A 57,671-nucleotide genomic window follows, 5' to 3' on the forward strand; every position below is an offset into this window, starting at 1 on the left:
TAGTGAAACGATGCATCGCCGATGGTAGTGTGGGGTTTCCCCATGTGAGAGTAGGTCATCGTCAAGCGCCTATACCGAAACCCCAGATCATGCAAATGATCTGGGGTTTCTCTTTGCGCAGAAAAAAGTTCTTCTACGGCACAAGCCTACTCGCGCAGCCCGCAGCAGTTTACGTAACAGTCAGTCAATCAAGGCCGATACCCGTCGATAAAGGCCACCGCGCTGTGGCTTTCAGGCTTAGCAACCCGGCCAAGAGCTAGCTGCTAGTCAGGGCGAGGACAAAACGCCACTTGCTGCTTTATTTTACGCAGGGCGCTGCGCGCGTAACTTGTTCTCCCAGGTTCAATACCTCAGTTGAGTTACCCGTCGGGTCATCCATCGTCTTGATTCGTGTCTACAGCCGCTTAGAAACGAGCTTGCCCAGCAATCTTGAAGGGATTGCTGGCAACGATAACGAGAGTCGGTTGAGCGAGTCGGACAAATAAAAAGGCAGACCCGAGGGTCTGCCTTTTTGTTTTGCGATTGCTCGCAGGGGCGTTTATTAGATGCTAGCTGCGAGGATCCAAGCTGCTGATAATGCCGGCGACTTGGCGTGGCTTACAGTTGAAGTAAGCTGACTGTTGGGTCCAACGGGCTTTGGGATGCCAGGCAAACAAGAACTGGCCGCCGCTCAACTTGTTGACCACCATTCGTGCAACCTGTGGTCGTACCGCCGGGCAACCCAGGCTGCGACCAATGCGACCTTGGCTGCGGATCAAATTAGGATCAACGTAGCTAGCGCCATGGATGACGATGGCACGTTCGCGCGCAAGGTCATTCAAACCCGGCTCAAGGCCGTCCATGCGCAGCGAAAGACCATGTTTGCCACTGTAGCTTTCAGCTGTGCGGAAGAGTCCCAGGCTGCTTTGATAGCTACCCAGGCGATTTGAAAATTGACTGGCAATGTTCTCACCTGACATGCGGCCGTGGGCAACATAGTCCCGCAATATCAATTTCTGACGCTTAAGGTCGAATATCCATAAGCGTTTGGCCGATGACGGTTGTGAGTAATCAATGACGGCGAGGTTGTTAGCGCGAGCTGCCCCGTTATTGACCGCACACTGCATGGCGGCAACAGCGTGGCGCAAGGCTTCGCGGTCGATTCCCGGCGCTACTTTCGTAAGCTGAGCAACCAGCGGGTCTTTTGTTGGTTGAGTGGAGGCGGCCAAAAGGGGGCCACAGAAAGACATTAGCCCTGCAACACAGAGCCGACGAACCCATACAGACATAAACCCTTCCCCTCTAAAGCAATTGCTTCTGTGCATCCTGGCGTCGACCTTGCGATGACTCGCTTATACTTATTATTGGGCCACATTAGAGGTGGCGGATCTGTATAGCTAAGGATGGAGCAGTTCATTGATCAAAAAACGAGCAGTTTACACGGTCTTGGCCCTAATTCTGGCGCCATTTGTCGGTCATGCAGTGACGTTGCCGCCACTTGAATCGAACCCGACAGATAGCATGGGCGTGCTTATTGATACGCTATCTACCAGCTGCACGCCACTGCCGACAAGCCTAGACGATTTTTCCAGAGCGCAATTGCATGATTTCTATCGACCGCTTGCTGGGGAGTTGGCTTGGCCAAATGAAGCTACGCGGGTCATGTTGTTGGAGCAGGTCAATCAACTAGCCGATGATGGATTATCGCCGACCGATTACCCAATACCGAGTATGCCGCTCGATGCCAGTCCCAAACTGCGTGCATGCATTGATATTCTGACCACCCAAAGCTACCTGCAGGCGCTACATGACCTGCATTACGGTCGCTTGTCGCAACAGAAGCTGGAAAGTATTTGGCGCTCTTCCGATATGCCGACACGGTCTGGGCCGAACGTCACGATACTGCCAGTTGCCATCGCTAATCTATTGGAGCCCGAGCTGGCTTTCAAAGCCGTGCGGCCGAGCCTGATGCAGTATCAACAATTACGCGCAGCCTATGCTGTGCTGCGCAATAGGCCGCTGCCAAGCTGGCAGCGGATTACCGATGGACCCACACTGCGCCCGGGACAATCTGATCCGCGTGTTCCAGCCTTGCGTACCCGGCTCAACGCAGAGGGCTACAACACCGCGCTTACCAGCGGTGATGTCCAGACCGATAGCCGGTTTGACCCGGGCACCGTTGCAGCCCTCAGAGCATTCCAGGCCCGTCATGGGATTAACGATGATGGTGTGCTGGGTACCGCGACCCTGACCGAGCTTAATGTTTCGCCATTGACCCGCCGTGATCAGCTACGCGTCAACCTTGAGCGGCTGCGTTGGCTCGCCGATGATTTGAGCCAGGCGCAGGTCGCGGTGAATGTTGCGGGTGCCGAAGTGATGTTGCTGCAAAATGGCGTAGATGTATGGCGTAAGCGCACCCAGGTCGGCCGTGCAGAGCGTAAAACACCTTTGTTGGTGTCACGTATCAACCGGCTAACCCTGAACCCGACATGGACGGTGCCGCCGACTATTTTGCGTGAGGACAAAATTCCTGCGATTCGCAGTGATATCGGCTACCTGGATAAGCACCAGATGAATGTCTACAACTACCAAGGCCAGCGCCTCAACCCCCATGACATCGACTGGTCTAAACCCGGCGCAATCATGTTGCGTCAGGAAGCAGGGGTGAACAACCCTCTTGGCCGAGTGGTGCTGCGTTTTGATAATCCATTTTCGGTCTACCTGCACGACACGCCCAGCCAGCGTCTGTTTGATCGTTCGCCACGGGTATTTAGCTCAGGTTGTGTGCGCGTTGAGGCTATCCAGACATTGCTCACCAAGATCCTAGACGAAGATGAGTTGCGCACAGTCCAAGCCCGGCTTGATTCAGGCAAGACCAGCCAGTACCGCCTTGACCAGCAACTCAATCTGGTGATGGCTTATTGGACGGTCGAAGTCGACGCCAACGGCGTGGTTCATTACTACCCGGATATGTACGACAACGACCAGAAAATAATCACTGCACAGCTATTTGATAAATAGGCGTGCTTGCGGGCTTCGGTCATGATGATTTCTGGGCTCAGACACATATTCCCTGCGCAGTTATTGCTTGAAGAACTGCGCCAAGAACCCTTTTCCGAGCCCATCGATTGATCGATTGCCAATGTCCTGAGTGCTGATCTGGTGCCCTGCATCAGTGCGTCTGGATTGGTTGTCGGCAGCGTAAATCCTCTGTAATCAAGCCCTGTGTGCCTTGTAAAGGCTGCACCAAACCGGGTCTGATTTGCACTTTGCTGGAGCATTTAATCCAATAAATTAAGTTGTTGAAATATTTAATTCACATGCCTATGCTCAATCTCGAAACGCCTGTTCATCCAAGCGGGCGGCCTGTTGGACTGACTTGAATCGAGGAGCTAGACATGAACGTGAAAGTACTCTTGGGCATGGCAATCGCCACTGCGTTTTCAGCATCAACTCTGGCCGCTGACTGGACGGTGGGCGCCAACGTCGGCAACGTCCCATGGGAGTTCCAGAACGCCAAGGGCGAGATTGTTGGCTTCGAAGTTGATCTGGTCAAAGAAGTCGCCAAGCGGGCGGGCAAAAGCGTCGAGTTCATCAATATTCCATTCAATGGCTTGTTCAGCGCCGTGCAATCCAAGCGCGCCGATATCGCTATTTCCTCTATCACCATTACCCCAAAACGCCTTGAGTCTGTAGGTTTTGCGCAGCCCTATTACGACAGCGACCAGTCCTTGTCGGTGTTGACCAAGTCGGGCATCAAGGGCCTGGACGGCATGGCTGACAAAGTGGTTGGCGTCGATACCGGTTCGACCGGCGATATGTGGGTTGGCGAGCACAAGGGCGAATACAAGTTCAAGGATGTTTCGCGTTACGAAGGTTTGTCGCCCGCCATGCTCGATCTTGCCTCGGGCCGACTGGACGGCTACGTCAGTGATATTCCAGCGGTGCTCTATTACATCAAGGACAAGCCGCAGTACGCCGTGGTCGCGCGCATACCAACCGGGGAGAAGTATTCGCTGATGCACGCGAAGAACTGGTCGGAGAGCGCCAAGGTCAACGACATCATCAGCACCATGAAGAAAGAAGGCGTGATCGCCGACCTGCACAAGAAATGGTTTGGTGCTGAAGCCGCAGCTGATTCGAGCACGGTGATGGTGACTGACGTACCACAGTAATCACTCGACCAACCGTTCACGAGCAAGGTGCTTTCTATGGAGCTGTTACATACATTCTTCAACTGGAGCGTATTTGTCGATGCGCTGCCACTGATGCTTCGCGGCCTTGGCGTGACGGTGCTGTTGGGTGTGGTCAGTATCATTCTTGGGTTGGTCGGCGGTTTGCTGTTGGCGATGTTGCGCCTCTATGCCTTCGCGCCGATTCGCTGGTTATCACGGGCCTACATAGACGTGATGCGGTCGATTCCCTTGCTGGTGTTGCTGGTGTTGATCTACTACGCATTGCCCTTTGTGGGGATTCGCCTGTCGTCATTCGCGGCCGCAGCGGCAGCTTTGTCGCTGGTGTCGTGCGCTTATTCTGCCGAGATTTTCCGCTCTGGTATCGAAGCCATTCCACGGGGCCAGTTCGAGGCTGCGGCGTCACAAGGCATGAGCTTTTTCAACACCATGCGCGACGTGATCCTGCCGCAGGCCATGCGCATCGTGATGCCGCCCATGACCAGCAACTGCATCAACGTGATGAAAGACACCGCGCTGGCATCGGTGGTGGCCATGCCTGACCTGCTCAAGCAGGCAACGCAAGCCCAGGCACTGGCGGCTAATCCGACGCCCTTGGTGGGCGCCGCGGTGATGTACCTGTTGCTGTTATTGCCGCTGGTGCAACTGGTTGGCTGGGTCGAGCGACGCAATGCTGCGGGAGGTAAAAGCGCATGAGCAATGTGATCGAAATCGAGCACATGAATAAGTTCTACGGTCAGTTCCAGGCCTTGAGCGATATCAACATGACCGTTGAGCAGGGCGAAGTGGTGGTCATTCTGGGGCCATCCGGCTCGGGAAAATCCACACTGATTCGTTGCATCAACCTGTTGGAGGCCTATCAGGAAGGTGACATCCGGGTTGCAGACCAGCGTGTGGAAAACGGCCCTAATCTGGCGAGCATTCGTTGCGAAGTGGGCATGGTGTTTCAGAACTTCAATCTTTATCCGCATCTCACTGTGCTGGCCAATGTGGCCTTGGCGCCGGTGCGGGTGCGCGGCATGTCGCGACGCAGTGCCAATGAACGCGCACGGGCGCTGTTGGAGAAAGTCGGCATGGCTGGCCACGCCGACAAATACCCAAGCCAGCTCTCCGGCGGCCAACAACAGCGGGTGGCCATCGCGCGGACCATGGCCATGGAGCCGCGCGTCATCCTGTTTGACGAACCCACCTCGGCGCTTGACCCGGAAATGGTCGGCGAAGTCCTCGATGTAATGCAAAACCTGGCGCGCTCTGGCGTGACCATGATCGTGGTCACCCACGAGATGGGCTTTGCGCGTAAGGTCGCTGACCGGGTGATCTTCATGGAGAGCGGGCGAATCATCGAACAAAACAAACCGCAGGAATTTTTCACCGCCCCGCAAGAGCCAAGAACCCAGGCTTTCCTGCAGGCGATTCTGCATCACTGATTCATTCGGGAGACTTATTTTGACTTTGCTCGATATCAATTACGTTCGTAGCCAGTTCCCCGCTTTAGCCGATGGCTATGCCTATCTCGATAACGCAGGTGGTTCGGCCGTACTCAAGCCGGTTGCCGATCGCATTAGCCAGTACCTGCTCAATCATGCGGTGCAGCTGGGCGCCTCATATGAGCCGTCGGTGCAGGCTGGCGCCAAAGTGATGGAGGCGCGTGAATCGGTTGCGCAGCTGATCAATGCCTGCCACCCGGAAGAATGTGTAATGGGCGGCTCGACCACTCATCTGCTGCAGATTCTCACGCGCGCAATTGCGCCTTCGATCAAGCCCGGCGATGAAATCATCGTGACCCACAGCGACCATGAGGCCAACATCGGCCCGTGGCAGCGCTTGTGCGAGGAGCGCGATGCCGTGCTGCGCGTGTGGCATGTCGATACGCAAACCCTGGAGCTGGAACTGGCTGAACTGGATGCATTGCTCAACCCGAAAACCCGCTACGTGGCCATGACCCACGCCTCGAACATCCTAGGCAGCGTCAACCCTGTGGCCGAGGTTGCGCGCCGTGTGCATCAGGTCGGCGCTAAGCTGTGCGTCGACGCAGTGGCTTACGCACCGCACCGCTTGGTCGATGTTCAAGCCAGTGGCGCCGACTACTACGTGTTCAGCTTCTATAAAGTCTTTGGTCCGCACTTTGCCGTGCTTTGGGGCAAGCGTGAGTTACTTCTGGAACTGCCAAGCCTCAACCACTTCTTCATCGGGCGTGACGTTCTGCCCTACAAGCTCCAGCCTGGCAACCTCAACTACGAGCTGTCATACGGTTGTATTGGCATCAGTGATTACCTGATTGATATCGGCCGTCGCCTGGGTGCACAAGGCAGCGAGCGCGAGCTGATGCAAGCCGCTTTCGATGCCTTTGAAGTGCAGGAAAATCTTCTGGCTGAAACGCTGCTGGCCTACCTGCGTGAAGCGCCGGGTGTGCGTATCATCGGCAAGCCTCGCGTGACCAATGGTGACCGAGTGCCAACCATCAGTTTTGTCGTCGAAGGCGTGCAATCCGAAGCCATAGTGCGACGCATTGACCCGGCACGCATTGGTATTCGCTTTGGCGATTTCTATGCGCGGCACCTGATCAACGAACTGGGCCTGGCACAGCAAGGCGGGGTGGTGCGCGTATCGATTGCACACTACAACACCGTCGAAGAAATGACCCGGTTGGTGGCCTGTCTGGCCGAGGCTATTGCCGAGCTGCGTCCATCCTGATTTTTACCGAGCGATCTGCCTATGTCACTGCCACAAACCCTGGATGAACTACGCTCAGCCATCGCGCTGGGACAGGACAAACTCACCAGCCGAATGCGCGATGCCGCCCATTACCTGATCGAGCATCCCCATGATGCTGCCCTCAATACATTGGCGGCGCTGGCCAAGCGTTCGGCGATTCCTGCCTCGGCATATATCCGCCTGGCGCAAGCATTGGGGTACGGCGGCTTTAGCGACCTGCAACGGCTGTTCAAGGCACCGCTGGAGAAGGCCGGGCAAGGCAGCTTCAAGGAGCGCATTCGGCATTATCGTGGCGAGCAACTGCTGGATGATCCAAGGGATGTTGGCGCCATGCTGTCTGCCTTCAGCCAGGCCAATATCGTTTCCCTCGAGCACTTGGCCGAAGGCCAGCAAGTGCAGGCGCTGGAGCAGTCCATCGCATTGCTGCAAAAGGCGCGCACCACCTTTGTGGTGGGCATGCGCAGGTCATTCCCGATGGCGGCTTACTTGAGCTACGCCTTGAGCCGTGTAGGGCGCCGCGCCGTGCATATCAGTGGTTTGGGCGGCAGCCTGCGTGAGCAGGTCGGTGCATTGCATGCCGATGATGTCCTGGTGGCCGTGAGTTTTCCGCCCTACGCACAAGAGACTATCGATGCCTGCCAGCAGGCGCTGGCCGTCGGTACGCCCATTGTGGCGATCACCGACAGCATTCTCAGCCCGATCGGCCAATGTGCTTCGGTGATGATCGAGGTCAACGATGCAGAATTGCTCGGTTTCCGTTCACTGACCGCAGCATTTTGTGTTGCCCAGACATTGGCCATGGGCTTGGCATTTGGCGATGGCCAGACCGACCACGAAGCCCTGAAAGAGATTGATTGCTGAGCCTGTGGGGCTGAGTAATGTGCCAAACCTGTAGGAGATTTTTCCATGGCGTTACCCCTTCGAGATCTGATTGGTTATGGTCAACAGCGCCCACAGGGCACTTGGCCTAACGGTGCGCGGTTGGCGATCAGTGTGGTGATCAACTACGAGGAAGGCTCCGAGCGCTCGCTGGCGATGGGCGACTCCGACCAAGAGAGCATGACCGAGTGGGGCAGTTATCAATTCCCTGATGGCGTGCGTAACCTGGCGATGGAGTCCATGTACGAATATGGCTCGCGTGTCGGTATCTGGCGGATTCTGCAGATTCTGCAACAGGCAGATGTACCGGCGACCTTCCATGCCTGCGCCGTGGCCTTCGAGCAAAACCCGGATGTTGCCAAGGCGGCCGTCGACCTGGGCCATGAAGTGTGCAGCCATGGTTATCGCTGGGAAGAGGTGTTTCGCCTGAGCGAAGAGCAAGAGCGTGAGCATATTCGCTTGGCCATCGAGTCTTTCGAGCGCACCTGCGGCAAGCGTCCGGTGGGTTGGTATTGCCGCTACGGGGCCAGCGTGCGCACGCGGCGCCTGGTCGCTGAAGAGGGCGGTTTTTTGTATGACTCCGACGCCTACAACGATGATGTGCCCTACTTTGTCGAGGTCGAGGGCAAGCGCCACTTGGTGGTGCCATACACCAGTGACGTGAATGACTTCCGCTACTGGAACTCCCCTGGCTTGTCGCAAGCCTCTGACTTTCTTGAGTACATGAAGGAAAGCTTCGAGGTGTTGCACGAAGAATCCGCCGAGGGCCTGCGCATGATGTCCATCGGCTTGCATCCGCGCATGGTTGGACGGCCAGGGCGCGTGCGCGCGCTGAAAAAATTCATTGAATATGCTCAGGGCCACGAAGGTGTCTGGTTCGCCACCCGCGAACAAATCGCCCAGGCCTGGCTCGAGCGCGATGCTGCCACCACGCGCTGAATCAGTTTTATCCGAGGTGTTGGCAACTTCACCTCGCATTTCATACTCGCGCCACAGTTGATGAGTTGAAAGCTGCTGCGCGGCGCTTTTCATGAGGCCTGATATGCAAGTTTTCGACACGGTCATTCGTAACGCCCGCGTGGTTACCGCCGCTGACACCTTTAGCAGTGATATTGGCATCCGCGATGGGCGCATCACTGCGCTGGCCCTGGATTTGCCAGCAGGCCTGCAGGAGATCGACGCTGCGGGACGCCATGTCACGCCGGGCGGCGTCGACAGTCATGTGCATCTGGATCAACCCACAGGTGACGGTTCGGTGATGGCGGATGATTTTCTCAGTGGCACGGTTTCAGCCGCCTGCGGTGGCACCACGACGGTGATTCCGTTTGCCTGCCAGCAAAAGGGCGAGTCGCTGCGTGCCGCTGTGGATGACTATCACCGTCGTGCAGGCAACAAGCCGGTGATTGATTACGCCTTTCACTTGATCGTGACTGATCCAACGCCTGAGGTGTTGCGTGATGAGCTGCCAGCACTGATTGCTGAAGGCTACACCTCGTTCAAAATCTACATGACCTATGACGCGCTCAAGCTGGACGACCGGGAAATTCTCGAAACCTTGTCGGTGGCGAGGCGCGAAGGTGCAATGGTCATGCTGCATGCCGAGAACAGCGATTGCATCGCCTGGCTGACCGAGCGGTTGTTGGCGGCTGGTTTGAGCGCGCCGAAGTATCACGCGACATCTCGGCCAATGTTGGTCGAGCGTGAAGCGACGCACCGTGCAATTGCCCTGGCCGAACTGGTTGATGTGCCGATCCTGATCGTCCATGTCTCGGGTCGCGAGGCGGTCGAGCAAATCCGCTGGGCGCAAAGCCAGGGTTTGAAGGTGTATGCCGAAACCTGTCCGCAGTATCTGTTTCTGACGGCTGAAGCCCTGGGCTGTGACGACAGCTTTGAAGGGGCTAAATGTATTTGCAGCCCGCCGCCCCGGGATGCCGCCAATCAGCAAGTCATTTGGGATGGGCTGGAAAATGGTGCCTTCGAGATTTTCTCATCCGATCACGCCCCCTTTCGCTTCGACGGCCCGGACGGCAAGAAAGCCCATGGCGAAAACATCTCGTTCGACCAGGTTGCCAATGGTATTCCCGGTGTTGAAACGCGTATGGCGTTGCTCTGGTCCGAAGGCGTGCGCAGTGGCCGTATTACCCCGCAAAGTTTTGTCGCACTGACTTCAACCAATGCGGCGAAAATGTATGGCCTGTACCCGCGCAAAGGCAGCATTGCGATCGGCGCCGATGCTGACTTGGTGATTTGGGATGAAGGCCAGACGGTAGATCTGCGCAATGAACTGTTGCATCACAATGTCGATTACACACCCTATGCAGGCATGCAATTGAGCGCCTGGCCAGCGATGACCTTGTCGCGTGGCGAGGTGGTGTGGGATGGTGAATTCCTTGGCGCAGCGGGACGTGGCCAATTTATGCGCTGCGACCGACCCGCGCCCGCGCAATTGCGACGGCGCAAGACGGAGTTGCCTTTATGAGCATGGTTGAACAAGTCGGTGCGCGCTTGATTGAGGCTTGGCGTACAGGCCAGCGCCAATCACACGAGGGCTTGATGCTGGAGACCGAAGCTCAAGCCTATTTGGTGCAAGAGTGCGTGGCGAAGGCGCTCGGCTGGTTCAGCCAAGGCCCTGCTCGTGCATGGAAGTTGGGTGGTGGCCCCACTGGTTTTATCAGCGCGGCAGGTATACCGGCCAACGCCATTCACCCATCTGGCTGGCAAGCGCCGGGCGATTATTGCAACGGCTTTGGTATCGAGGGCGAGCTGATCGTGCGGTTGGGCCATGACCTCGACCAACACACCGATTTGGCAATGGCTTATGCCGCAGTCGATGCATGGCTGCCTGGCATCGAACTTTGCGATACGCGCTGGCTAAACGCTGAACAGGCCGCGCCCTTGTTGCACCTTGCTGACCAGCAATTAAACCGCGCGCTTATCCTCGGCGAACCACGCACGCTGAAAGCGCCGTTTGATTGGCCAGCGCAAACAGCCGAGGTTCGGGTTAATGGTGTTTCTCAAATAGTGAGCACCGGCAGCCACCCATTTGCCGAGCCGCTTCACTCACTGCCTTGGCTGGCAAGGCACGCTGCGCTGCAAGGCAATCCGCTACGTGCCGGAGATCTGGTCGCGACTGGCAGTTGGACCGGCATCTATTGGGCACCTCCTGCGGCCGAGGTCGAAGTGGAGTTTGCTGGCTTGGGTTCGGTCACTTTTTTAACCTGAGCCGAAATGACGCCTTTTTATTGACCAAAGCCACGTGGGGCGTGGCTTGCAGGGTAGTAGTCTGTCACTTAACCTGTTTGTATCAATGTTTAATACAGGTCAAGGAGTGAGCCCCATGAGCCAAAAACTGTCACCCGTTCCAGCAGTGATGAACTGGTGGTTTTATTTGCTTGGCTTGGTGCTGGTTGTCAGTGGCGTTTTTTTTGCCCTCACCGGGGGCAAGCTGATCGCCCTTGGCGGCAGTTGGTACTTTCTAAGCGCCGGGGTTCTGATGTTGATCTCGGGCGTGCTGTTTTTCATGCGTCGCGCCGCCGGTGCCTGGCTTTATGTGCTGGTATTTCTCGGCACCTTGGTGTGGGCCGTCATGGATGCCGGGCTGGAATTCTGGCCGCTGGTATCAAGACTGATGTTCAACGGCGTACTGCTGTTTGCCGTGGTGGTGTCGATCCCGATGCTGCGCCGCCTGCAGGGCGGGCCTGAACTGCGCGTTCCGGCCTATGGGTTTTCAGTTGTCATCCTTGGTTGCCTAGCAGCAACTGTCGTTTTTATGTTCAAGCCACACATGCCGGTTGAGGCCTCCGGTCAATTACCGTTGCAGGCGGTACAGCCGCAGCAGGAGCAAAAGGACTGGGATAATTACGGCAATACACCGGGCGGTAGCCGTTTTGTCGCGCTGGACCAAATCACTCGCGATAACATCAAAGACCTCAAGGTGGCTTGGACCTACCGCACGGGCGATATCCCGCAAAGCCCCGATGGCAATGGTGCGGAAGACCAAATGACGCCGCTGCAGGTTGGCGACAAGCTATTCCTCTGCACCCCGCACAACAACGTAATTGCAGTGAATGCCGACAGCGGTAAAGAGCTCTGGAAGAATGAAATCAATGCCAAGTCCTCGGTGTGGATGCGCTGCCGTGGCCTCGCGTACTTCGACGCCAGCAAGCCATTGCTGCAGCCGGACGCCAACAATTCGACCCCTGTGCCAGCCGCTCAAGTAGCGAGCGGCGCTGCATGTACGCGTCGAATCCTGATGAACACCATCGATGCTCGCCTGATTGCTCTTGATGCCGATACTGGCGAGTTCTGTCCTGATTTTGGCAAGAATGGGCAAGTTGATCTGCTCGCAGGCATGGGCGACGCCAAGGACCCAAGTTATGTATTGACCTCGGCGCCAACCATGGCTGGAACCACGGTGGTCGTGGGCGGGCGAGTGGCGGATAACGTCAGCACCGATATGCCTGGCGGCGTGATTCGCGGCTTTGATGTGATCACCGGAGCCATGCGCTGGGCGTTCGATCCAGGTGCCCAAGACCCGAATCGAACCCTTGAGGCTGGCGAAACTTATGCGCGCAGCAGCCCTAACTCGTGGGCGGCGATGTCCTACGATCCGCAGTCAAATACGGTGTTTATGCCCATGGGCAGCTCCTCGGTTGATTTGTGGGGCGCTAATCGCACAGAACTTGACCACAAATATGCGACCTCGGTTTTGGCGGTGGACGGCACCACGGGCAAGGAAAAATGGACCTACCAGACCGTGCATAACGACTTGTGGGATTTTGACTTGCCGATGCAGCCGTCGCTGATCGACTTTCCGGGTAAGGACGGTAAAACCACGCCAGCAGTGGTCATCGGCACCAAGGCTGGGCAGATTTATGTGCTCGACCGCGCCACGGGTAAGCCGCTGACCGAAGTCAAGGAAGTGCCGGTCAAGCGTGGCAACATTCCCAATGAGCAGTACTCCGATACCCAGCCACGCTCAGTCGGCATGCCGCAAATTGGTGCCCAAACCCTGACCGAATCCGACATGTGGGGTGCAACCCCGTTCGACCAGGTGATGTGCCGGATTGCCTTCAAGTCGATGCGTTATGACGGCTTGTACACGGTTCCCGGTACTGATCTGTCATTGAGCTTTCCTGGCTCGCTGGGCGGCATGAACTGGGGCAGTATTTCCACTGATCCGGTCAATGACTACATCTTCGTCAATGACATGCGTCTGGGCCTGTGGATCCAGATGGTCAATGCCGACCCGCAAAGTACTGCGGTCAATACGGGTGGTGAAAGCGTCAACACCGGCATGGGCGTTGTGCCCATGAAAGGCACGCCATATGCGGTGAACAAAAACCGCTTTATGTCAGCCTTGGGGGTTCCTTGTCAGAAGCCACCCTTTGGCACACTCACTGCAATCGATATGAAGACCCAGAAAATCGTTTGGCAGGCTCCTGTCGGCACCGTCGAAGACACTGGCCCGCTGGGTATTCGCATGCGCTTGCCGATCCCTGTTGGCTTGCCGACGTTGGGCGGCACCCTGACCACTCAGGGCGGCTTGGTGTTTATCGCCGGTACTCAGGATTATTACCTGCGGGCTTTCGACAGCTCGACCGGCAAGGAAGTCTGGAAGGCGCGCCTGCCTGTCGGCAGCCAAGGCGGGCCTATCAGCTACAAATCGCCGAAAACCGGCAAGCAATATGTGGTCATCTCGGCAGGTGGCGCACGCCAGTCACCAGATCGTGGTGATTACGTGATTGCCTACTCGCTGGATAACTAGCTTCTCCAGGTAAAAAACCGCCAGCAGGCGGTTTTTTTACGCCTGGACAGCGAGCATCCGCGGGCCTTTAGTGATTAGTGGTGTGTGAACGCCGCCTGCTGCGGCCCACTAATCGCACGGCCACAGTTGGCGCAGTACGCTTGGGGCGAGTCCGGTCCAGCGTTTGAATGAGCGCCGTAAGTTAGTGGAGTCGTGGAACTGCAGGTAAGCGGCGACTTCTTCATTGCTTTGGCCTTTGATCTGGTAGAGGTACAGGGCCATATGTTTGCGCGCCAAATCCAGTTGTTCTTGAAAATGGGTGCCGTGCCTGTGCAGTTTGCGTTTCAGTGTTGAGGGGCTCATGCCGAACGCTAGCGCGACGTTTTCCAGTTGTGGCTGGTGCCGCAGGTTCGCCAACAGATGGCGGTAGAGGTGATCGAGCAGGCTGGCATCGAAGCCCAGCTCCTGCAGCTGCTGCAGGCTTTGTTGCTGGGCTGCTTGGCCGGCCGTTGGCGCGGCTGCAGGCCAAGGCTGGTGCAGATATTCTCGCGGCAGGCTGAGCAGATCCACAGGCGCGTCGAAGCGAACATCCTCACCCAGGTTGACCCAGTACTGTTCAACTTGGCGCGGTTTTGTTTGAGCAATGCTGACTTTCCACGGCAGTGGCGCGCCAGCCAGCCAGCGACTCATGGCCAACAATGCGGTCATTGCCGATTCCACCAGAAACCGTTGCTGTGCTCCCGCGCCGCAACTGTCCAGCCAATAGACGTAGACATTTTGCTCATCGAGCAGCACGCGGGGGCTGAGTAATGGGCTGAGCAAGGCACGGTAGCGACACACAATATCCAGCGCTTGGCCCAGGTCTGCCGAATGTTGCAAGGCGTGGCTGGCGGCGCCGTAGTAACCGGGTAATAGGCGTTGGCCATATTGAAAGCGGGTGTCTGCGGCGGCTAGCAAGCATTCGCTGTTGTCGATCAGTTGCAGGAATTGCTGTGCGCAAAGGCGAACCCGGCCCGCCTGCAGATCTTCATGGAATAAACCGGTGCCGCGTAGCAGTCGGTGGCTATCGATGCCCCGTGACAGGGCCAGGTCGACCAGCACCGCAGGTTGCCAGTGGCCAGGAATAAAACGACTGTCGTTCTCGTACCAGCTTGCCTTGAGGGTCATGGTCTTACCTCAAGCACTGCGTGCATAGACAGCTGGCTTAGCATGCGCCAGCGCCAGATTGAGACGGTGCAGCAAGCTTTCTGCATCGTCCTGCAGGGCCATTACGCTGGCCACGCTGGCGCGTAGCTGCAGGCGCTCGCCGTGCGCTCGGGCTTTGTGTGCAAAGTGCTCGACGCTCAAGCGCAGGTCTTCAGCCAACTGCTGTGCCTGGCGTTCGCCGGTGTGCGGCAGCATCACCACGAAGCGATCTCCGGCCAAGCGACAGAGCAAGTCTTGATGACGCAGATTGAGCACGAGCAGTTGGCTCAATGCTTGTAGTACGCGGTCGCCCTCGGCATGGCCATGCAGATGATTGATCCGGCTGAAATTATCGAGATCAAGGATCACCAGTGACAAGGGCTGTTGTGCGCTGCGTGCCTGACAAAGAGCCTGATCCAAATGCTGGCGCAGGTACTCGGCGGTGTTTAATGGGGTTAGCGAATCGAACAAGCGGTGTTCGCGGAACAGCCGTTCACGCTTTTCCATTTGCGCGCTAATCGCCAACTGCTCACGGTGCCAGTGATAGATGCCCAGTGTCAGCAGGAGCAGGCCAAATGGCATGGGCGCTGACTCCATCCAGTGATCCCAGGCGATGCTGTCCGGCAGGCGGATAAATTCGTCTAGGGTATCGACCCACCAAGAAAAAAACACCAGCCCCAGGCCCATGGCCAAGAAGCTGGTAACCCGCCCCGCAGGACGACTCTTGAGCACCAGTCCTAACCAGATCAGGCACAGCAGCGTCGAGCCGCCTTCGCCAAGGATGTCCAGCCAGACCCATTCGCTCATCGGCTTTATGTGGCCGGCAGCAAGGTGCAACAGCAGTGCAAGGTTTGTGGCGAGTAAGAGTACGACCAGTTTCAGGCGATGCAGTCTGAGCAAGGAGGTCATGGTCGCAGCTTCCAGGTGATTAAGCCTGCAGCACAACAGAGTCTTGTTACTAAATGGTTGCAATGGGGGAGGTCAGTTTGGCTCATTTGGACGCGCAAATTTTTAGATAAAAGTGGTTCTACCTCAGCTACGGAGTGGGTTTGCGCATCAAGGCTGAGCTGTTCACCTCGACCAGGTCAGGTCATTTCGGCTCAAAACCCCGGCCAAACCCCATGTTTAGGGGCTTGTGCTGCTGGCCTGTCATCTAACTGTCACGCCGCACTTCTAGCTTGCGCTGCAGATCGCCGGGCAAGACCCGGCCAGCAGGCTTATCTGGGAGAGCAGTATGCATAAGCACCAACTCAATGCCCGTCGCGTGGGCTTTCACCTTAGCGCTCTGGCGCTGACTGTAGCCTTAACGCCCTTGTCGGCCAGCGCGCAAACTGACGCAGAGCACGTGAATGTGGTGGGCCAGGCTGCCAGCCTGGATCAAGCACTCAAAGAGCAGCGCCGGGCGGATCAAATTGAGAGTGTTGTGCATGCCGATGGCGTGGCGCAGCTGCCTGACCAGAATGCCGCCGAAGCCGTGCAACGTCTGCCTGGCGTTTCTGTTGAGCGTGATCAGGGCGAGGGACGTTTTGTCAGCGTACGCGGCTTGGGGCCAGACCTTAACAGCGTGACCATCAACGGCACGCTGGTGCCTTCGCCAGACAGTGATCGCCGAGCCGTTGCGCTCGACGTATTGCCTGCTGAACTGGTGCAGTCGCTGTCGGTGGTCAAGACGCTGACACCCGATATGGACGCCAACTCCTTGGGTGGCACCATTGAGGTCGAGAGCCTGTCCGCATTCGACCATAAAGGCCTGTTCTACACGGGCACTGGCGAGGCCAGTTACGACGACAATACCGACCAGGCCAGCCCGAAATTTTCTGGCGCCATCAGCGACCTGTTCAGCCTGGGCGGTGGTGTGGATAACTTTGGCGTAGCCGCGGCCTTAAGCGTGCAGCAACGTGACTTTGGCTCAGACAATGTCGAGACCGGCGGCGACTGGGATTTCTCCGATGACGACCGGTTGCAGCAGTTCGAGCAGCGTGACTACGACATTCGTCGCGAGCGCGATGGCCTGGGGCTGAACTTCGACTATCGACCAGACGATTACTCAAGTTACTACTTGCGCACGCTCTACAGCCGCTTCAAAGACACCGAGACACGCAACGCCGCCGGGGTTGAGTTTGCAGACGCGCAGCTTGCTGGCGAACAAGGCGAGGCTGAAGGCTGGCGCGAGTTGAAGGACCGAGAAGAAACCCAAGAAATCCAGTCGTATGTGTTTGGTGGCGAACGTTTGATTGGCCAGTGGACGCTGCAAGCCCAGGCGGGCTACAGCAAGGCCAACCAGGATACGCCGGGGCATATAGGGGGCGCAGTATTTGAAGACCTTGATGATTTCGGCGACAGCGGTTTTAGCGACACGAAAAAGCCTCGGCTCAATATCGGTGATGACTTCTACGACCCGAGTAACTTTGCGCTCGATGAAGTGGAGTGGGCCGAGGAAAACACCGAGGATACCGAGAAAAATATCAAGCTCGACATAGCGCGTGACTACGACCTGGCAGGTAATACTGCGCAAGTTAAATTCGGCGGTAAGCTCAGCCGTCGCGACAAGGATAACGACACCAATATCTGGACCTATGAAGACCTTGCCGACTTCGGTTTCAGTGACGACCAACTGAACATGGACCAGTTCAGCAAGGGCAAGGTCGACTACAGCCTCGATCGCTTTGGACCTGGTTTGTCGGCGGGCAAGATCGAGGACCTGATCTCCGGCCTCGACCGCAATGCGTTCTATAACGAGGAAGAGTCACGGGTTAATGACTTTGAAATGAGTGAAGACATTGACTCGGCGTACCTGATGCACAGCCTCGATATTGATGACTTGAGCGTTATTGTCGGCGTTCGTTACGAGGGCACCAAGTTCGATGCCAAAGGCACTGGCCTGCGTGATGGCGACTATGAAGCCATCAAGTCGAAGAATGAGTATCACAACTGGTTGCCTGGCCTGCACCTACGCTACCAACTGGATAAGGATACCCAATTGCGCGGCGCTATTACCCATTCGGTGGTGCGTCCGACCTTCGGCCAGTTGGCGCCGGGTTTTGTGATCGACGGTGATGAAGCCAGCTTTGGCAATCCTGAGCTTGATCCGCTGGAGTCACGTAACTTTGATCTCGGTATCGAGCACTATCTTGGGCGGGCTGGGGTGGTGTCGGCTTTTCTGTTTTACAAAGACATCGACAACTTTGTCTACAACGCAGACCTGTCGGGCACCGGTGCCTGGGTCGATTTTGCCGAGGCCAATACCTTCGCCAACGGCGACAGCGCTGACCTTTACGGTCTTGAACTGGCCTACTCGCAAAAATTTGACTGGCTGCCTGCGCCCTGGAACGGTTTGCTGATGGGCGCCAACGCCACATTCAGCCGTTCTGAGGCGAGCATTACCGGTAGCGATGCAGCAACGGGTGGAAGCCGTTCGCGGGACATCGACTTGCCATTCCAGTCGGACACCATTGGCAACCTGATGCTCGGTTGGGAAGATGACAAGCTCAGCCTACGCCTGTCGGCCAACTACAAATCCGACTACCTGTTCGAGGTGGCGAGCATCGACGACAAGGCCCACGACCAGCATGTGGATGATCAGGTCTTCGTCGACTTTAGCGCGGGTTACTTCCTGACCAAAGGCCTGCAACTGCGCTTTGAGGCACAGAACATCACCGACGAAAGCTACTACGTCTATACCGGCAGCCGTTCCTACAACGCGCAGTACGAAGAGTACGGCCCAACCTACAAGCTCGGCCTGACCTACACCAATTTCTGATACGCGACAGGTGCTTCCACTCATCCGCACCGGCCTTGCCCTGTGCGGATGAGTGTTGCTGTCTTGAAACGTCGCCTAGTTTATTACAAGGACACATTTTTCAATGAACGCGTTGTTTACTCGCTCTCTGATAGTCGCGGCTTTGTCCCTGGTGGGCTGTGATCAGATTCCCTCTCAAGTTGCAGCGGCTGACATCAGCGTGACGCTTGGCCCTTGGCACGAGTCGTCTCAAATCGAGGCTCAAACCCTGCGCTTTGTCCCGGCCGAGATGGCTGCTGGCACTGATTTGCGTATCGCTGCCAGCGAAAGCCGTGGCCTGCTTCTGCTCAATGGCCAAGGTGCTGAACTGGCCCGCTTGCCGGGTAACTACTCGACCTTGGACAGCCGCAAGGCGGATGGCAATTTGCTCGTCGCCAGCATCAATAACACTACCCAGCAAGCGACATTGGTTGGGCTTGATCTATCCGCTCGTAAATGGGGGCATACGCTAGCGCTGCCTGCTCGAGATTTTCCCGTAGCCGGTTTGTGCCTGTATCGCGACGAAGCGAGCAACCTGTTCCTGTTCCTGGTTGGCGAGGAGGGCCGGGGTGAGCAATGGCTGGTCGGAACGGGTAATCGCATAAGTGCCAGTGCCAAGCGAGTCCGGCGCTTGCCTCTGCCGCCGCAGGCTGAATACTGCCAGGCAGACGACAGCGCTGATCTGCTGTTCGTTAATGAAGAAAACGTCGGGCTTTGGGCTTATCCAGCTCATCCTGAGGCTGATGTCAGCCGTGTGCCGGTGGATATGCGTGCTCCCTTTGGTCGTCTCAAAACCAGCGCCGGAGCAATGGCCAGTGTCCCCGGCGGCCTGCTGGCGCTTGATTCCGCTGCCAGTGAGTTGCACCTCTACCAACAGCAAGGTCAAGGTTGGCGCTCCGTGACCAGTGTGGCCTTGCCCGGCGTGCAAGAGCCTGAGCACATTGCTGTGCAAGCCTCAGCACAGGGGTTGCAGGTCCTGGTGCAGGATGACGCCAGTGGCGGTTTCTATCAGGGCCAGTTGAATTGGCAACCGAGCCCTGTAACGAATGCGCCGGTGCTGCCGAATGTAGCGGCTATTCGCCAGACAGAACCGGTGGGGCGTCAGGGCGATGCGGCGGATGATCCGGCCATTTGGGTGCATCCAACCCAGCCGGGCTTGTCGCGCGTACTGGGTACCAATAAGAAGCAGGGGTTGTTGGCTTACGACCTCAACGGCAAGTTGCTGCAAGAGCTGCCGGTCGGGCGTCTGAACAATGTCGACCTGCGCGCCAACTTCAATCTGGCCGGGCGAATGATTGACTTGGCCGTGGCCAGCAACCGCGATAACAACAGCATCAGCCTGTTTGCGATTGATCGTTCCAGCGGCACGCTCAGCAGCGCTGGTGAGATTGCGACTCCACTCGAAGAAATCTACGGCATCTGCCTGTTTCAGCCTGAGCCGGGCGAGTTGTATGCCTTCGCCAACGGCAAGGACGGCAGCTTCTTGCAATATCGCTTAAGCGATGTTGACGGCAAAATTACCGGCAAATTAGTCCGTCGTTTCGCTGTGACTAGTCAGCCAGAGGGTTGTGTTGCCGATGATCGCCAGCAGCGATTGTTTATTGGTGAGGAAGATGTGGGTGTGTGGGCACTTGATGCCCGCGCCGATGGCCCTACTGAGCTGACCTCGGTATTGGCGGTCGGTGATGTGCTCAAGGCCGATGTCGAAGGCCTTGGCCTGTATCAAGCAGCAAATCAGAGCTATTTGCTGATCTCCAGCCAGGGCAACGACAGCTATGTGGTCCTCGATGCGATGCCTCCTTATTCAATTCGTGGCGCCATGCGGGTTGGCCTCAACGGTGCGCTGGGCATTGATGGTGCCTCTGAAACCGATGGTTTGGAAGTCACCTCCGCCAACCTGGGCGGCCCGTGGAGCAAAGGCATGCTGGTGGTGCAAGACGGCCGCAAGCGCATGCCTGAGACGACCCAGAACTTCAAGTTCGTGGCCTGGAGCCAGGTGGCTGAGGCGTTGCATTTGCAATGACTGTCATCAGTCGGTAATCGCCATGTAATCCAATGGCCAATATTTCACAGCACCGATTTCAGCCGTTGAGGCTGGGGTCAACGGCAGATCACCGTCGCCATGCACGCGGCGGCACGTAACAGCAGGAGCATCATCATGCACAGCACTCTCGAACAAATGACCGTCTGGAGCCTGATTGGCGACGCCAGTTTGCTGGTCAAGTTGGTTATGCTCATTCTCTTGGTCGCCTCATTGGCGAGCTGGTACCTGATTATCCAGCGCAGCCTGTTGCTGGGGCGCTGCGAACGACTCCAGAAAGGTTTTCTCAAACGCTTTCGTCAACAAAGTGACCTTGGCCAGCTTTATCGCGAAGGAGCTGAGCAGGCCGATAGTGATGCGGTTCTTGAGTCTATCTTTCGTGCCGGTTACGGCGAGTTCCACCAGCTTCAACGCCAATCCGGAGTCACCCAAGAGGCGCTGATCGATGGCGTTGAGCGCGGCATGCTGGTGGCGATTGCTGAGCAGGAAGAGCGCCTGGAAAAGGGCTTGCCGTTTCTTGCGACTGTTGGCTCGGTCAGCCCTTACATTGGCTTGTTTGGCACTGTGTGGGGAATCATGAATTCATTCATCGGCTTGTCTCAGGTGCAGCAGGCAACGCTTTCAACCGTCGCGCCGGGGATTGCCGAAGCGCTGATCGCCACCGCTATCGGTTTGTTCGCCGCGATTCCAGCAGTGGTTGCATACAATCGTTTCGCCGCTCGGGTTGCCACCCTGAGCTCGCGCTTCTATGCCTTCGGCAACGAGTTGCAGGGCCGTATACAACGCAAGTTACAGGCTTCGCCGAATTTGTCCCAGGCAGCCTGAGGAGGGCGTTATGCGTAAACCTCACAGCAAATACACCGCCAAGGCAGAGATGAATGTGGTGCCTTATATCGACGTGATGCTGGTGCTATTGGTGATCTTCATGGTGACCGCGCCGATGCTTACCCAGGGGGTTAAGGTCGAGTTGCCCAAGGTCGCTGCAGAGGCATTACCTAGCGATAGCCAGCAGCAGGTTCTGACGCTTTCGGTGCAGGCCGACGGAGGTTACTACTGGAACCTTGGTCCAGAGCTGGATATCGACAGCCGTGGCGACAGCGCAGTTGATCTGCAGGAGATGACGACCAAAATCGGTGAACTGCTCGCCGCGCGAGGCGACACACAGGTGTACATCCGTGCCGACGGTGCAGTCGACTATTCACGGGTTGTAGCCGGTATGGCCGCGTTGCAGCAGGGTGGCGTGACTAACCTTGGGTTGATCACCGAGGCGCCGCAGTGAGTGCCGCTATGATGTTTGCGACCCAGAGTTTTAGCTTGTCGCGCTTATCCAATGCGAGCGGTTGGCGGAATTTTATGGCGGCCGGTGTTGCCGTGGGTATGCACGCGCTGGTCTTGGCACTGCTGCTGGCGCAATGGCCCAGTGATACACCCGATGCGCCAAAGGTGCGCACATTGACCACTCAACTGATTACCCTGCCGGCGCCTGTTGTGCCGGACATTATTACGCCTCCCGAGCCGGTGATTGTACCGCCCGTGCAGCCAGCTAAACCGATTGAGCCAGTCGAAGCGCCGAAGCCGGATCCACGCATCCAGCAACAGAAGTTGGAGCAAGCTGCATTGGCGCGTAAACGAGTGGCTGAGCAAGAACGCCAGCGCGAACTGCAACGTGCGCAACAACGTGAACAACAACGCATTGCCGAGCAGCAGGCATTGGCGCGTCGCGAAGCTGAAGCGCAACAACGTTTGGCCCAAGAGCAAGCGCGTCATCGTCAGGCGGCTGCCGCCGCTGAGCGTGCACGTCAGGCTGAAGCCGCTGCGGCTGCCAGTCGCCAGTACCTGCCAATTGCCAAGGACGCGCCTGATTACCCTGATCGCGCCCTGGACAAGAACATTGAAGGCGACTGCACCGTCAGCTATAGAGTCAATCCCCAAGGTCGAGTGGAGAACCCGCAGGTTATTGGCGATTGCCATCCGCTGTTCGTGCGGCCCTCACTCTCTGCCGCTAAAACCTTCCGCTATCAACCTCGCCTGGAAAACGGCAAAGCGGTTGCAGTGGACGGGGTGAAAAACACCTTTCATTACCGGATTGAATGATCGTTTGTGCGGCGCATTTGCATGCGGCGTTCAGGTACACCTTCGCTGGAGGTCTTACCGATCCTTGTGCAGCCTCTGCTTTGCTGATGTGGGAGAGCGGCAAGGCAGAGGCCAAGACCATCAGTAATCCCAGAAGGCTGCAATCCAACGGAAGCCATTGCCCTCGACAGCCACCCGCCCTACAGATGGGAATGGCAAATGCGTCGCCACGAACAGCTCGCCGCTGGCTGCGGCTTCTTGCATCAGACGCACGCGAACGCGGACTGACTCTTCAGGGTCATGTTCAAAACCATTGTGCCAATCAGGGTGTTCGAAGGCGACGGGGAACAGGGCATCACCAGCGAAGGTCAAGCGTTGGCCGCCGGAGTTGACGTAGACCACGCTGTGCCCGGGCGTATGGCCACCTGTGAGTTTTGCCAGCACCCCGGGTGCGACCTCGTATTCATCGTCGAAGGTGCGCACATTGCTTTGGTACTGCTTGATGAATTCAGCGGCTGTTGAGCGCAGCACCTCAGGCACCGGTTCCGGCATTGAGGTCAAAGAGAAGTCCGGGGACTTCCAGAATTCGACTTCGGTAGCTGCAACGTGGATGCGTACATCTGAACGTAAGCGGTTCTTCACCTCGTCGACCAGCAGTCCGCCAATATGATCCATATGCATGTGAGTGATGATAATGTCGGTCACGGAGCCAAGATCAATACCAGCCGCTTCCAGGCGTTTGGGGAATTGCCCGGCGCGCGGGAATCCAGGAAATTGGCCGCCCAGACCAGCGTCAACCAATATGGTTTGTTCGCCGCTGCGCACCACCAGTACGTTCAGCGCCCAGTCAAATGCTTCCGGGCCTAGAAACATGTTTTTAAACCAGGCCGCGCGTGCAGCTGGGTCAGCATTGGTGGACATCGTCTCGGTCGGCAGGGGCAGGACTCCGTCGCTCACCACCAGCACGTCAATATCGCCAACCCGTAGGGCGTAGCGCGAAGGTACAAGCTCTTCAAAGCCTGCTTTACCGGTGACTGCTGGGGTTTGGATCTGATGCATTGTCATGGTCGTTCTCCATTGCATGGGTGCAGAATCAAAAGTGAAAAATCCGCCCGGCCTACAGCAGGCTGTAGACAAAGGTTGAGCACAGCATCTTGGCTAGCTGCGAATAAACTTCAGCAGCTCGGGATTTATTGCATCGGCGTGGGTGGTACACATGCCATGCGGATACTTTTCAAAGACCTTGAGTGAAGCGTTTTTCAGCAGCTTGCTCGACAAGAGCGCAGAGTCGGCAATGGGCACTATCTGGTCGTCGTCTCCGTGCATGACCAGGGTCGGGACGTCGACCATTCCAAGGTCCTCGGTAAAGTCAGTCTCGGAAAATGCCTTGATGCCGTCATAGTGAGCCTTGGCCGAACCGTTCATGCCTTGTCGCCACCAGTTTTGAATCATGCCTTGCGAAACGCTGGCGCCTGGGCGGTTAAAGCCGTAGAAGGGGCCACTGGCAACATCCAGATAGAACTGCGAGCGGTTGGCGGCCAGTTGCTGGCGGAAACCGTCAAAAACCTCAATACCAAGCCCCCCGGGATTGGCTGGTGTTTTGAGCATGAGCGGGGGAACTGCGCCGATCAGGATCAGCTTGGCCACGCGCCGTTGTTTTTGCCCATACATGGCGACATAGCGCAATGCTTCACCGCCGCCGGTTGAGTGACCTATATGCACAACGTTGCGCAGATCCAGGTGCTCCACCACGGCTGCAGCATCTGCCGCGTAGTGGTTCATGTCGTGGCCGTCGCTGACCTGGGAGGATCGGCCGTGGCCTCGGCGATCATGGGCAATGACCCGATAGCCAAGGTTTACGAAGTACAAGGCCTGGTTATCCCAATCATCACTGCTAAGCGGCCAGCCATGATGAAACATGATGGGCTGGGCGTGCTTGGGGCCCCAGTCCTTGTAGAAAATTTCAACACCGTCTTGGGTGGTCACAGTGTTCATGGTCATGACTCCTTGGTTGGGCTCTGAAGCGAGTGTTGTGGCGAGTGCGGCGAAGGGCACCGAGGCAAAGGTGGCCAGCGTTGCGGTACTCAAACCGAGTAGCAGAAAGTCGCGCCGCTCTGGGTTGCTGGGTGCGAAACCCTTGAAATGACTCATGGGATACTCCTTGCGAGGTTGCTTCGCCGATGCAGCCGCAGCTTCAAGCGGTAATGTGTTTGCAGGCGCAATACATAGCCGAGCTTGAGCAGCGTTGGCCCAAGGATGGTCATGAGATGAGCCACGACCAAAATGGTGATCGATAGGTATGCACTCAGTCCGTAGGCCAGCAGCACGCCAACCACCAGCATGGTCATGCCGCAAAACAGCAAGTAACTGGACAGCCTGAGTGCGCGCCGGGGAGACTCGAAGAAAGCGAACATAGCCAATGCCCCTCAAAGGGTTGCTCGGCGGGCGCCCCAAAGGACGCTCTGTTGAGAGTGTGTTCAGGCGACAGGAATCATCGGGTCTGCAGCTGCCAACGCCGTGGCGCGATCTGCAGCTGGCGGGTAGATCCAGATGCTATTGATCTGGCTCTTGAGCTCCTTGGCCTCGTGCTTGATCAGCTTGACCTGGCGATCCCAGCCTTCGGTGTACACCGCGCCCCAAGCGCCTAGATCAAGGCAGGTGACGTACTTGGGTTGCTGGTAAGGGGTTGGCGCTACACCGAGTAGGTCTGCCGCAACATTATTGCCTGCATGGCGGCCCAGAGCGATTGCATGCTGACAGGACATAGCGGCGAAGTTGCCCAGGTCATCGGTGGCGGCATAAGCAACGTCACCTGCAGCGTAGATATGCTGCTGGCCTCTTACCTTGAGGTTTTCGTCAACATGCAGGCGGCCTTGGGCATCGCGCACGCTGGTCATCTGTTCAGTCAGCTTGCTGGCGCGGAAACCCACAGTCCAGATCGCGGTATGACTTTCGATGTGACGACCATCAGCCAGGGTTACGCCGTTGGCGTCTACCGCTGCAACTGTGGCGTTGAGTACCCATTCGATACCGAGGTGGTCCGAGGCTTCTACGATGGATGGACGAATCTCATCACCCATGGCAGCCGCGATCTGTGGGCCACGGTCGACGATGATCACGCGAATCGCGGCGCTTTCCCCGAGAATCTCACGTAGGCGAGCCGGCATTTCTGTTGCGGTTTCGATGCCGGTAAACCCACCACCGGCGATCACCACCGTGTTGCGGGCAATGCTTTCAGGCTGGTCCTTCAGGGATTTAAGATGTGCTTCCAGGCGTGCGGCCGATTCAATTTCATCCACATCAAACGCAAAGGCTTCCAGGCCAGGCACCGGCGGACGCGACAATTGGCTGCCAGCTGCAAGCACCAGGCGGTCATAACTCAACGCATCTTGGCCGCCGTGCTCATCACGGTAGCCAACCGTTCTGCTGAGTTCATCGATATGCTCGGCTGTGCCTTTGACAAAACGCACGCCCACGGTGTCGAACAGCGCATCAAGCGGCGCGAACATGGTGTGGACATCAGTTTCGTAGAAGCGTGGACGAATACGTAACTCCGCTTGAGGCGCCAGCAGAGTGATCTCTACATCGTTACGGCCGTGCATATCCAGTAGTCGAGCGGCGCTCAATGCACTCCATACACCACCAAACCCCGCACCAATGACCAATATTTGCTGTTTCATGATTTGTTCCTCAGTAGAAGTGGCCAATGGCCCTGAAGTTTTTTCAGGGCCGGCAGGACGACGTGTTGGCGCCGAAATACAGGAGCCCATGCTCGCTACGGCGAATCGTCTGCTCTGGATTTATCGTATTGGCGGGGCCTGGCGAACACACTTCTACATAGGGGTATCAGGGGTATGCGTCAGTGGTAGGGAGTTATACGAAGGTATCTGTCGCGGGCGCGGCTGATCGCTCAGCGCTTTGCCTGAAGGGTAGCTTCGATATGGCCGAGTAGTTTGTCAGCAGCAAAAGGTTTGGGCAGGCACGCCACCAGCTGGGGTGTATCTGCCGTGATGCAAGGTGCTGCACCTGGATAACCCGTAATAAAAATCACCGGAATGGTGAAGCCTTGGGCGTTAAGATGTTCGAGCATTTCAACACCGCTCATCCCGGGCATTTGAATATCGGAAATCAGGCAGTGTGTTTCCCGCGGACCATTTGAATTTATAAAGTCCAAGGCACTGCAATAGCTTTTGACCTGATAACCGCTGGAGCGCAATAAGCTCTCCAGCGCGACTCGGATGGGCTCGTCGTCATCGACAACCGCAATAAGGGCCGTACAGCGAGTTTGAGTAGTTTGCATTATGTGGGTCGCTCGTGACGGCGCCTGTTGAGATTGCAAGATACGCCGTCTCATAGGACGGAGAAGTATACCTAGGTATACCGCATGCAGATCAACGTCTAGAACCTTCCATGCAGGCCACGCTGCCTGCTGTGTTGAGCGGCATGCGAACTTGGCTGATATGCCTGCCCAGCGCTCTGTCCTGAGGCGTCGCGGGTGCTTTTGATGGCGCTGGCCATACCCAGGTACAGGCGCGCGCACTCAATGGATACTCTTGTTAAACCGAGGTACAACAGACCTTTTGCGGCAGCCTGGATAGGCTTGAACTACATCGCTAGGCTGCGCTTACGCGCAGTACGCAGCGATCAGTCTACCAATCCACTAACCCAGCCCAGGCGGCGAAAATAATGAACAGAAATGATCTGCGACGTGCCGACATCAATCTGCTAGTTGTCTTCGAGACGGTTATGCATGAACGTAATGTCACCCGTGCTGGAGAGAAATTGTTCCTCTGTCAGGGCACCATCAGCAGCTCGCTGGGCCGACTGCGTTCGATGTTCAATGATCCGTTGTTTATCCGCACCGGCGGGGTCATGGAGCCGACAGCTCGTGCCGAGGAGATTCACGCACGCCTGGCGCCTGCCCTGGACGGTATCGCCGTAGCCTTGAGCTGTGCCCAGACCTTCGATCCCTCGACCAGTCAGGACACCTTTCATATCGGGCTTTCTGACGATGTTGAGTACGCGTTGCTGCCAAGCTTGATGCGTTACATGCGTCTTGAGGCGCCCAACACCACTTTGGTGGTACGTCGGGTGGATCATCGGCAATTGCCTCAACTGCTGACCTCGGGCGAAATATCCGTGGGTACCAGCTTTGTTCAGGACTTACCGGCCAGCGCTCATTGCAAGAGACTGCGGTCGATGCAACCGATGTTGCTGCGTGCAGACTTATCCGAAAGCGCGCTGACATTGGATGATTTCTGCACACGTCCACACGTGGTTGTGTCCTCGATGGGCAGTGTTATTGACGATGTCGATCATGCCTTGAGCGGAGTAGGTCGCCAGCGCAAGGTGGTGCTAGCCGTACCACAGTTCAGCGCATTGCCGGCCTTGCTCGCGGGCAGCGACATGCTTGCACTTGTGCCGGATTATGTAGCGGCTGCCATGGTCCGTGTCGATGGAATCCGGGCTGAGTTGCCACCCTTGAAATTGCCAACACCGGAGCTGTCCATGGCGTGGCGTGGGGCAACCCATAACGATCCACGTGAATGCTGGTTACGGGCTTGCGTTCATCGTTACTTCAGCCAACAGCAAGCCTCTTGCGTTGCCTTGGCGGTGGCCTGAATTCTGGGGCGTCAGGTCGTGGCGGGTGGCAAGGACACACAAATGGTTGCGCCTTGCGTGGCATGCGAGTCGGCCCAGATCCTGCCGCCGTGTTTTTCGATGATAGCGCGACAGATGGGTAAGCCCATCCCCATACCTTGTGGCTTGGTGGTAAAGAAGGGTTCAAAAATATCAGGCAGCAACAAAGGGTCGATACCCGGCCCGCTGTCAACTACGGCCAATAAAGGTTCTCCCTGAGCAGAGCAACGCAGCTGCACACCAAGGCGGCGCTTTTTATCCTGGCCTGCCATGGCCTGCATCGCGTTCATTATCAAGTTGATGATGACTTGTTGCAGCTGAACCCGGTCGCCAAGCACCAGAAAGCAGGTGTTTGGCAGTACTGCTGACAGCCGCACATTATGGTGCTTGGCTTCGGCACGCATCAGCGCCAGTGACTCTTCCACTACCTCCCGCAAATCCAGTGTCCTGTATTGCGGGTCGTCTTTCTTGGCCAGTGCGCGAATTCTCAGTATCACTTCACTGGCACGACGGGCTTCGGTCAACATGCGTTGAATACAAATGCCTGCTTCACTGAGATCTGGATAATCGCGTTCCAGCCAGCGCAGACCTGCTTCACCATTGGCCGCCATCGCGGCAAGTGGCTGGTTGACTTCATGAGCGATGGAGGCGACCAACTCGCCCAGTGTTGTGATTCGTGTGATGTGCGCCAACTCAATCTGTGAGCGATGCAGTGCTTCTTCGGCAAGCTTGCTGGTGGTTACATCCATCAATGCGCCGACGTACTCGCGGTTGCCGCTACAGTCGCGTACTGGGTGAGTGAGCATATGCACATACTTGATACGCCCGTCGGCCATCTGCAAGCGATACTCAAGGTCGATTTTGGGCTCGTCTCGCAGTACATCCCGAATCGCTTGCTCAATGATCGTTCTGTCTTCCGGGTGGGTCTTGTCCACCAAGCTCAGTAGCGAGGGCCGTTCACCTTCGGCAAACTCAAGAATCCGTCGCGCTTCTTCTGAGCCATAGATTTCCCCTCCCGGCACTTTAATCCCGATACTGCTGGTACGGCTGATGCGTTGCGCACCTGCCAGGAATGCCTCGCTACGGCGCAGTGCTTTTAGGGCTTGGTTGCGTTCAGTGACATCGTTGTGTGTCGCCAGAATGCCTACCGGCTTGCCACGTTTGTCACGCAGCAAGGTGCAGCGGCTGGCGACGGTAATCCGCTCTCCATTACGCCTGAAGGTATCGGATTCGCTCTCCCAACTACCTGTCTGCAGCACCGTGGCTATTATTTCCTCCAGCGGCTGCGGCGGTTTGAGCCTTATCAGTTCAACCAGGTTCTTGCCGATGGCCTCGCTTTGGCTCCAGCCATAAAGCGTTTCCGCGCCACGGTTCCAGTGAGTCACCGCGCCCTCCAGGGTGCGGATCATTATGGCGTCGTGGGTTTGCGATAACTGGCTGAGCTGAACATGCAATTCGTCGTTGGCGGCTTTGTTCCGGAGTGCGAACAGGGCCGTGACACTAATCGCAATTAAACTGACCAAACAACGCGTGAAGGCTTGGCTGGCCGGTGATATTGGATGGGAAATCCAGAAGGAGGCGACGGTCAGCGACATACAACCCATGGTGATACCCATCACACCCCGGTAGCTGAAGGCGGCGACTGACATCAGAATTACCGTGACATATAGCACTGCCACGGCAATGGTCAGGGAGGTTGCCGTATCAATAATAAATATGGCACCCGCCAAGACGATTGAACCGCGGCGCAAAAAGTTTTCTCGTGTCGTGTGCATGGCGCCTGTGAAGTCTGATCCAACAGCTGTGGCATGGCACGTGCGCGTTTACGCAAGAGCGTTTCGAGCGCAACGCAAAGGGCATGTACGGGATATAAACCGCAAATTAGCCAGCAGCATAAGTTCCAGCAAACAGTGACGTAACTATACTTAGGTGTGCCTGATTCATACTTAGGTCGTGTGGGCATCGCGCTGTCGAGGGAAAAGCGGCAAACTGCCAATAGCGGGAATCTTCATGAGTGCTTCAGGCCGCGGCTGGCCTGAGTTCAAGCGCAGGTGTTGTGCTTTATTTATAGCGGGTTTTGCGGGTATCCCGCTTAATTGCCGGGTGCAAAGCCTTGGGATAAGTTCTTGGGTATGAATGCCCCGCGTGTTGCTGGCCGAGAGACAGGAGGCAAGATGAGTTCGTGGTCCCATTCAAAATCGACCCAAGGTTCTGCCGAGCAAAAAGGACCCGTGGTCTACGTGGTCGACGACGACGCCTCGATGCGAATGGCTCTTGACGGTCTATTGCGCTCCATCGGCCTGCAGGTGGAAACCTTTGAATCGTCGCAAGAGTTTCTGGATTTCCCCAAGGGCAATGTACCGAGTTGTTTGGTGCTTGATGTCAGGCTGCGGGGCGAAAGCGGCCTTAACTTTCAGGAGCAGATTGAGCGGAACGGGGTACAGATGCCCATCGTATTCATGACGGGGCATGGCGACATCGCCATGACAGTAAAAGCAATGAAGGCTGGGGCTGTAGATTTTCTTGCCAAGCCGTTTCGTGATCAGGACATGCTGGATGCTGTTTCTGCTGCTCTAGTGAAAGATGGTCAACGGCTTGCATCACAACAGTCGATCGCCACATTGCAGGCTGCCTATGCCTCGTTGACGGCCCGTGAACGAGAAGTCATGGGTTTCGTTGTGGCTGGGTTGATGAACAAACAGATTGCCTATGAGCTCAATCTCAGCGAGGTTACCGTGAAGGTTCATCGCGGGCAGGTGATGAGAAAGCTGGCAGTGCGCTCGGTGGCTGACTTGGTCAGAAAGGCTGAAACCCTGGGCGTCAAACCGCAGTCTCAAGCGTCACCCTGAATATGCCTTGAGGCTATTGTCAGATTGATATGAGCTGGCGTTGCCAGTGGTTTTGCGGTCTACCCTGTTCAGGATGATATGGGCGTATGACGAACAGCATGTCAGCCGCTTGCGGCAGATAAACGTCTACCAATGGTCCGATGTTGATGGATAACAGACTGCAAGTATTGTTTAACGACGGCGAGCGCGCACTCTGTCGCGAGTGGCGCGCGGGACCGCTTGGGCGTTACGGCATTCTGACGATGCGCCCCACTGCCGAACAGCCAGCTCCTGCCTGCCTTGATCGGCTCATTCATGAGTTCAGCCTCAAGGATGAATTGGACGAGGCCTGGGCGCTCAAACCAGTCGAACTGGTTCGCGATGGCGGCCAGATCACACTGATACTGCATGATCCCGGCGGCGAGCCGCTCTCGCGGTTGCTGGTCGCACCCATGGAAATAGGCGAGTTCTTGCGCCTTTCCATTACCATCGCAGAGGTACTTGGCAGGTTGCATCAGCGCACACTGGTGCACAAGGACCTCAAGCCAGCGCACATACTGGTTAACTGCGACGACGGCCAGGCGCGTCTTACCGGGTTTGGCCTTGCGTCGCGAATACCCCGGGAAAAGCAGGCCCCGGAACCGCTTGAAACCATCGCCGGTACCCTCGCCTATATGGCGCCTGAGCAAACCGGACGGATGAACCGCTCGATAGACTCACGCAGCGATCTTTACGCATTCGGCGTTATCCTCTATCAGATGCTAACCGGTTCGCTGCCCTTTACCGCAGTCGATGCCATGGAGTGGGTGCACTGCCACATTGCCAAGAAGCCCTTGGCGCCCAACGTGCGAGTCGAAACCGTCCCGGCTGCGCTCTCCTTGATCGTCATGAAGCTGTTGGCCAAGACAGCGGAAGATCGCTATCAAACCGTCGCCGGTGTCGAGCAGGATCTGCGTCGCTGTTTGTCCGAATGGCAGAACCAGCAGAGCATCAACGAATTTGTCCTCGACGAACACGGCACCTCTGACCGCTTGCTGATTGCTGAAAAACTCTACGGGCGCGAGCAAGAAGTCGACACTCTGGTGAGTGCGTTTTCCCGAGTTGTTACCAAGGGTGTGCCTGAACTGGTACTGGTTTCCGGATATTCGGGAATCGGCAAGTCATCTGTCGTCAATGAGTTGCATAAGGTGCTGGTGCCGCCGCGTGGGCTTTTTGCCTCTGGTAAGTTTGACCAGTACAAGCGCGATATTCCTTACTCCACCTTGGTGCAGGCATTCCAGAGCCTAGTGCGCGCTCTGTTGGGTAAGTCCGAAGCCGACTTGGCCAGTTGGCGCGTCAGGCTGCTGGGGGCGCTGGAACCCAATGCGCGGCTTATGACCGACCTGATCCCTGAGTTGAAACTGATTATTGGTGAACCGGCAGCGGTTCCCGAACTTGAGCCGCAGCAGGCACAGCGCCGGTTTATGTTGGTGTTTCAACGCTTTATCGGCGTGTTTGCCCAGCCCGAGCATCCGCTGGCCCTGTTCCTTGATGATTTGCAGTGGCTGGATATAGCCACACTTGATTTGCTCGAAAGCCTTCTGGTGCAATCGGATCTGCGCCACTTGCTGCTGATCGGTGCCTATCGGGATAACGAAATTGATGTCATCCATCCGCTGACCTCCAAGTTGCAGGCAATCCGCAATGCCGGTGTCAGGATTGATGAAATCAGGCTGATGCCATTGACGCCCGGGCACGTTAAGCAATTGGTTTCTGACGCTTTGCATTGCCAGCCAGAACAGATCGATACATTGGCCCAGTTGGTATACGAGAAAACTGCCGGCAATCCGTTTTTTGTGATTCAGTTTATGCAGGCATTGGTCGAGGGTGAGTTGCTCACTTTCAACTATCGCCTAGGCGCTTGGCAGTGGGAGCCTGAGCACATCCATGCCAAGGGCTACACCGACAATGTTGTCGATCTGATGGTTAACAAATTGACGCGTCTGCCGCTGGCAACACAGCAGGCGCTGCAACAACTGGCCTGTCTCGGTAACGTGGCCGAGACACCTGTTCTGGCGATGGTTCTGAAACTCTCGCCAGAACAGGTTCAGTTGGTGTTGTGGGAAGCGGTGCGCCAAGAAATGGTCGAGCGTTCGGCTGAGGGCTACAACTTTGCTCACGACCGGATTCATGAAGCCGCTTATTCATTGATTTCCGCCTCCCAGCGTGCCGCGGCGCACTTGCGAATTGGTAGGTTGCTCGCAGCTCAGACGCTGCCGGGCCAGCAAGAGGAAGCAATCTTTGAGATTGTCGGGCAGCTCAATCGCGGCGCCGCATTGATCAATGAGCAATCCGAGCGAGAACAACTGGCGGCTTTCAACCTGCTCGCCGGTCTGCGTGCCAAGGCATCGACCGCCTATGCGTCGGCACTCGCGTATTTTGCTGCTGGTATCGAATTGCTGGCGGCTGACTGCTGGACACGCCAGCATGAACTGAGCTTTGCCCTTGAGCTCAATCGCGCCGAATGCGAATTTTTAACCGGGCAAATGGTTGCGGCAGATCATCGCTTGGCGGCGCTGATGGAGCAGGCTCGTACAACGGTGGAGCGTGGGCAAATCACCTGTCTGCACATGGATGTCTACCTACTGCTAGATCGCAGCGACTATGCAGTTGCGGTCTGTCTCGATTACTTGCGTCATGTTGACATTGACTGGTCGGCTCACCCAAATGATGACGAGGTGCGCCGCGAATACGATCAGATCTGGCTGCGCCTTGGCGACCGGAGCATAGCGTCGCTGATTGATCTACCGCTGATGGAAGACGCTGCGTCTTTGGTGACCCTGGATGCATTGGGCAAGTTGTTTGCACCAGCATTGCAGAGTGACGCCAACCTGGCCAGCCTGATGATCTGCAAGGCGGTCAGTCTTAGCCTGGAACGTGGCAACTGTGACGCCTCATGCGTGCTCTACGCCAATGTAGGCCGGGTGGCTGGACGGCGTTTCGGTGATTACCAAGCGGGTCTGCGCTTCGGCGAACTGGGCTGCGAACTGGTCGAGAAGCGCGGGCTAAAGCGCTTCGAGGCCAGCACCTATTTGTGTTTTTCGATCTTTGTCGCGCGTTGGATGAAACCGGTGCGGGAGTGTCGTGAACTGTTGCAGCGTGCGTTTGTTGCAGCCAATCGCGTCGGTGATCTGGCTTATGGAGCTTACGCCGGTAATGCTCTGAACTCCGACCTTATTTTTTCTGGCGAGCGCTTGTGTGATGTGCAAAGCGAGGCTGAGCGCGGCCTTGCTTACGCCAAGAAGGTCAGATTTGGCCTCGTCACAGACTTTATCAACACTCAACTAGCGCTGGTGCGGATGCTCCGTGGCTTGACGCCGACCTTTGGTTATTTCGACAGTGCGCAATTCAGTGAGCGTGAAATCGAGGCCCATCTGTGTGCCAACCCGGATCTAGCGCTTGCAACCTGCTGGTACTGGATACGCAAACTACAGGCACTTTATTTGGCTGAAGACAACGTCGCAGCCCTTGCATCGGCAGCGAAGGCACAGCCACTGCTCTGGGTCGCTTCCTCCTTCTATGAAGAGGCTGAGTACTATTTCTATGCGGCGTTGGCGATGGCTGCAGCTTTTGCGCATGCGCCTCGCGATGTCAGAGCACAGTACTTGGCTGACATGGCCGAGCATCATTTGCAGTTGCAGACCTGGGCGCAGCAATGCCCTGAGAACTTCGCCAGTCGGGTTGCCTTGGTGGCTGCTGAAATCGCCCGCTGCCAAGAGCGTGTGGTCGATGCTGAACAACTCTATGAGTACGCCATAGACCTGGCGCAGAAAGCTTCGTTTGTCCACATCGAGGCGATGGCTAACGAGCTTGCTGCGCGATTTTATGCCGGGCGCGGGTTGCTCAAAGTCGCCCGCGTATATATGCAAGACGCGCGCTATGCCTATTTGCGCTGGGGGGCCGATGGCAAGGTCCGCCAGCTTGAAGCGAAATACACCTTTCTGCGTTCAGATATACCCGCGGCCGGTCCAACCACCACCATTGCCGCAGCGGTTGAACACCTGGATCTGGCGACTGTACTCAAGGTTGCGCAGGCGGCATCCAGTGAGTTGGTGCTGGAAAAGCTGATCGACATGGTCATGCGCACAGCGATTGAGCAAGCTGGCGCAGAGCGCGGTGTGCTTATACTGTCGAGCGATGATGAGCTGCGGATCGTGGCAGAAGCGACGACCAGTCAGGATGCCACGCAGATGATGCTGCGCGATGTTCCGGTGAGTGCATCACTCTTGCCAGGATCGATCCTTAATCAGGTACTGCGTACTGGCCAATACCTGTGTCTCAATGATGCAGTCGCAGAGTTAGAGTTTGCCGGTGATACTTATATTCGCGAGCACCGTGCCCGCTCGATTCTCTGCCTGCCGTTGATGAACCAGGCCAAGCTTATTGGCGCGCTCTATCTGGAAAATAACCTCGTTGCCGAGGTATTCAGTCCAGCACGCATCGCGGTACTCAAACTGCTGGCATCCCAAGCAGCGATCTCGCTGGATAACGCACGACTGTATCGCGGTGTTGAACAGCGTGAAGCCAAGATCCGGCGGCTGGTGGACGCCAATATCATCGGTATTATCGTGTGGAACACTGATGGCGAAATCATTGAGGCCAACGATGCTTTTCTGCGTATGGTGGGTTATGAGCGCCAAGAGCTTGTGTCAGGCAATATAGGCTGGCGCGACCTGACTCCGCCTGAGTCGCGAGCCGAGAGTGAAGACGCTCTGGCAAAAGCAATAAAGACCGGACACGTTCAGCCCTTCGAGAAACAGTACATTCGAAAGGACGGCAGCCTGTTGTCGGTCATTCTCGGCTTGGCTTCGTTTGAGGCAAGCCGCAACGAGGGTGTCGCATTTGTACTTGATCTGACCGAGCGCAAGCTGGCCGAGCAAAAAGCCAGTGAAGGCGAGTTCCGTTATCGTGAAGTCCAGGCCGAATTGGCACATGCCAATCGTGTGGCAACCATGGGCCAGCTCGCCGCCTCGATCGCCCATGAGGTCAATCAACCTATAGCGGCAACGGTCACCAATGCCGAGACAGCATTGCGCTGGCTGCGTTTCGAGCCGCCTGAACTGGGTGAAGTCGAGCAGGTGTTGAGGCGCATTATCAACGATGCCAACAGAGCTGCTGAAGTGCTCAGCCGGATTCGCGGATTGATCAAGAAAGAGGCGCCGCAGAAGACCTTGGTCGATATTAATGTCGCTGTTCATGAAATGATCGAGTTCACCCGTGGCCAAGCCAACAAAAGTGGTGCTTTGGTACAGGCTCAACTCACTCGCGCGCTGCCCCTGATCGACGGCGACCTGGTCGAGCTTCAACAAGTACTGCTCAACCTTATTATTAATGCGCTTGAGGCGATGAGTGACGTCGCTGATGGGGTAAAAGAGCTGCACATCAGCACTGGACGTGATGATGGTGGCAATCTGCTGGTGATTGTCCGTGATACAGGCCCCGGTTTCGCTGAGGAAAACGCCGAGCATGTTTTTGCGCCCTTCTACACCACCAAGCCGACCGGTTTGGGGATGGGGCTATCGATCTGTCGCTCGATCATAGATGCCCATGGCGGGCGCTTGTGGGCGAGTGCCAATTTGCCGCGCGGGGCTGTTGTTCAATTCACCTTGCCAATTGCCTCAAGTGCGCTTTCGCAATAGCACTGAGCCACAGGCTTGGTATTTTTCCAGAATTTAGCGCTTGACCCTGACACTAGTGTCAGGGTTTTAGAGTGCCTTGGTGGAGGACATCATGCGAATTGGACAACTGGCAAAGCGGACCGGCGTGAGTCACCGGGCCTTGCGTCACTATGAAGCGCAGGCGCTGATTGAGTCGACCCGGCAAGACAATGGTTACCGTGAATACGGTCAGGCGACCGTAGAGCGGGTTTTGTGGGTTCGCGAGCTGATCGATTGCGGCTTCGGCACGCGGCAAATACAGGGGCTGCTCACTTACCTTGAGGATAGCGAGCCAGGTTCTGAACATTTTCGCCAGTGTCTGCAGCAGCACGTGGAGAAACTGGGCGCCTTGGACAACCTGATTGCGCAGCTGTCCGAGCGTCGCCAGCGCTTGTTTGACCGACTTCAAGGTTACGCCGATTCCGATGCTTCCACGCACACCGATGAGCAAGCCAGTGATGCGCTTGATCTCGAATACCCAGGTATTAACGGAGTTAGCGATGGGCAAGTTGAACGACAAAGTAGCAGTGATCACCGGCGGCAGTAGCGGCATTGGCTTAGCCATCGCCCAACGGTTCGCCGAGGAAGGTGCCAAGGTGGTTATTACCGGACGCCGTGAGTCGGCACTCAATGATGCTGTGGCGCTAATAGGCTCGCAGGCCACCGCAGTTTGCGCGGATGTCAGCTCCCCTGATGATGTTGAGCGACTCTACCAGCAAGTTGGCCAACTGTATGGCCGCATCGATGTATTGGTGGCCAATGCTGGTGTCATTCATCCCGCGCCTTTTGAGGCGGTGACTCTGGAGCAATTCGACAGCCAATTCGATATCAATGTGCGTGGTGTATTTCTAAGCACGCAAAAAGCCTTGCCGCTGATGAGCGACGGTGGCGCCATTGTGTTGGTGTCTTCAATCGCGCATTTCAAGGCGCTCGATGGCCATTGCGTGTACGCGGCGGCCAAGGCGGCAGTGCGCTCTTTCGCCCGCAGTTGGGCGTATGACTTGAAACACCGGGGCATCCGGGTCAACTGCCTGAGTCCAGGGCCGGTCAAGACGCCGATCATTGGCAAGATGGGCATCGCGCCAGAGAACCTGGAGGCATTCGAAGATAGTGTCGGCGCGATGATTCCGCTGGGTCGCCTGGGACAGCCCGAGGAGTTGGCTGCTGCTGCGTTATTTCTGGCCAGTGAAGAAAGCAGTTTCGTCACCGGTATTGATCTCTGTGCGGACGGTGGTCTGGGCCAGATCTAGACAGCCAACAGGCGGGCGCCCACCCAGCAGTGAGCGCTTTATCTCGTGCTAACCATGCGCGCAGGCAGTGGCTGCGTTGACCAGATCCCCTTTGGTCTGCCAGGCGTGAGCTTGGTAGACGCTGAACTGCATGTTGCCATCGTGCTCACTGACATTGACTATTCCGCTTGCCTGCTGCGGATCACTGCTGCCGATAAGCAACTGTCCAGAGGTCTGATCGAATATGAGGGTGCTGGCACTTGAGTTTGCCCGTTTGCTGACGCAATCGAGGTAGGCGAAACGATTCATGTCTTGCAGGGTATTACGCCGTTCCCAACTGAGCCGGGTATCGGCGTTCTGTGCGCAACCTGCTAAGCTTGCCAGTGCTGCCAGCACCAGAGCTGCGGCGCTGCGTGTGATCTGGAGTTTTGCCACAGCGTTTGACATTGTCATTTTAGCTGTCCTCTTAGCCTGTTTACTGACGGAGGGGCATTGCTGCCTTAGGACAGATTCTCGAACGGGGCAGATGCTCAGGCCAGTCAATATGATCAATAACAGTTATTGGTAAAAATGCTCAGGACTTGGGTGTTAATACAGATGTTATTGACCGTTTACTGTTCTTGTTCAGACCTGGGAATCGCTAGCAGCGTCGCTGCGGACAGGGGTTAACGAGCTGCCGCCTTGATTCGCGCTTTTATCCAGTCATGGCTGTAGGCAAGTACGCTATTGGCGAATGCAGTAGGGAAGTGGATAAACCCATGGGGCGATTCCGGCAGCAGCTGTACGTCAACTGGCGCTGATTTCACCCAGCGCTCGGCTAAGTACAGCGTGTCATCTCGAAGAGGATCGAGTTCGCCAGCAAACATCAGCGCCGGCGGAAAATCGCCAAAGTCGCCATACAGCGGCGACAAGGGTGACTGGCGGCGTTGCAGGTCACTCAAGCCGGGCGTCAACATGCGCAACGCCTCAACCATGCTGGGGCCATGCAGGAGCAAAGTGTCGCTTGGTGCTGCGCGTACGCTCGGTGTCCCGGTCAAGTCGTACACACCGTAATACAACAGTGCACCACTGACTCGTTTTAGCAGTTCTGGCCATCGTTTTAGCGCCAGTAGGGTCGCGGCTGCAAGATGGCCACCGGCCGACTCACCGACCAAAATGACGGGCAGGTTGGCGAACTCTGCACAGTCGTCATCAAGTAACCAGCGCGCAGCACTCAGGCAGTCTTCGATCAAACCCTCAATTGGTGTTGATAACGCCAGTCGATAATCGACAGATACCACCGCAACCTGGCACTCCTTGACCATGGCAGCGTTGAAGGCATCGTTCATCTGTGCATTGCCGATTACCCATCCGCCGCCATGGATATCCAGCACAACCCCTTGCGCCTGACCCTGTGGCCTGATGATTCGAACAGGTACCGAAACGCCTCCCACTCCGAGCGTCTTGGTTTGCGCGCTAAGCCCATGCTTGCGCAGCTTGTCGCGCGCCAGTATTTGGCTGGTGCGCAACAGCGCCTGAATCAGCCTAGGCGTTAGACGGTTGCGGATTTTAAAGCGTGGTAGCCAAGCGAGTTTTTTGTTGAAAGCACGCACTTGCGCCAATGACTTGTCGTCCGTTGGCCAAGGTGTTTTGCTTGTTTGATTGAGATCCATCATTTGTCCTGATGCGTCATGCATGAGCAAATGCCATGCGGGCAATACTAAAGTGATGACGTTCAGTGATGTGAAAAAAATGGTCGCGCGACAATATTTTCCACCAACGTGTCCGGAAGCATATTTGTTGATGGGTCAAAAAAACCTGCCTTTCCAACCTCTAAGCTGTAAGGCAAGGGTCAAGCGCTGAAATCAAACACAGCAAGTAGCGTGGACAATGCAGATAGGCATTGATTTGTGCGCTGTGGTTTTTGCCGCTGATGCACCAACTGCAAAAGTGCTCACAGTTATTGGAGAGCAATCTGTATTGGTTCTCGCCGATTCTTGACCGGGCGCGATTGACGACTTCGTCACTGGAAAATTTACGCGGCTCTTTAAGTCGCCAGACAGGCTTGCCGTGCGCAAAGTGTTGCAGGTCTGTGGTTTCAATTGGGCCCGCTTTGAACGAGCGGCTAAAGCCGGAATAGTGAGCAACTTCGCCGTCACCCATATATATCCCGTGATGCATATAAAAACGACGCGGACTGATTAAGTGCGCGCCTAAAGGCAGGCCGCTTATATCCTGGCCAATGCTGACAAAATCGAACTGCAGACTGGCTAACTCGTTGGTTGATTGAGCCTTGGGTTTCACGCGGTTGAACTGGCTGACGACGCTTGCAGTGCTTAGCCTTAAGCAGACAAGCATCGTCGAGCGAAGCTCTGTCATGGTGTCCAGCAGATCAGCGCCAAGCTTGCCCACGATGAAATCCTCCACAACCCTTGGCGATCAATCTATCGCCGGGGCTGTGGGGTTTCATTTGCACTCAGGCTTAGTTCAGCTCACTCATTAATATGCGGTTTTTATACCTAGGTATCGAGCCAGTTGTAGATGCCTCGACTGGCTCTGAGCTTATAAACCGAGATCGGAGAGGCCGGGGTGGTCATCCGGGCGGCGGCCTAATGGCCAGCGAAATTTTCTATCTGACTCTTTAATGGGCAGGTCGTTGATGCACGCAAAACGATTCGCCATCAGGCCGTTTTCTGCAAACTCCCAGTTCTCATTGCCGTAGGAGCGGAACCAGTTGCTGGAGTCGTCATGCCACTCGTAGGCATAGCGTACGGCGATTCGGTTCTCGGTAAATGCCCACAGTTCCTTGATCAAGCGGTAGTCCAGCTCCTTGCTCCATTTGCGTTGCAGAAAAGCTTCAGCTTCGGCGCGGCTGTTGGCAAATTCAGCACGGTTTCGCCACTTGGTATCCGGTGTGTAGGCGAGGGCGACTTTTGCTGCATCGCGGCTGTTCCATCCGTCTTCTGCAAGTCGTACTTTGAGGATGGCTGTTTCCCGAGTAAAGGGCGGCACAGGCTGGCGAACTTCTGAGGTAGACATAACGATTGCTCCTGTTTGGTTGATGCAGGGTGGCGGGTTGTGATTCGTTGCTCAGAGGTCAAGAACCAAGGGCACAGTCCCCTCTGCTGCTTGTGCAGGTATGGCGCAGCAGATCAGCACGGTATTGTCCTCTGGCAATTGCGCTGGCGGATTTGGGTAATGCACCTGACCACTGATCAAGCGCGTGCTGCAGGTGCCGCAAGAGCCGCCACGACAGCTGAATTCAGGGTTGAGCCCACGGCTTTCCGCCAATTCCAAAAGACTGCCGCTGTCTGGCTTCCAGCGTGCCTGGGTGACGGATGATGAAAAATAGACCGGTACCGGACCGCTTGCTGCAGGTGGTTGTTCCAGCGCCGATGATTGTTCCAGCTCAAACCGGCGCAGGGCCGAGGGGCCAAAGGCTTCGGCGTGAATGCGCCGGTCTGGGATATTGACGCCACGCAGACCGTCGTAAATGTCTTGGATAAAACCTGCTGGGCCGCACAGATAAAAATCATAGTCATCCAGCGGTAACCGTGCCTTGATCTGAGCAAACCCGAGACGGCCGGCCACTTGGTAATGATGGTCTAGCACTGTGTCTGGGCCGGGATTACTCAATGTCCGGTGGATATGCAGTTGTCCGGCTGAGCGTTGATGCAGGTCTTTGAGTTCTGCCTGAAACGGGAGGTCCTCAAGGCTCCTGGCACTTTGGAACAGGTGAACAGGGCGCACGTTTTGCTGCAATTGATTTTGCGCCACCAGCTCTCTGGCCATGGAAATCAGCGGTGTGATGCCCACTCCCGCTCCAATCAAGACAACGGGTCTTGTTGTTTCGTCGCAGAGGGTAAAGTTGCCCAGTGGTGTGCGTGCTTCGAGCAGGTCGCCAACCTTCACCTGGTGGTGAAGATACTGCGAGGCTTTGCCTTGCAGTTTGACGCTAATGCGCAGCTGTCCGTCTGATGGTGCACTGGAAAGGCTATAGGTACGCACAAGTGCATCCTGGCCTGCGCCAGGAATACGCATCGGCAAGTGCTGGCCCGGGGAGAAGGCAACCTGTGCACCGTCCAGTGGTTCAAGGTAGAGCGAGCGAATGTCTTTGCTCTCTTGGTGTATCCCTGTCACTCGCCATTGATGCCAATGTCGGCGCAGTTCGCTCTGACGCACGCGCTCGTCAGCCTGCTCCCAGGTTCCAGTCATCAGGCTGGTTGGGGCGTAATTATCAAACGCCCAGCGAATCGACAAGGCTTTAGGGCGCATCACCACCTGTTCAACATCAAATGTCCAGATCCGCTCGGCGCCCTCGAATGCCTTGATTGTCGGACTGTCGAGTATCAGTTCTGTACGCCCGGTAAGTTGCAGCATGTCACCGGTTGTGAAATCGACGAACAGCAGTCCGGCCAAACCGTTGGCCTGCAAGTTGCCAAGAGTGTTGAAGTGCAGGTTGCCAGCGTAGTCAGGGATGCTCAGCCGGTTGCCTTCGACCTTGACGAAACCGGCGCGGCCTCCACGGTGGGAGACGTCAACGGAGCAGCTCTGGTCGTCATGGGTGAAGTAACTGGCAATGAAAAAAGTGTCGGCGTCGCGGATCATTTTGCTGGTCTGTTCGTCCAGCGCCGAAGCGTCGAGACGCGGGCCCTTGCCTGGTGGCTCAGACAAGCGAGTGTAGGATCTCTGCTGAATATACTTTGGACAATTGCCGAAGGAGTGCTCGACCGCGACCTCAAGCCGATTTGTCGAGGCCTGCTGGATAACTCCATTGATGCGGTTGCGCCGCCGAGTGTGCAGCTCGATACCCAGCATGCCGATGGCCTGACCCGCTTGCATGCCAGCTGTGGCGGGATCTTGGCTGTCGAGCAGTGCATCCAGTACCAGGTGTTCCGGGTCCGGTGAGTTGACGAAACCTTCAGTCCCTTCCAGAAATGTCGCCCAAGGGCGCATCTGTGCGTCTATGCTACCGACCACCATAAAGGGCAGTTGTTGGAAGAACTCCCGATGCTGGTCGGGCATATAGGGGCGAATAACCTTTTGCCCAACTGCCTCCATCCGATCAGAAGCGTTGAACAGATTCTGGAGTATTTTCTCACCGGCATGCCAAGGTGATCGCCGGTGCTTGGGAAGATGTTCCATGCAGAGCACTCCTTGAAATGGCTGCGGCAATGCCCGCAGCCTGATCCGAACTCAGCTTGCCTGTAGGCCTACAGCGGTACGCTGCATCGGCACGAATCCCGGAAGCGCCTCAACCCGCGCAAGCCAAGCCCGTACATTCGGGTAAGCCTCCAGCGACACGTTGCCTTCAGGTGCATGGGCGATGTAACTGTAGTTGGCAACATCGGCAATGGTGGGTTGGTCGCCGACCAAGAACGAACGGTCACTTAGCTCACTGTCCATCAGTTTGAGCAAGGCATGTGAGCGGCCGATGACTTCATCTGCATTGAATGCCGCGCCGAATACTGTGATCAGGCGTGCGGCTGCAGGGCCAAAGGCAACTTGGCCGGCTGCCACAGAAAGCCAACGCTGAATATGCGCAGCTGCCAGTGGGGTTTCGGTTTTCCAGCTGCCGCTGCCGTATTTTTGCGCGAGATAGATCAGGATCGAGTTGGAGTCACTGATAACCGTGCCGTTGTCATCAATAACTGGAACTTGACCGAAGGGGTTGATGGCCAGGAACTCGGCTTTTTTGTGCGCGCCGTTGGCAAGGTCAACGAAGACCAACTCAGTTGGAAGTTTCAGCAAGGAGAGCAGCAGCTCGACGCGATGGGCGTGGCCGGATAATGGATGACGATAGAGTTTTATGGCGTCAGTGGACATGGTTTCGACTCCGCAGTTGATTTGGGTAAATCAGCGCAGAGACAAACCAAGACAGTGGTAAATGCGCTGGAGAGGTGATACTGCGCCCATGATTGGCGAAGCAGAAGCCCCATCAAAAGCAATGCATAATTTCGTTTTTTGAAAGAATGGGCTGCCCAGTATTTCACCCAACCAATGCGTGATGTGCGCGAAGCCGCGGCGTTGCAAAATCGATAAAAGTACGGACGCGAGCCTCGGCGCGACGGCCATTTCGGTAAATCAACTGCACAGGTACCGCGTCGACGGCGAAGCCCATCAGTAGCGGGACCAACAGGCCTTTCTGCAATTCATCATGGACTTCATAACTCATGCAGCGGACCAGCCCGAGACCAAGCGTTGCGGCTTGAATGGCAGCGTGCTGGGTCGTGCACCTAAGCACTGGCGCAAGTTTCACTTGCCGGTTGGCCCCTTCACAGCAAAAGCGCCATTCTGACTCGTAGCCGAGGGCGGTCGTTACAATGGTCCGGTGGCTTTTGAGATCGGCGGGCGTTTGCGGTTGTCCCCACTTTGCAAGGTAGCCGGGTGAGCCGCAAACCATTGGTTTCACCTTGCCCACTGGCATGGCGAAGCTGGAAGAGTCCGGCAGTTGACCAACGACCAAGGCGATATCAATACCTTCCTCAAGGAGTTTGGGTACATCTTCGCGGGACAGGGTGACTAGCTGCATGTCGGTAAATTCGTCTAAGTAGGCGAGGGCAATCGGGGTGAATATATGCGGCGCCATCAGCAGCGGAAGCGCAACCGTCAATTGCCCGGCAGGACGGGCGTGCAAACCCGCAGCAGAATGCTCGGCCGCATCGGTCTGCTGCAATATGTGCTGGCAACTAATTGCGAACTGCTCTGCTGCCGGGCTCAGGTTGACGCCCCGGGCGCCGCGGATCAGCAGGGTGTTACTCAGGCGTGTCTCTAGCGCGGTGATCGCACGCATGATGGTTGCGGGTGACAATTGCAGCTGCCGTGCAGCGCCAGCAAGACTGCCAGTTTTCACTACGGCATCAAACGCCTGCAGTTCGCGATAGCGGCTCATTTACTATCCCTGCGTCACGGGTTGCAGGGTTGGATCGGCGAGAAACTGGCTCGCGCAATAGTCAACGAACGTGCGTACTTTGGCCGGTACCCGGCCACCGCCTTGATAAACAATGTGTACTGGCAGTGCAGATGTTTCGAACTCATCGAGAACAATTTCCAGTTCACCTTTTGCTACCAACTCGGCAACTTGGTAAGACAGTACCCGCGTCAGGCCCCAGCCCATGCGTGCGGCATTGATCGCCGCCTGGTTAGAGCTGACAACCAAACGTGCATGGGGGTGCAAGGTGACAGCGCTTTTTCCAACCTTGAAATGCCAATTGGTCAGCAGGTTACTTGCGGAAGACATGACAACTGGCATCCTTAGCACCTCTTTGGGCTCCGTCGGTCTGCCGATGCGATTTAAAAAGCTAGGAGCCGCGCAGACCACGGGACGGATCTGTCCCACCTTCACCACCTGAAGGCTGGTATCCGGTAATTGGCCGATACGGATGGCGACATCCATGCCTTCCTCAACCACATTTACCAGACGATCCACCAATAGGGCATTGATGGTTACCTGTGGATGCTGCTGCAGATACGCGGTGACCAGTGGGATCAGATACAGTTCGCCGAACATTACTGATGCGGTCACGGCCAAGTCGCCCCGTGCTCGATTACTGCTGCCTGCCGCCAATTCCTCCGCTTCCTCCAGTTCGAGCAGGATGCGTTTGCAATCGTCGACATAGCGTCGCCCGGCTTCGGTTAAGCGCAGGCTCCGTGTGCTTCGCGCCAATAACAACGTGCCGAGACGAGTTTCTAGCCCGGCAATCACTCGGGTGACGCTCGGCGGCGATATTCCTATCAGCTTGGCTGCACCGGCAAAGCTTTCTGCCTCAGCCACGGCCAGCAGCACCTTCATCTCCTGAAACCTGTCCAACAATCACCGCCATCTATAAGTTAAGTTAAGCTCTCAGCCTAGCCCTTGACGGCAGGATCGATATGACTCGCCGCAAGCTAGGTGTTTGATCAGTGCTTCGGCAGCGCGGGTATTCATAAAATCCAGGTCATGACCAAGCAGGCAGAAGTTAAAACACTTCAGAGTAAGGCCTCCCGATTTGCGTGTAAGCAATCTAATCACTTTTAAATATTCAAGCAGGCTATTCAAATATCCAAAGGTAATAGTTGGATGATAAAAGACCTGTACTTATAGTCGTTTACTTTTGGACTGCGCCTATGGTTAATTCCTGCGCTGGTTTAGGTGGGGGTTTGGACAGGATGAAGCTGCATCAACTCAGGGCGCTGGTCGCGATTCATCAGTCTGGCAGTATCCAGGAGGCGTCCAAGGTCATGCATATCACCCAGCCCGCCCTGAGCCGCTCGATCAAAGAGCTGGAGCGCGAGCTGGGTTTCAACCTGTTGCAGCGTTCCTACAAGGGGATGTCGCTGACCGAAGAAGGGCGGCGGGTTATTCGCCACGCCAATCTGGTGGTAGAGAGTATTCGGCGGCTTCAAATCGATGCCGCGCATATTCAAGATTCGACGGTGGGACAGGTTGCGATCGGGGTGACCTCCCTGACCGCGATGCTCGACGGTATGGATGAAGCCATTCTGGCGATACGCCGTAAATTTCCGCGCTTGACCATCAGTATCACTGACCTGCGGCCCAATCAGATTTTGCAGCGCTTGCGCGATGGATCGCTGGATTTCGCCATCACCTCACAGCAACCGCTCAGTCGCCTGAATCTGGACTGGGAGGCCTTGGGTAGCATCAAGGGGCTGGTGGTTTGCCATAAAAGTAATGAGCACAAATTCTCGCGTTCTTTGCGCTCTTTGCAGTACGCCAACTGGATCAGCCTGGACGAACTGGACGAGCCTGCTTCGCAGTTTCACCAATTGTTCGAAATCAACGATGTGCGTCGTCCGCAAAGCGCAATTGAGTGCACATCGATCATGCTGGCGCTGAACCTGCTCAAGCAGACTGACTCGCTGATGACCATCAGCGAAGTGGCAGTCAGAGATTTCAAACGTTATCCACAGGGCGAAGACTTGGCGCTGGTGGAGATTCAGGAACTGATTCCGGACTACCCAATCAATCTGGTGTGCATTGACCGTCATAGCCTCACCGCACCCGCTGAAGAGTTATTCAATGAGTTGAATGCGCGATTGTTCGCCACGACGTAATTGTTTATTTGCTTATGTTATGCCGAACAGTTAATTGAATTGTGCCGGGCACCCGTGGGCTGGGTTTTTATGACCCATTGGCAGTTGGGTAATGTGAAGGATGGAAACTGATTTAGCGGCGTGAGCCTGTTGAACCTTGAGCCAACTTGGGGCGCCGGCCTCATCTCGTGTCTATTGTGCGCCGCAATGCAGCAAGCTAGAGCCTTTCAGGCTGAGCAAGTTAACCAAAAGCTAATCCCTTGCCGAATGTGCATGTGTATTGTTTTTCCGTTTGCCAGATAGTGATTTCACAACAACTACGGTGATGGGGATAGGCACTTATGCAAGCGCAAACACTATCAGTCACGGGTGTCGACAGCACGGCTGCTCCGGCACGCCAGCGCGAGCGAAAATCAGTGATTGCATGCTCGCTCGGTAACGCGCTGGAGATGTATGACTTCACGATCTACAGCTTCTTTGCGGTATTAATCGGCAAACACTTCTTTCCGTCCGAGTCGGCAGTTGCATCATTATTGTTGTCGCTTACGACATTTGGCGTGGGGTTCCTGATGCGCCCGGTCGGTGCAGTGTTGATTGGCCGCTTTGCTGATCGCAGAGGGCGCAAGTCGGCCTTGAGCCTGACCATCGGCCTGATGACCCTGGGCACGGCGATGATCGCACTTGCGCCGACCTACCAGCAGATTGGGATTTTCGCTACCGTGATCCTGGTCTGCGGGCGTTTGATTCAGGGCATATCGGCGGGGGGTGAAATCGGCACCGCGTCGGTGTTTCTGATGGAATCAGCCCACACCTCTCGACGTTGCCACATGGTCAGTTGGCAAGCGGCCAGCCAAGGCTATGCTGCTTTGGTCGGCGCGGGCTTCGGCTTTACCCTGAGCCAATTATTAGAGCCTTCTGCGCTGGAAAGCTGGGGCTGGCGCATTCCCTTTATCTTCGGCTTGTTGATCGGTCCGGTCGGCTGGTACATCCGCACCCGGTTACCTGAGACGCATGATGATCAGGCCCCGGCGCAGGCAGCTGACAGCTTTGCGTCCTTATGGCGGCGCATAGCCTTGGGTATCGGGCTGATGGCCAGCGCAACAATTGGCATGTACCTGTTCGTGTTCTATATGCCGACCTACTTGATCACTGCCTTGAACTATCCGCAGAGCAGTGCCATGGCCATCGGCTGCCTGGCAGGCGCGTGCATGGGGATTATCACGCCTCTGGCCGGGCGTTTCGCCGATCGTTATCAACTGCGTAAATCGCTGCTGGGCTGGACGGTGGCGCTGCCTGTGGTGCTGGTGGTTCCAGCTTTTTATGTGCTGGGCCATACCACCCAACTCTATCTGGCCATGTTGGTGGTTGCCGCTTTGGTATTACCTAGTTGTGTGGGTGCCGGCGCATTTTTCTCGCTGATCATGGAAGGGTTTTCCAAGGAGAACCGAGCCCTTGGAACCTCGGTCAGCTACAGCTTTGGGGTGACCTTGTTCGGTGGTTTTTCACCACTGATTGCAGCATCCCTGACGGCTGCTTTCGACAGCCCAATGGCACCGGCGTTCTACCTGGTGGCCGGTGGTGTCATCAGCTTGATTTGCCTCTACTACTACCCAGAACATAAAGGACGCGAGTAATGAATATGCATGCCCTGCACAAGACGTCTGCGACGCGAGACACCGCATCTTTCATCGATATCCGCCGCCAGATCCACGCCACCCCAGAGCTGGGGGGCGATACGCCTCACACCGCCGCGCTGGTTGCTGAAATGCTGGAGGGCTGGGGGTACGAGGTACATCGTAATATTGGAGGTCATGGCCTGGTTGGCGTGTTGCGCAATGGCGATAGCAGTCGCACCCTGGGCATTCGTGGTGACATGGATGCCTTGCCCATGGATGAGAAAAACCAGTTCGCGCACGCAAGCCGTGTGCCCGGGCGCATGCACGCCTGTGGTCATGACGGGCATACCACTATCCTGCTCGCCGCAGCTGCGCAACTGGCGGCTACACGCCAGTTCAACGGCACCCTAAGCCTGATCTTCCAGCCCGACGAAGAAGGCCTTGCAGGCGCCAAGGCCATGATCGACGACGGTTTGTTTGAACGTTTCCCGTGCGATGCCGTATTCGCCCTGCACAATATGCCCGGTATTCCTGTAGGAACCTGCGTGGTGCAGGCGGGGCCGACCATGGCGTCCTCCGAGCGGGTCAAGATCAACATCACCGGCAAGGGTGGCCATGGCGCCATGCCGGAGTTGACCATCGACCCGGTGCCCGTGCTGGCCAGCCTGATCAATGCCATCCAGACTATTAAGTCACGGGTGCTGGCAGTTGAAGAATATGCGGTGATCAGCATCGGCTCGGTGCAAGCGGGTACTGTTTACAACATCATTCCCGACGAAGCCTCAATGTTGATCAGCGTGCGTACGGACACCGCTGAAACCCAGCAGAAAATCAATAATCGCCTGACTGAAATCGTCAAAGGCCATGAGCAGACCTTTGGTGTAAAGATTGATCTGAGCATGGTCCAACTGGCGCCAGCGCTGGTCAATCATGAACGCGAAACCGAAATCCTGCGCCAGAGCCTCAGCCCGCTTTTCGCCGAGGGGCAACTGCTGTCGAAGATCCCGAAGAAAGTCATGGGCACTGAAGATTTTGCCTACATGCTGGAAGAGCGGCCGGGGTGCTATTTCATGCTGGGCAATGGCACTGGCGAGTTCCATGGCTGCTCAGTGCACAACCCGCATTACGACTTCAACGACGAGCTGATTGAGCTCGGCGCGCAATGCTGGGTCAAGCTGACCGAGCGTTACCTGGCCTAGCGGTTGCAAAAGTCGGACTAAAGGCTTCTTAAACTTGGCGTCTTACCTGTTTGCCAGCCGCTGACCATGCTCTTGCCTGGGTAGCGGCTGGTTTAGCTCTTTCATTTCGGTTACTCCCTCAACATTCCTGGAAATGTTCAGCGTTTGCCCTGAGCGATCAAGCTACCGCGAGTTACAGTGACTAACAGAGGCACGCTCGCGCAGCGTCCGACGCAACGGAGTTCTTATTGGCCATCTGTCTACGAGCCCCTGGATTGTGACATTCGCAGACTGCTCGCGATGGCGGCCAATACCGCAAAACAGCCAGCCAAGATTAGTGAGGCGTGGGTGCCATTGTCGTGAAACAGATTGAACATCAAGGCTACCAGTGCCGCCCCCAGGCTTTGCCCAAGCAATCGCGCCGTGCCTAACATGCCACTTGCACCGCCACTGCGGTTTTTCGGGGCGGCAGAGATAATCGTGTGATTATTGGGCGATTGGAATAAGCCAAAGCCGGCACCGCATAAGGCCATGCGCCAAATAATGTCGAGACTGCTCGGGTCTTGGGGCAGCAGGACCAAGCCAAATAGACCTGCCGCCATAACCCCCAACCCAATACCGCCCAGCAAACCGGCATGAACCCGTCCAATCAAATAACCGGCAACCGGTGCCAACACCATAGTTGCCAGTGGCCACGGGGTTAGCAGTAGACCCGTCTCAACTGCGGTTCTGCCCAAGACTGTTTGCATGAAAAACGGTAGCGATACCAGTGCCAGCATTTGCGCGCAAAAAGAGCAGACTGAGGTGCACAGCGATAAAGAGAAAATTGGGATTCGCAGTAAATCTACGGGTAGTAATGGGACTGGAAGTTTCAGTTGGCGACGAATAAAAAAGTACCCAACCACAACAACGGCCGCGAGCTCACTGACAATCAATATCTTTGGCTGTCCTTGTGCAAATCCACTGATGGCTGAAATTAATAATCCAAAGGTTATTGCATTCATGATGGCGCTTGGAATGTCGAAACGCTGATTGGCGGCTTTTTGTTGATTGGGCGGAAGAAATCTCAATGCCAACAGCAACGAGACAATACCAATGGGTACGTTGACCAAGAAAAGCCACTGCCAGGACGCAACCGACAAGATGGCAGCCGCCACTGTTGGGCCTGCTGCAGACGAAACGGCCACGACAAAGGAGTTAATTCCCATGCCTCGGCCGAGAAAGCGTTGCGGATAAATAAGCCGTATCAGTGCGGTGTTAACACTCATCAAGGCCGCGCCACCGAAGCCTTGCAGGACGCGGGCTAGGGTTAGCATATCCAGCGAGGTCGATAGGGCGCAAAACACCGACGTTAAGCAAAACAGCACCAAGCCACATTGGTAGACACGTCGATAACCAATCAAGTCGCCAATAAAGGACAGGGTCAACAACGAAATGATAATAGCGATTTGGTAACTGTTGACCACCCAAATAGATTCAGCCGGGCTTGCGTTGAGGTCTTGGGCAATTGTGGGCAAGGCAACATTGGCGATCGCACCATCGAGCACAGCCATCGTGATGCCAAGGCCGATGGCTAAAATTGCACCTAAGCGTTGGCGGCCAGGTAGCCCATCAGCAATAGTTTTGTCCATGGGTGGTTTCATTCGCCGTCTATTCAATAGCTAACTATTGTTTAACGCTAGCACCCTTCGATCAGCAAAACAGCATGATTTCGCTGCGGGGCATCTGCGATGAATGGGAGGCGACCCATAACTGCGTGTTGAGTGCTGGTGGTGCAACGCTGGCTGACTCAGACCAAGCCCGCACTGATTGAGTGGCTGGCGAATGACTTCATCAGCTGACGGCGGGCAGGCTGCAAGGGATCAAGGCGCAAGGTCCTGCTGCGCGATCGCCTGATCATCGTCCCACATTGGCTGAAATCGCCACGGCGGCTGCCGCCGTGCGTGTTTCCACGCCAAGTTTGACGTAGACGTGTTCCAGATGTTTGTTCACCGTGCGCGGCGACAGACCAAGGATATCGCCGATGTCGCGGTTGGTCTTGCCGCAGGCGACCCAACTGAGTACCTCGACTTCGCGCTCGGTCAGGGAAAACCGCGCAGACAGGGTTTCATAAGCCGTCTCATTGCTCAGGCTGATATCGCGCGGCGCCGCCGCCTCCCGGGCAGACTTGAGGATTTGCGCAGTACGCAGGTGTGAGGCGACGCGGGCGATCACCTGTTCGGGGTGAATAGGTTTGGTGACATAGTCGATACCGCCTGCTGCAAACCCCTCGATCACGTGCTCGCTATCGGTCAGCGCGGTCATGAACAGAACCGGAATATCCGCTGTCTGTGCTTCGGCTTTTATCCGCCGGCAGGTTTCGAATCCATCGAGGCCGGGCATCATGGCATCGAGCAGAATAAGGTCCGGGCGGCGGCGTTGAATACGCGACAGCGCGCTGAGGCCATCGAGCGCCACCAGCACCATGTAGCCTGCGTCATCCAGCGCATCAGAAAGCAGCGCCAGATTATCTGGGGTGTCATCAACAATCAGGATTACACCGCGTGTGGCGGCCATAGGTTCATGGGGTGATGTCAGCGCGTTCATGGTCGGCCTCCTTGAGTTGGCGGGTAAGTTCGTCGAGCCGGAAGTTTTTCACCAACAGCCGCAAGGGCGCGGTGAACCCGATGAAGTCCGGTGACTGGCGGTCAATATCGTCGAATTTTTCCTGCAGGCCACGGATATAGCCGAGCGCCGCCAGCTCATGCAATGCCTCCAGATCGCTGGCCGCCGGTAAGCGCAGCGGTTTGGTTTGGGGTTCAACCGGGCTGCTGGCGCGATGAAGCCACTGCAGATCAAGTTGCTTCTGGATGCGCTCTAGTAGCTGCGGTGTATGCACCGGCTTGGCCAGATAATCGTTGCAGACACTGGTTACGCTGCGCTCGCGGTCGTCGGCAAATGCGTTGGCTGAAAGTACGATGATCGGCGCCTGCGACAACGCATTGCGGCGGATCAGGCGGCTGGTTTCCCAGCCATCCATTTGCGGCATCGACAGGTCCATGAAAATCAGATCCGGATGCAGCAATGCGACCTGGCGGATCGCTTCATGGCCGCTGCCCGCCTGGGCGATGTTGAAGCCCAGCGGTTCGAGCATGCCAGCCAGCACGCGGCGATGCTCGATATGGTCATCGACCACCAGGATCAGCCGGCGCGGGCCTTGATAGCCGATAATATCGTGCTCCACATGCACCACCGCCTGGGGCACGCGAACTTCGGAAAGGAACAGGCGAACCTGGAAGCTGGTGCCTTGGTCGAGTTCGCTGCGCACTGACAATTCACCGCCCATCAGCGATGTGAGCATGCGGGTGATGGTCAGGCCAAGTCCCACGCCATTGTCTTGGCGCATCAAGTCGCCACGTTCGAATGGCTGGAAAATCCGCTCGATCTGTTCGGGGTCGATGCCGATGCCGGTGTCGATAATCTCGAAGTTTGCAGTCTCACGCAGGTAGCTGACGCGCAGGCAGACCTCGCCGCTGTCGGTGAAGCGCACGGCATTACCCAGCAGATTGATCAGAATCTGGCGCACGCGTTTTTCATCGCCGCGTACGACGCTCGGCATGCGCCCCGTGGTTTGCAAACGAAAGCGCAGGCCCTTCTCTTCAGCTTGCGGGGTAAACATGCGCTCCAATTGATGAATGAACTCAGGGAATGGAATCTCTGAAAGCTCAAGGTTGAGCTTGCCAGCCTCGATCTTGGCTACATCAAGCAAGCCATCGATCAACGACAGCAGGTGCGAACCACTGCGGAAGATGGTGCCAAGCGCATCTTTATGCTGGCTGGGCATGGCGCCATCGCGTTGCAGGATCTGGGTGTAGCCGAGAATACTGTTAAGCGGCGTGCGCAACTCGTGGGACAGGCCCGTCACATAGCGGCTTTTGGCTGCGTTGGCGGCTTCGCTGGCTTCCTTGGCCTTTTGCAGCTCTTCGTCGGTGCGTCGGTGGGCTTCGATTTCCTGCATCAGCAATAAGGTTTGCCGGTCTGACTCCTTCTGTGCAACGTGACGGCTTTCCCGTGTCAGCACCACCCACCAGGCGAGGATTGCCGCGAACAGCGAAAGCGTTAGCAGCGCCTTGAGAAAGGTCTGGTACAGGGTTTCCAGCATTTGCGGTGAATGGGGCACCAGGCCATGGGATATCTGGCCGTAGATCAGCGCCAGGGCGCCGCTTAACACCAGGACCAGAACCGTCAGCAGCCCAAGGTATTGCGCAAGCCGGCTGTGCAGGCGTGGAATCGAGCCTTTGGGCAAGAGCCAGCGGGCAAAGTCATCCATCTGTTCACTGAGGCGCGCCTGTGGTTTGCAGGCATCGGCGCAGCGTGCATCCAGCGAGCAGCACAGTGAGCAAATCGGCGTGCTGTAAGCCGGGCAGAACGCCATGTCTGGCGCCTCGAAAGCGTTGTTGCACAAGCCGCATTCCGAGGTTGCCTGCGGCCCGCTGGGGTAAAGCAATTGCGGTGCACTGGAGCGAGCGATGTAGTAGCGGCCCTGGGTGAGCCAGGCAATCAAGGGGGCGAAAACACAGGCACTGCCCAGCGCAACCATAGGCGAGGCAGCTTGCGCCATGGCACCAAACAAACCGGCGTAAGCCAGCCCCGATAGCAGCGAGGCAATCAGCATGGCACCGACGCCCACCGGATTGATGTCGTACAGGTGGGCGCGCTTGAACTCAATGCCCTTGGGTGAAAGCCCCAGCGGTTTGTTTATGACCAGATCAGCCACCAGCGCGCCGATCCAGGCGATGGCAATGTTGGCGTAGAGGCCCAGCACCTGCTGGATTGCATCGAATACCCCAAGCTCCATCAGCATCAACGCAATGGCAACGTTGAAGACCAGCCAGACCACCCGGCCCGGATGGCTATGGGTGACGCGAGCGAAGAAGTTCGACCATGCCAGGGAGCCGGCGTAGGCATTGGTCATGTTGATCTTGATCTGCGAGATGATGACGAACAACACCATTGCCCCAAGTGCCCACTCAGGTGAGCTGAACACGTAATTGAACGCGACCAGGTACATTTGCGTGGGCTCGGCAGCGCGCTCGATGGGGATTTCATGCTGCAGTGCGAGAAACGCGAGAAATGCGCCTGCGAGCATTTTCAGCGCGCCCGGAATAATCCAGCCGGGTCCGGCCATGATCAAGGCGGCCCACCAGCGCTTGCGGTTGGCCTTGGTTTGTTCTGGGAGAAAACGCAGGTAGTCGACTTGCTCGCCAATCTGGGTGACCAGCGACAGCGTCACAGTGCAGGCTGCGCCGAAATACAGCAGGTTGAAAGTGCCACCTTCGCCGATGCGGCCACCGAAGCTGGTGAGGTCGCTGAATGCGTCCGGGTTTTTCCACATCACAAACAAATAAGGCACCAGCAGCAAGAACAACCACAACGGCTGAGACCACATCTGCAGACGGTTAATCAGGGTGACCCCGTAGGCGACCAGGGGAATAACGATGATCGAGCAGATGACATAGGCCAGCGCCAGCGGGATCTTGAAATACAGCTCCAGGGCCAGCGCCATGATTGCCGCTTCCAAGGCGAAAAACAGAAAGGTAAAGCTGGCGTAGATCAGCGAAGTGATGGTCGAGCCGATATAGCCAAAGCCCGCGCCACGGGTCAGCAGATCCATGTCAACGCCGTAGCGAGCGGCGTAGTAACTGATGGGCAAGCCGGTCAGGAAAATCACCAGCGCCACCGCCAGCACCGCCCACAGGGTATTGGTAAAGCCGTAGCTGATTGCCAGTGCCCCGCCTATGGCCTCCAGCGCGAGAAACGACACAGCACTCAGCGCCGTGTTGGCAATGCGCAACTCAGACCATTTGCGAAATGACTTTGGGGTAAAGCGAAGCGCGTAGTCCTCCATGGTTTCGTCGGCGACCCAACTGTTGTAGTCGCGGCGAATCTTGACGATGCGCTGGGTGCCGGTTGGTTGCACGACGCGGTTTCCTTGAGTAGCTGTGCGGTGGTTGTGTGGTCGACGCTGGAGCAGAGCGAGGCTTGCAACAAGCATGCCCCGGGCCTGCAAGGGCCAGCCCACGCGCGCGAGCTTCTGTCTGGGCGCTTTTCAGGCGTGATCTTGCACCAGTGCGGGGCGTTTGCCTGTACGTCAGACGACGTATGCGCTTACGTCAAGCTGCGTATACCGCCATTGCTCTCGCTAACCGCATGCTTGCTGCAACCCGACCCGGTACCCGCAAGGCGAGCTGGTGCGGCAACACCACAAAGAGGAGCAAGACCATGGATTTACGACTGACGGGTGCGAAACGAATGCTTCCCCGGCGCCTGACTCTGGGGGCTGCGGCGCTTTCATTGTTGGCCGCGAGTGTGCTCAGCCAAACCGCCATGGCGGATGACGCCAATACCACTGGCTTGGCGGTGACCGATACCACCGTAACCGTCGGCCAACTGCATTCGGCGACTGGCACCATGGCGATTTCGGAAACCGGTTCTATACAGGCTGAACGCCTGGCGATTGACCAGATCAACGCCTCGGGCGGCATCTTGGGACGGCAAATCAAAATCATCCAGGAAGACGGTGCGTCTGACTGGCCAACCTTTGCCGAGAAAGCCAAGAAACTCCTGGAAAGCGACAAGGTTGCCGCGGTGTTCGGGTGCTGGACTTCCGCATCGCGTAAAGCCGTATTGCCGATCTTCGAGAAAGACAACGGTTTGCTTTACTACCCGACCTTCTATGAAGGCTTGGAACAGTCGAAGAACGTGATTTACACCGGCCAGGAAGCCACCCAGCAGATCCTTGCGAGCCTGGACTGGATTGCCAAGGAGAAAGGCGCCAAGACCTTCTACTTGCTCGGCTCCGACTACATCTGGCCGCGCACCTCAATGAAAATTGCCCGTAAGCACATCGAAAACGTGCTCGGTGGCAAGGTCGTCGGGGAAGAGTACTACCCGCTGGGCAACACCCAGTTTGGCTCGCTGACCAACAAGATCAAACTGAAAAAGCCTGACGTGGTCTTCGCCGCAGTGGTTGGCGGCTCCAACGTGGCTTTCTACAAGCAATTGAAAGCCGCAGGCATCACGTCCGACAAGCAAACCCTGCTGACCATCTCGGTGACTGAGGATGAAATGCTCGGTATCGGTGGTGAAAACATGAAGGGTTTCTATTCATCGATGAAGTACTTCCAGACCTTGGATAACCCCAACAACAAGAAGTTTGTTGAGGAATTCAAAGCCAAGTACGGCAAGGATTCGGTCATCGGCGACGTAACGCAGGCAGGCTACCTCGGCCCATGGTTGTGGAAAGCCGCGGTTGAAAAAGCCGGTAGTTTCGACGTCGACAAAGTGGTCGCGGCCTCCCCAGGCATTGAGTTGACCACCGCGCCTGAAGGCTACGTGAAAGTTCATGAAAATCATCACCTGTGGAGCAAGGCGCGCATCGCCCAGATCCAGGCTGACGGTACCTTCAAGGTGGTGCATGAGTCCGAGCTGATCGAGCCTAATCCATTCCCTAAAGGCTACCAGTAAGTCGCAAGCGCGGCGATGGCGGTTAGCGCCATCGCCGCCGCCTTTGCCCGCAGCGATTGGCGGGCGAAGGTTTATCTCCCTGTTTAATTGTCTACCCGCGGGAGCCTTCCAGATGGACGTATCACTCTCCGAATTCGGCGCGATTGCCGTCATGCAAGGTTTTAACGGCCTGTCGGTATTCTGCGTACTGCTGCTCATGGCCCTGGGCCTGGCGATTATTTTCGGCCAGATGGGTGTGATCAACATGGCTCACGGCGAGTTCCTGACCGTCGGTGCCTACACCACTTATGTGATCTCATCGCTCACCTTGCAGTATTTCCCTGAGCTGCAGCCGTACTATTTCTTCTTCGCCATTGTGGCGTCATTTCTGATTGCGG

At 56.5% G+C, this 57,671-nt stretch carries 45 protein-coding genes (1 of these 45 running past the window's edge); 25 read left to right on the forward strand and 20 right to left on the reverse strand.

The window, feature by feature from the left end; all coding sequences use genetic code 11:
- Positions 1 to 548: 548 nt before the first annotated feature.
- Complete coding sequence (locus AACY26_RS14330; RefSeq protein ID WP_339515159.1) at positions 549 to 1,268, reverse strand: murein L,D-transpeptidase catalytic domain family protein; 720 nt, start codon at positions 1,266 to 1,268, stop codon at positions 549 to 551.
- Between the two features lie 127 nt (positions 1,269 to 1,395).
- Here AACY26_RS14330 and AACY26_RS14335 point away from each other — a divergent pair, with 127 nt between their 5' ends.
- The 10 genes from AACY26_RS14335 (at position 1,396) to AACY26_RS14380 (ending at position 13,533) form a co-directional block, all read left to right on the forward strand.
- Positions 1,396 to 3,000, forward strand: coding sequence for a L,D-transpeptidase family protein (locus tag AACY26_RS14335; RefSeq protein ID WP_339515161.1), 1,605 nt, complete (start codon positions 1,396 to 1,398; stop codon positions 2,998 to 3,000).
- A 377-nt stretch (positions 3,001 to 3,377) separates the two neighbouring features.
- Positions 3,378 to 4,154 carry a transporter substrate-binding domain-containing protein gene (locus tag AACY26_RS14340; RefSeq protein ID WP_339515163.1) on the forward strand — a complete coding sequence of 259 codons (777 nt, stop codon included), beginning with the start codon at positions 3,378 to 3,380 and terminating at the stop codon, positions 4,152 to 4,154.
- A 36-nt stretch (positions 4,155 to 4,190) separates the two neighbouring features.
- Complete coding sequence (locus AACY26_RS14345; protein WP_339515165.1) at positions 4,191 to 4,868, forward strand: amino acid ABC transporter permease; 678 nt, start codon at positions 4,191 to 4,193, stop codon at positions 4,866 to 4,868.
- Positions 4,865 to 5,599: an amino acid ABC transporter ATP-binding protein gene (locus AACY26_RS14350; protein WP_339515167.1), complete on the forward strand. Its 735-nt coding sequence runs from the start codon at positions 4,865 to 4,867 to the stop codon at positions 5,597 to 5,599. The genes AACY26_RS14345 and AACY26_RS14350 overlap by 4 nt, the downstream gene beginning before the upstream one ends.
- 19 nt (positions 5,600 to 5,618) lie before the next feature.
- Complete coding sequence (locus AACY26_RS14355) at positions 5,619 to 6,866, forward strand: cysteine desulfurase-like protein (RefSeq protein ID WP_339515169.1); 1,248 nt, start codon at positions 5,619 to 5,621, stop codon at positions 6,864 to 6,866.
- Between the two features lie 21 nt (positions 6,867 to 6,887).
- Complete coding sequence (locus tag AACY26_RS14360) at positions 6,888 to 7,748, forward strand: MurR/RpiR family transcriptional regulator (RefSeq protein ID WP_339515171.1); 861 nt, start codon at positions 6,888 to 6,890, stop codon at positions 7,746 to 7,748.
- Between the two features lie 45 nt (positions 7,749 to 7,793).
- Complete coding sequence (locus AACY26_RS14365; protein WP_339515173.1) at positions 7,794 to 8,705, forward strand: allantoinase PuuE; 912 nt, start codon at positions 7,794 to 7,796, stop codon at positions 8,703 to 8,705.
- A 103-nt stretch (positions 8,706 to 8,808) separates the two neighbouring features.
- The gene (gene hydA, locus AACY26_RS14370; protein WP_339515175.1) at positions 8,809 to 10,245 is read left to right on the forward strand and encodes a dihydropyrimidinase; all 1,437 of its coding nucleotides are present in this window, start codon (positions 8,809 to 8,811) and stop codon (positions 10,243 to 10,245) included.
- Positions 10,242 to 10,988 (forward strand): 2-keto-4-pentenoate hydratase, encoded by a 747-nt coding sequence (locus AACY26_RS14375; protein WP_339515177.1) that lies wholly within the window; start codon positions 10,242 to 10,244, stop codon positions 10,986 to 10,988. Before hydA ends, AACY26_RS14375 begins: the two co-directional genes overlap by 4 nt.
- 115 nt (positions 10,989 to 11,103) lie before the next feature.
- Positions 11,104 to 13,533: a glucose/quinate/shikimate family membrane-bound PQQ-dependent dehydrogenase gene (locus tag AACY26_RS14380; protein WP_339515179.1), complete on the forward strand. Its 2,430-nt coding sequence runs from the start codon at positions 11,104 to 11,106 to the stop codon at positions 13,531 to 13,533.
- 108 nt (positions 13,534 to 13,641) lie between these two features.
- Here AACY26_RS14380 and AACY26_RS14385 read toward each other — a convergent pair whose 3' ends face one another.
- Both AACY26_RS14385 and AACY26_RS14390 read right to left on the reverse strand, forming a co-directional pair.
- Entirely contained in the window at positions 13,642 to 14,679 is a 1,038-nt protein-coding gene (locus AACY26_RS14385; RefSeq protein ID WP_339515181.1) for an AraC family transcriptional regulator, read from the reverse strand.
- A gap of 9 nt (positions 14,680 to 14,688) precedes the next feature.
- Complete coding sequence (locus AACY26_RS14390; RefSeq protein ID WP_339515183.1) at positions 14,689 to 15,606, reverse strand: GGDEF domain-containing protein; 918 nt, start codon at positions 15,604 to 15,606, stop codon at positions 14,689 to 14,691.
- 325 nt (positions 15,607 to 15,931) lie between these two features.
- Between AACY26_RS14390 and AACY26_RS14395 the strand changes: the two genes are divergently transcribed.
- The 5 genes from AACY26_RS14395 to AACY26_RS14415 all read left to right on the forward strand — a co-directional run bounded on the left by AACY26_RS14395 (position 15,932) and on the right by AACY26_RS14415 (position 22,610).
- The gene (locus tag AACY26_RS14395) at positions 15,932 to 18,457 is read left to right on the forward strand and encodes a TonB-dependent receptor (RefSeq protein ID WP_339515185.1); all 2,526 of its coding nucleotides are present in this window, start codon (positions 15,932 to 15,934) and stop codon (positions 18,455 to 18,457) included.
- Between the two features lie 103 nt (positions 18,458 to 18,560).
- Positions 18,561 to 20,498, forward strand: a complete 1,938-nt coding sequence (locus AACY26_RS14400) for a phytase (RefSeq protein WP_339515187.1) — start codon at positions 18,561 to 18,563, stop codon at positions 20,496 to 20,498.
- A gap of 135 nt (positions 20,499 to 20,633) precedes the next feature.
- Entirely contained in the window at positions 20,634 to 21,341 is a 708-nt protein-coding gene (gene tolQ / locus AACY26_RS14405) for a protein TolQ (protein WP_339515189.1), read from the forward strand.
- A gap of 10 nt (positions 21,342 to 21,351) precedes the next feature.
- Entirely contained in the window at positions 21,352 to 21,795 is a 444-nt protein-coding gene (gene tolR, locus AACY26_RS14410; protein WP_339515191.1) for a protein TolR, read from the forward strand.
- An 8-nt stretch (positions 21,796 to 21,803) separates the two neighbouring features.
- Positions 21,804 to 22,610 (forward strand): energy transducer TonB, encoded by an 807-nt coding sequence (locus AACY26_RS14415; protein ID WP_339515194.1) that lies wholly within the window; start codon positions 21,804 to 21,806, stop codon positions 22,608 to 22,610.
- A gap of 120 nt (positions 22,611 to 22,730) precedes the next feature.
- Here AACY26_RS14415 and AACY26_RS14420 read toward each other — a convergent pair whose 3' ends face one another.
- The 5 genes from AACY26_RS14420 to AACY26_RS14440 form a co-directional block, all read right to left on the reverse strand.
- Entirely contained in the window at positions 22,731 to 23,654 is a 924-nt protein-coding gene (locus AACY26_RS14420) for an MBL fold metallo-hydrolase (RefSeq protein WP_339515196.1), read from the reverse strand.
- Between the two features lie 93 nt (positions 23,655 to 23,747).
- Complete coding sequence (locus tag AACY26_RS14425) at positions 23,748 to 24,584, reverse strand: alpha/beta fold hydrolase (RefSeq protein ID WP_339515676.1); 837 nt, start codon at positions 24,582 to 24,584, stop codon at positions 23,748 to 23,750.
- 152 nt (positions 24,585 to 24,736) lie between these two features.
- A complete protein-coding gene (locus tag AACY26_RS14430; RefSeq protein ID WP_339515198.1) occupies positions 24,737 to 25,003 on the reverse strand; it encodes a transmembrane sensor/regulator PpyR in 267 nt (88 codons plus the stop codon).
- A gap of 63 nt (positions 25,004 to 25,066) precedes the next feature.
- Positions 25,067 to 26,269 (reverse strand): NAD(P)/FAD-dependent oxidoreductase, encoded by a 1,203-nt coding sequence (locus AACY26_RS14435; protein WP_339515200.1) that lies wholly within the window; start codon positions 26,267 to 26,269, stop codon positions 25,067 to 25,069.
- Between the two features lie 230 nt (positions 26,270 to 26,499).
- Positions 26,500 to 26,889 carry a response regulator transcription factor gene (locus AACY26_RS14440; protein ID WP_417663314.1) on the reverse strand — a complete coding sequence of 130 codons (390 nt, stop codon included), beginning with the start codon at positions 26,887 to 26,889 and terminating at the stop codon, positions 26,500 to 26,502.
- A 386-nt stretch (positions 26,890 to 27,275) separates the two neighbouring features.
- On the opposite strand from AACY26_RS14440, the gene AACY26_RS14445 reads away from it, so the two are divergent.
- Positions 27,276 to 28,211: a LysR substrate-binding domain-containing protein gene (locus tag AACY26_RS14445; RefSeq protein WP_339515202.1), complete on the forward strand. Its 936-nt coding sequence runs from the start codon at positions 27,276 to 27,278 to the stop codon at positions 28,209 to 28,211.
- A gap of 11 nt (positions 28,212 to 28,222) precedes the next feature.
- On the opposite strand, the gene AACY26_RS14450 is transcribed toward AACY26_RS14445, so the two are convergent.
- Complete coding sequence (locus tag AACY26_RS14450; RefSeq protein ID WP_339515204.1) at positions 28,223 to 29,980, reverse strand: PAS domain-containing sensor histidine kinase; 1,758 nt, start codon at positions 29,978 to 29,980, stop codon at positions 28,223 to 28,225.
- Positions 29,981 to 30,403: 423 nt separating this feature from the next.
- Here AACY26_RS14450 and AACY26_RS14455 point away from each other — a divergent pair, with 423 nt between their 5' ends.
- The 4 genes from AACY26_RS14455 to AACY26_RS14470 all read left to right on the forward strand — a co-directional run bounded on the left by AACY26_RS14455 (position 30,404) and on the right by AACY26_RS14470 (position 38,003).
- The gene (locus AACY26_RS14455) at positions 30,404 to 31,078 is read left to right on the forward strand and encodes a response regulator transcription factor (RefSeq protein WP_339515206.1); all 675 of its coding nucleotides are present in this window, start codon (positions 30,404 to 30,406) and stop codon (positions 31,076 to 31,078) included.
- A 158-nt stretch (positions 31,079 to 31,236) separates the two neighbouring features.
- Complete coding sequence (locus tag AACY26_RS14460; protein WP_339515678.1) at positions 31,237 to 36,735, forward strand: trifunctional serine/threonine-protein kinase/ATP-binding protein/sensor histidine kinase; 5,499 nt, start codon at positions 31,237 to 31,239, stop codon at positions 36,733 to 36,735.
- 91 nt (positions 36,736 to 36,826) lie between these two features.
- Complete coding sequence (locus AACY26_RS14465; RefSeq protein WP_339515208.1) at positions 36,827 to 37,300, forward strand: MerR family transcriptional regulator; 474 nt, start codon at positions 36,827 to 36,829, stop codon at positions 37,298 to 37,300.
- A complete protein-coding gene (locus AACY26_RS14470; RefSeq protein ID WP_339515210.1) occupies positions 37,254 to 38,003 on the forward strand; it encodes an SDR family NAD(P)-dependent oxidoreductase in 750 nt (249 codons plus the stop codon). The genes AACY26_RS14465 and AACY26_RS14470 overlap by 47 nt, the downstream gene beginning before the upstream one ends.
- 48 nt (positions 38,004 to 38,051) lie before the next feature.
- Here the strand turns inward: AACY26_RS14470 and AACY26_RS14475 are convergent, their stop codons facing one another.
- The 8 genes from AACY26_RS14475 to AACY26_RS14510 all read right to left on the reverse strand — a co-directional run bounded on the left by AACY26_RS14475 (position 38,052) and on the right by AACY26_RS14510 (position 45,753).
- Positions 38,052 to 38,435, reverse strand: a complete 384-nt coding sequence (locus AACY26_RS14475; RefSeq protein WP_339515212.1) for a hypothetical protein — start codon at positions 38,433 to 38,435, stop codon at positions 38,052 to 38,054.
- A gap of 212 nt (positions 38,436 to 38,647) precedes the next feature.
- Positions 38,648 to 39,634: an alpha/beta hydrolase gene (locus AACY26_RS14480; RefSeq protein WP_339515214.1), complete on the reverse strand. Its 987-nt coding sequence runs from the start codon at positions 39,632 to 39,634 to the stop codon at positions 38,648 to 38,650.
- 160 nt (positions 39,635 to 39,794) lie between these two features.
- Positions 39,795 to 40,373, reverse strand: a complete 579-nt coding sequence (locus AACY26_RS14485) for a lecithin retinol acyltransferase family protein (protein ID WP_339515216.1) — start codon at positions 40,371 to 40,373, stop codon at positions 39,795 to 39,797.
- Positions 40,374 to 40,523: 150 nt separating this feature from the next.
- Positions 40,524 to 41,000, reverse strand: coding sequence for a nuclear transport factor 2 family protein (locus tag AACY26_RS14490; RefSeq protein ID WP_339515218.1), 477 nt, complete (start codon positions 40,998 to 41,000; stop codon positions 40,524 to 40,526).
- A gap of 51 nt (positions 41,001 to 41,051) precedes the next feature.
- Positions 41,052 to 43,106: a pyridoxamine 5'-phosphate oxidase family protein gene (locus AACY26_RS14495; RefSeq protein ID WP_339515220.1), complete on the reverse strand. Its 2,055-nt coding sequence runs from the start codon at positions 43,104 to 43,106 to the stop codon at positions 41,052 to 41,054.
- A gap of 51 nt (positions 43,107 to 43,157) precedes the next feature.
- Entirely contained in the window at positions 43,158 to 43,787 is a 630-nt protein-coding gene (locus AACY26_RS14500) for a glutathione S-transferase (RefSeq protein WP_339515221.1), read from the reverse strand.
- A 163-nt stretch (positions 43,788 to 43,950) separates the two neighbouring features.
- Positions 43,951 to 44,853 carry a LysR family transcriptional regulator gene (locus tag AACY26_RS14505; protein ID WP_339515223.1) on the reverse strand — a complete coding sequence of 301 codons (903 nt, stop codon included), beginning with the start codon at positions 44,851 to 44,853 and terminating at the stop codon, positions 43,951 to 43,953.
- Positions 44,854 to 44,856: 3 nt separating this feature from the next.
- Complete coding sequence (locus AACY26_RS14510; RefSeq protein WP_339515225.1) at positions 44,857 to 45,753, reverse strand: LysR family transcriptional regulator; 897 nt, start codon at positions 45,751 to 45,753, stop codon at positions 44,857 to 44,859.
- Between the two features lie 356 nt (positions 45,754 to 46,109).
- On the opposite strand from AACY26_RS14510, the gene AACY26_RS14515 reads away from it, so the two are divergent.
- From AACY26_RS14515 to AACY26_RS14525, 3 genes are all read left to right on the forward strand, one after another.
- Positions 46,110 to 47,015, forward strand: coding sequence for a LysR family transcriptional regulator (locus tag AACY26_RS14515; protein ID WP_339515227.1), 906 nt, complete (start codon positions 46,110 to 46,112; stop codon positions 47,013 to 47,015).
- Positions 47,016 to 47,335: 320 nt separating this feature from the next.
- On the forward strand, positions 47,336 to 48,628 hold the full coding sequence (locus tag AACY26_RS14520; RefSeq protein WP_339515229.1) for an MFS transporter: 1,293 nt from the start codon (positions 47,336 to 47,338) through the stop codon (positions 48,626 to 48,628).
- Entirely contained in the window at positions 48,628 to 49,809 is a 1,182-nt protein-coding gene (locus tag AACY26_RS14525; RefSeq protein WP_445261309.1) for a M20 aminoacylase family protein, read from the forward strand. The genes AACY26_RS14520 and AACY26_RS14525 overlap by 1 nt, the downstream gene beginning before the upstream one ends.
- 239 nt (positions 49,810 to 50,048) lie before the next feature.
- Here AACY26_RS14525 and AACY26_RS14530 read toward each other — a convergent pair whose 3' ends face one another.
- From AACY26_RS14530 to AACY26_RS14540, 3 genes are all read right to left on the reverse strand, one after another.
- Positions 50,049 to 51,419 (reverse strand): MFS transporter, encoded by a 1,371-nt coding sequence (locus AACY26_RS14530; RefSeq protein WP_339515231.1) that lies wholly within the window; start codon positions 51,417 to 51,419, stop codon positions 50,049 to 50,051.
- Positions 51,420 to 51,684: 265 nt separating this feature from the next.
- Positions 51,685 to 52,374, reverse strand: coding sequence for a response regulator (locus AACY26_RS14535; protein ID WP_339515233.1), 690 nt, complete (start codon positions 52,372 to 52,374; stop codon positions 51,685 to 51,687).
- Positions 52,349 to 55,747 carry an ATP-binding protein gene (locus AACY26_RS14540; RefSeq protein WP_339515234.1) on the reverse strand — a complete coding sequence of 1,133 codons (3,399 nt, stop codon included), beginning with the start codon at positions 55,745 to 55,747 and terminating at the stop codon, positions 52,349 to 52,351. Before AACY26_RS14540 ends, AACY26_RS14535 begins: the two co-directional genes overlap by 26 nt.
- A 332-nt stretch (positions 55,748 to 56,079) precedes the next feature.
- Between AACY26_RS14540 and urtA the strand changes: the two genes are divergently transcribed.
- Entirely contained in the window at positions 56,080 to 57,294 is a 1,215-nt protein-coding gene (gene urtA, locus AACY26_RS14545) for an urea ABC transporter substrate-binding protein (protein WP_445261317.1), read from the forward strand.
- Between the two features lie 112 nt (positions 57,295 to 57,406).
- Positions 57,407 to 57,671, forward strand: the 5' portion of a protein-coding gene (gene urtB, locus AACY26_RS14550) for an urea ABC transporter permease subunit UrtB (RefSeq protein ID WP_339515238.1). 656 nt of this gene lie beyond the right edge of the window; only the first 265 of its 921 coding nucleotides appear in the window; the start codon lies at positions 57,407 to 57,409; the stop codon falls past the right edge of the window.

Origin of the sequence: Pseudomonas sp. RL_15y_Pfl2_60, from assembly GCF_963970595.1 — a bacterium.
In the GTDB taxonomy this organism is placed as follows: domain Bacteria; phylum Pseudomonadota; class Gammaproteobacteria; order Pseudomonadales; family Pseudomonadaceae; genus Aquipseudomonas.

Bases quoted from the DNA above. Each gene is read 5' to 3' on its own strand.
- hydA (WP_339515175.1), top strand. From the start codon at position 8,809: ATGCAAGTTTTCGACACGGTCATTCGTAACGCCCGCGTGGTTACCGCC.
- AACY26_RS14390 (WP_339515183.1), bottom strand. From the start codon at position 15,606: ATGACCTCCTTGCTCAGACTGCATCGCCTGAAACTGGTCGTACTCTTA.
- AACY26_RS14510 (WP_339515225.1), bottom strand. From the start codon at position 45,753: ATGAAGGTGCTGCTGGCCGTGGCTGAGGCAGAAAGCTTTGCCGGTGCA.
- AACY26_RS14360 (WP_339515171.1), top strand. From the start codon at position 6,888: ATGTCACTGCCACAAACCCTGGATGAACTACGCTCAGCCATCGCGCTG.
- AACY26_RS14515 (WP_339515227.1), top strand. From the start codon at position 46,110: ATGAAGCTGCATCAACTCAGGGCGCTGGTCGCGATTCATCAGTCTGGC.
- AACY26_RS14345 (WP_339515165.1), top strand. From the start codon at position 4,191: ATGGAGCTGTTACATACATTCTTCAACTGGAGCGTATTTGTCGATGCG.
- AACY26_RS14535 (WP_339515233.1), bottom strand. From the start codon at position 52,374: ATGAACGCGCTGACATCACCCCATGAACCTATGGCCGCCACACGCGGT.
- AACY26_RS14400 (WP_339515187.1), top strand. From the start codon at position 18,561: ATGAACGCGTTGTTTACTCGCTCTCTGATAGTCGCGGCTTTGTCCCTG.
- AACY26_RS14420 (WP_339515196.1), bottom strand. From the start codon at position 23,654: ATGACAATGCATCAGATCCAAACCCCAGCAGTCACCGGTAAAGCAGGC.
- AACY26_RS14490 (WP_339515218.1), bottom strand. From the start codon at position 41,000: ATGTCTACCTCAGAAGTTCGCCAGCCTGTGCCGCCCTTTACTCGGGAA.
- tolQ (WP_339515189.1), top strand. From the start codon at position 20,634: ATGCACAGCACTCTCGAACAAATGACCGTCTGGAGCCTGATTGGCGAC.
- AACY26_RS14445 (WP_339515202.1), top strand. From the start codon at position 27,276: ATGAACAGAAATGATCTGCGACGTGCCGACATCAATCTGCTAGTTGTC.
- AACY26_RS14435 (WP_339515200.1), bottom strand. From the start codon at position 26,269: ATGAAACAGCAAATATTGGTCATTGGTGCGGGGTTTGGTGGTGTATGG.
- AACY26_RS14365 (WP_339515173.1), top strand. From the start codon at position 7,794: ATGGCGTTACCCCTTCGAGATCTGATTGGTTATGGTCAACAGCGCCCA.
- AACY26_RS14425 (WP_339515676.1), bottom strand. From the start codon at position 24,584: ATGAACACTGTGACCACCCAAGACGGTGTTGAAATTTTCTACAAGGAC.
- urtA (WP_445261317.1), top strand. From the start codon at position 56,080: ATGCTTCCCCGGCGCCTGACTCTGGGGGCTGCGGCGCTTTCATTGTTG.
- AACY26_RS14530 (WP_339515231.1), bottom strand. From the start codon at position 51,419: ATGGACAAAACTATTGCTGATGGGCTACCTGGCCGCCAACGCTTAGGT.
- AACY26_RS14430 (WP_339515198.1), bottom strand. From the start codon at position 25,003: ATGTTCGCTTTCTTCGAGTCTCCCCGGCGCGCACTCAGGCTGTCCAGT.
- tolR (WP_339515191.1), top strand. From the start codon at position 21,352: ATGCGTAAACCTCACAGCAAATACACCGCCAAGGCAGAGATGAATGTG.
- AACY26_RS14480 (WP_339515214.1), bottom strand. From the start codon at position 39,634: ATGGATCTCAATCAAACAAGCAAAACACCTTGGCCAACGGACGACAAG.
- AACY26_RS14440 (WP_417663314.1), bottom strand. From the start codon at position 26,889: ATGCAAACTACTCAAACTCGCTGTACGGCCCTTATTGCGGTTGTCGAT.
- AACY26_RS14380 (WP_339515179.1), top strand. From the start codon at position 11,104: ATGAGCCAAAAACTGTCACCCGTTCCAGCAGTGATGAACTGGTGGTTT.
- AACY26_RS14415 (WP_339515194.1), top strand. From the start codon at position 21,804: ATGATGTTTGCGACCCAGAGTTTTAGCTTGTCGCGCTTATCCAATGCG.
- AACY26_RS14340 (WP_339515163.1), top strand. From the start codon at position 3,378: ATGAACGTGAAAGTACTCTTGGGCATGGCAATCGCCACTGCGTTTTCA.
- AACY26_RS14385 (WP_339515181.1), bottom strand. From the start codon at position 14,679: ATGACCCTCAAGGCAAGCTGGTACGAGAACGACAGTCGTTTTATTCCT.
- AACY26_RS14375 (WP_339515177.1), top strand. From the start codon at position 10,242: ATGAGCATGGTTGAACAAGTCGGTGCGCGCTTGATTGAGGCTTGGCGT.
- AACY26_RS14475 (WP_339515212.1), bottom strand. From the start codon at position 38,435: ATGACAATGTCAAACGCTGTGGCAAAACTCCAGATCACACGCAGCGCC.
- AACY26_RS14350 (WP_339515167.1), top strand. From the start codon at position 4,865: ATGAGCAATGTGATCGAAATCGAGCACATGAATAAGTTCTACGGTCAG.
- AACY26_RS14505 (WP_339515223.1), bottom strand. From the start codon at position 44,853: ATGAGCCGCTATCGCGAACTGCAGGCGTTTGATGCCGTAGTGAAAACT.
- AACY26_RS14495 (WP_339515220.1), bottom strand. From the start codon at position 43,106: ATGGAACATCTTCCCAAGCACCGGCGATCACCTTGGCATGCCGGTGAG.
- AACY26_RS14395 (WP_339515185.1), top strand. From the start codon at position 15,932: ATGCATAAGCACCAACTCAATGCCCGTCGCGTGGGCTTTCACCTTAGC.
- AACY26_RS14330 (WP_339515159.1), bottom strand. From the start codon at position 1,268: ATGTCTGTATGGGTTCGTCGGCTCTGTGTTGCAGGGCTAATGTCTTTC.
- AACY26_RS14520 (WP_339515229.1), top strand. From the start codon at position 47,336: ATGCAAGCGCAAACACTATCAGTCACGGGTGTCGACAGCACGGCTGCT.
- AACY26_RS14470 (WP_339515210.1), top strand. From the start codon at position 37,254: ATGGGCAAGTTGAACGACAAAGTAGCAGTGATCACCGGCGGCAGTAGC.
- AACY26_RS14465 (WP_339515208.1), top strand. From the start codon at position 36,827: ATGCGAATTGGACAACTGGCAAAGCGGACCGGCGTGAGTCACCGGGCC.
- AACY26_RS14455 (WP_339515206.1), top strand. From the start codon at position 30,404: ATGAGTTCGTGGTCCCATTCAAAATCGACCCAAGGTTCTGCCGAGCAA.
- AACY26_RS14500 (WP_339515221.1), bottom strand. From the start codon at position 43,787: ATGTCCACTGACGCCATAAAACTCTATCGTCATCCATTATCCGGCCAC.
- AACY26_RS14525 (WP_445261309.1), top strand. From the start codon at position 48,628: ATGAATATGCATGCCCTGCACAAGACGTCTGCGACGCGAGACACCGCA.